At 71.0% G+C, this 57,671-nt stretch carries 48 protein-coding genes and 1 tRNA gene (2 of these 49 only partly in view); 22 read left to right on the top strand and 27 right to left on the bottom strand.

The genetic code is table 11. From position 1 onward, the window contains the following. The 8 genes from ACIG5F_RS23295 to ACIG5F_RS23260 all read right to left on the bottom strand — a co-directional run. Positions 1-1,168, bottom strand: partial view of an MBOAT family O-acyltransferase gene (locus ACIG5F_RS23295; RefSeq protein WP_396520640.1) — the 5' portion only. Its footprint begins 266 nt before the window's first position; only the first 1,168 of its 1,434 coding nucleotides appear in the window; it begins with the start codon at positions 1,166-1,168; the stop codon falls past the left edge of the window. A 68-nt stretch (positions 1,169-1,236) separates the two neighbouring features. Further along, positions 1,237-2,205 carry a 23S rRNA (guanosine(2251)-2'-O)-methyltransferase RlmB gene (rlmB, locus tag ACIG5F_RS23290; protein ID WP_396520638.1) on the bottom strand — a complete coding sequence of 323 codons (969 nt, stop codon included), beginning with the start codon at positions 2,203-2,205 and terminating at the stop codon, positions 1,237-1,239. An 11-nt stretch (positions 2,206-2,216) separates the two neighbouring features. Continuing rightward, positions 2,217-3,602 (bottom strand): cysteine--tRNA ligase, encoded by a 1,386-nt coding sequence (cysS, locus tag ACIG5F_RS23285; RefSeq protein WP_396520636.1) that lies wholly within the window; start codon positions 3,600-3,602, stop codon positions 2,217-2,219. Positions 3,603-3,678: 76 nt separating this feature from the next. After that, positions 3,679-4,362, bottom strand: a complete 684-nt coding sequence (locus ACIG5F_RS23280) for an HAD family hydrolase (protein ID WP_396520634.1) — start codon at positions 4,360-4,362, stop codon at positions 3,679-3,681. A gap of 79 nt (positions 4,363-4,441) precedes the next feature. Further along, positions 4,442-4,837 (bottom strand): PPOX class F420-dependent oxidoreductase, encoded by a 396-nt coding sequence (locus ACIG5F_RS23275; protein WP_396520632.1) that lies wholly within the window; start codon positions 4,835-4,837, stop codon positions 4,442-4,444. 10 nt (positions 4,838-4,847) lie between these two features. Further along, complete coding sequence (gene ispF, locus ACIG5F_RS23270) at positions 4,848-5,330, bottom strand: 2-C-methyl-D-erythritol 2,4-cyclodiphosphate synthase (protein ID WP_396520630.1); 483 nt, start codon at positions 5,328-5,330, stop codon at positions 4,848-4,850. Positions 5,331-5,403: 73 nt separating this feature from the next. Then, positions 5,404-6,102, bottom strand: a complete 699-nt coding sequence (ispD, locus tag ACIG5F_RS23265) for a 2-C-methyl-D-erythritol 4-phosphate cytidylyltransferase (protein ID WP_396520680.1) — start codon at positions 6,100-6,102, stop codon at positions 5,404-5,406. Positions 6,103-6,119: 17 nt separating this feature from the next. Next, a complete protein-coding gene (locus ACIG5F_RS23260; RefSeq protein WP_043719844.1) occupies positions 6,120-6,608 on the bottom strand; it encodes a CarD family transcriptional regulator in 489 nt (162 codons plus the stop codon). 254 nt (positions 6,609-6,862) lie between these two features. Between ACIG5F_RS23260 and ACIG5F_RS23255 the strand changes: the two genes are divergently transcribed. Then, entirely contained in the window at positions 6,863-7,540 is a 678-nt protein-coding gene (locus ACIG5F_RS23255; protein ID WP_396520628.1) for a hypothetical protein, read from the top strand. Between the two features lie 266 nt (positions 7,541-7,806). Continuing rightward, positions 7,807-9,186, top strand: a complete 1,380-nt coding sequence (gene radA, locus ACIG5F_RS23250; RefSeq protein WP_396520627.1) for a DNA repair protein RadA — start codon at positions 7,807-7,809, stop codon at positions 9,184-9,186. Between the two features lie 4 nt (positions 9,187-9,190). On the opposite strand, the gene ACIG5F_RS23245 is transcribed toward radA, so the two are convergent. Continuing rightward, complete coding sequence (locus tag ACIG5F_RS23245) at positions 9,191-10,201, bottom strand: CU044_5270 family protein (protein WP_396520625.1); 1,011 nt, start codon at positions 10,199-10,201, stop codon at positions 9,191-9,193. Next, positions 10,182-10,748 (bottom strand): RNA polymerase sigma factor, encoded by a 567-nt coding sequence (locus tag ACIG5F_RS23240; protein WP_396520623.1) that lies wholly within the window; start codon positions 10,746-10,748, stop codon positions 10,182-10,184. The genes ACIG5F_RS23245 and ACIG5F_RS23240 overlap by 20 nt, the downstream gene beginning before the upstream one ends. 62 nt (positions 10,749-10,810) lie before the next feature. Between ACIG5F_RS23240 and ACIG5F_RS23235 the strand changes: the two genes are divergently transcribed. Then, the gene (locus tag ACIG5F_RS23235; RefSeq protein ID WP_396520621.1) at positions 10,811-11,710 is read left to right on the top strand and encodes an MBL fold metallo-hydrolase; all 900 of its coding nucleotides are present in this window, start codon (positions 10,811-10,813) and stop codon (positions 11,708-11,710) included. 245 nt (positions 11,711-11,955) lie between these two features. On the opposite strand, the gene otsB is transcribed toward ACIG5F_RS23235, so the two are convergent. The 3 genes from otsB to ACIG5F_RS23220 form a co-directional block, all read right to left on the bottom strand. Beyond that, positions 11,956-14,490 (bottom strand): trehalose-phosphatase, encoded by a 2,535-nt coding sequence (gene otsB, locus ACIG5F_RS23230; protein WP_396520619.1) that lies wholly within the window; start codon positions 14,488-14,490, stop codon positions 11,956-11,958. 71 nt (positions 14,491-14,561) lie between these two features. Further along, a complete protein-coding gene (locus ACIG5F_RS23225) occupies positions 14,562-15,989 on the bottom strand; it encodes a trehalose-6-phosphate synthase (protein ID WP_396520617.1) in 1,428 nt (475 codons plus the stop codon). 233 nt (positions 15,990-16,222) lie between these two features. Next, entirely contained in the window at positions 16,223-17,587 is a 1,365-nt protein-coding gene (locus ACIG5F_RS23220; protein WP_396520615.1) for a threonine/serine exporter ThrE family protein, read from the bottom strand. 276 nt (positions 17,588-17,863) lie between these two features. Between ACIG5F_RS23220 and ACIG5F_RS23215 the strand changes: the two genes are divergently transcribed. The 4 genes from ACIG5F_RS23215 to ACIG5F_RS23200 all read left to right on the top strand — a co-directional run bounded on the left by ACIG5F_RS23215 (position 17,864) and on the right by ACIG5F_RS23200 (position 25,643). Continuing rightward, positions 17,864-17,936: transfer RNA gene (locus ACIG5F_RS23215), tRNA-Thr, on the top strand. A gap of 746 nt (positions 17,937-18,682) precedes the next feature. Beyond that, positions 18,683-20,869, top strand: coding sequence for an RCC1 domain-containing protein (locus ACIG5F_RS23210; protein WP_396520614.1), 2,187 nt, complete (start codon positions 18,683-18,685; stop codon positions 20,867-20,869). A 148-nt stretch (positions 20,870-21,017) separates the two neighbouring features. Then, on the top strand, positions 21,018-23,174 hold the full coding sequence (locus ACIG5F_RS23205; RefSeq protein ID WP_396520613.1) for an RCC1 domain-containing protein: 2,157 nt from the start codon (positions 21,018-21,020) through the stop codon (positions 23,172-23,174). A gap of 192 nt (positions 23,175-23,366) precedes the next feature. Next, complete coding sequence (locus ACIG5F_RS23200) at positions 23,367-25,643, top strand: RCC1 domain-containing protein (RefSeq protein ID WP_396520612.1); 2,277 nt, start codon at positions 23,367-23,369, stop codon at positions 25,641-25,643. On the opposite strand, the gene ACIG5F_RS23195 is transcribed toward ACIG5F_RS23200, so the two are convergent. Genes ACIG5F_RS23195 through tdh form a run of 3 tightly spaced genes read right to left on the bottom strand, consistent with a single transcriptional unit; the run spans position 25,622 to position 28,725 of the window. Then, the gene (locus ACIG5F_RS23195; RefSeq protein ID WP_396520610.1) at positions 25,622-26,515 is read right to left on the bottom strand and encodes a LysR family transcriptional regulator; all 894 of its coding nucleotides are present in this window, start codon (positions 26,513-26,515) and stop codon (positions 25,622-25,624) included. The two genes, ACIG5F_RS23200 and ACIG5F_RS23195, sit on opposite strands and share 22 nt — an antisense overlap. Then, positions 26,512-27,693: a glycine C-acetyltransferase gene (locus ACIG5F_RS23190; protein WP_396520608.1), complete on the bottom strand. Its 1,182-nt coding sequence runs from the start codon at positions 27,691-27,693 to the stop codon at positions 26,512-26,514. Before ACIG5F_RS23190 ends, ACIG5F_RS23195 begins: the two co-directional genes overlap by 4 nt. Further along, on the bottom strand, positions 27,694-28,725 hold the full coding sequence (tdh, locus tag ACIG5F_RS23185; RefSeq protein WP_396520606.1) for an L-threonine 3-dehydrogenase: 1,032 nt from the start codon (positions 28,723-28,725) through the stop codon (positions 27,694-27,696). Positions 28,726-28,862: 137 nt separating this feature from the next. Between tdh and ACIG5F_RS23180 the strand changes: the two genes are divergently transcribed. Together ACIG5F_RS23180 and ACIG5F_RS23175 are read left to right on the top strand one after the other, a co-directional pair. Further along, a complete protein-coding gene (locus tag ACIG5F_RS23180; RefSeq protein ID WP_396520604.1) occupies positions 28,863-30,008 on the top strand; it encodes a DUF4190 domain-containing protein in 1,146 nt (381 codons plus the stop codon). 58 nt (positions 30,009-30,066) lie between these two features. Further along, a complete protein-coding gene (locus ACIG5F_RS23175; protein ID WP_396520602.1) occupies positions 30,067-30,933 on the top strand; it encodes a septum formation family protein in 867 nt (288 codons plus the stop codon). A gap of 3 nt (positions 30,934-30,936) precedes the next feature. Here ACIG5F_RS23175 and ACIG5F_RS23170 read toward each other — a convergent pair whose 3' ends face one another. Further along, positions 30,937-31,449, bottom strand: coding sequence for a DUF6069 family protein (locus ACIG5F_RS23170; protein ID WP_396520600.1), 513 nt, complete (start codon positions 31,447-31,449; stop codon positions 30,937-30,939). 187 nt (positions 31,450-31,636) lie between these two features. Here ACIG5F_RS23170 and ACIG5F_RS23165 point away from each other — a divergent pair, with 187 nt between their 5' ends. Both ACIG5F_RS23165 and mgrA read left to right on the top strand, forming a co-directional pair. After that, a complete protein-coding gene (locus tag ACIG5F_RS23165; protein WP_396520599.1) occupies positions 31,637-32,215 on the top strand; it encodes a Uma2 family endonuclease in 579 nt (192 codons plus the stop codon). A 61-nt stretch (positions 32,216-32,276) separates the two neighbouring features. Then, entirely contained in the window at positions 32,277-33,305 is a 1,029-nt protein-coding gene (gene mgrA, locus ACIG5F_RS23160; RefSeq protein WP_396520597.1) for an L-glyceraldehyde 3-phosphate reductase, read from the top strand. On the opposite strand, the gene ACIG5F_RS23155 is transcribed toward mgrA, so the two are convergent. Next, entirely contained in the window at positions 33,288-34,748 is a 1,461-nt protein-coding gene (locus ACIG5F_RS23155) for a sensor histidine kinase (protein ID WP_396520595.1), read from the bottom strand. The genes mgrA and ACIG5F_RS23155 overlap by 18 nt on opposite strands. Beyond that, complete coding sequence (locus ACIG5F_RS23150; protein ID WP_396520593.1) at positions 34,748-35,452, bottom strand: response regulator transcription factor; 705 nt, start codon at positions 35,450-35,452, stop codon at positions 34,748-34,750. Before ACIG5F_RS23150 ends, ACIG5F_RS23155 begins: the two co-directional genes overlap by 1 nt. 112 nt (positions 35,453-35,564) lie before the next feature. Here ACIG5F_RS23150 and ACIG5F_RS23145 point away from each other — a divergent pair, with 112 nt between their 5' ends. Continuing rightward, a complete protein-coding gene (locus ACIG5F_RS23145; protein WP_396520591.1) occupies positions 35,565-36,299 on the top strand; it encodes an FAD:protein FMN transferase in 735 nt (244 codons plus the stop codon). An 18-nt stretch (positions 36,300-36,317) separates the two neighbouring features. On the opposite strand, the gene ACIG5F_RS23140 is transcribed toward ACIG5F_RS23145, so the two are convergent. Further along, positions 36,318-36,905, bottom strand: coding sequence for a TetR/AcrR family transcriptional regulator C-terminal domain-containing protein (locus ACIG5F_RS23140; protein ID WP_396520589.1), 588 nt, complete (start codon positions 36,903-36,905; stop codon positions 36,318-36,320). Between the two features lie 53 nt (positions 36,906-36,958). Between ACIG5F_RS23140 and ACIG5F_RS23135 the strand changes: the two genes are divergently transcribed. From ACIG5F_RS23135 to ACIG5F_RS23125, 3 genes are all read left to right on the top strand, one after another. Beyond that, the gene (locus ACIG5F_RS23135) at positions 36,959-38,380 is read left to right on the top strand and encodes an FAD-dependent monooxygenase (RefSeq protein WP_396520587.1); all 1,422 of its coding nucleotides are present in this window, start codon (positions 36,959-36,961) and stop codon (positions 38,378-38,380) included. A gap of 360 nt (positions 38,381-38,740) precedes the next feature. Further along, complete coding sequence (locus ACIG5F_RS23130; protein ID WP_396520585.1) at positions 38,741-41,314, top strand: ATP-binding protein; 2,574 nt, start codon at positions 38,741-38,743, stop codon at positions 41,312-41,314. A gap of 176 nt (positions 41,315-41,490) precedes the next feature. Further along, complete coding sequence (locus ACIG5F_RS23125; RefSeq protein WP_396520583.1) at positions 41,491-44,319, top strand: BTAD domain-containing putative transcriptional regulator; 2,829 nt, start codon at positions 41,491-41,493, stop codon at positions 44,317-44,319. Between the two features lie 362 nt (positions 44,320-44,681). Here the strand turns inward: ACIG5F_RS23125 and ACIG5F_RS23120 are convergent, their stop codons facing one another. Next, positions 44,682-45,443: an SGNH/GDSL hydrolase family protein gene (locus ACIG5F_RS23120; RefSeq protein WP_396520581.1), complete on the bottom strand. Its 762-nt coding sequence runs from the start codon at positions 45,441-45,443 to the stop codon at positions 44,682-44,684. A 134-nt stretch (positions 45,444-45,577) separates the two neighbouring features. Between ACIG5F_RS23120 and ACIG5F_RS23115 the strand changes: the two genes are divergently transcribed. From ACIG5F_RS23115 to ACIG5F_RS23085, 7 genes are all read left to right on the top strand, one after another. Continuing rightward, the gene (locus ACIG5F_RS23115; RefSeq protein WP_396520579.1) at positions 45,578-46,099 is read left to right on the top strand and encodes a DUF3558 family protein; all 522 of its coding nucleotides are present in this window, start codon (positions 45,578-45,580) and stop codon (positions 46,097-46,099) included. Between the two features lie 60 nt (positions 46,100-46,159). Next, positions 46,160-47,326, top strand: coding sequence for a hypothetical protein (locus tag ACIG5F_RS23110; RefSeq protein WP_396520577.1), 1,167 nt, complete (start codon positions 46,160-46,162; stop codon positions 47,324-47,326). Positions 47,327-47,422: 96 nt separating this feature from the next. Then, positions 47,423-47,887: a hypothetical protein gene (locus ACIG5F_RS23105; protein WP_396520575.1), complete on the top strand. Its 465-nt coding sequence runs from the start codon at positions 47,423-47,425 to the stop codon at positions 47,885-47,887. Beyond that, positions 47,887-48,417: a DUF3558 domain-containing protein gene (locus tag ACIG5F_RS23100; RefSeq protein WP_396520573.1), complete on the top strand. Its 531-nt coding sequence runs from the start codon at positions 47,887-47,889 to the stop codon at positions 48,415-48,417. Before ACIG5F_RS23105 ends, ACIG5F_RS23100 begins: the two co-directional genes overlap by 1 nt. A 28-nt stretch (positions 48,418-48,445) precedes the next feature. After that, complete coding sequence (locus tag ACIG5F_RS23095) at positions 48,446-49,690, top strand: WXG100 family type VII secretion target (RefSeq protein ID WP_396520571.1); 1,245 nt, start codon at positions 48,446-48,448, stop codon at positions 49,688-49,690. Further along, positions 49,690-50,421 carry an ESX secretion-associated protein EspG gene (locus ACIG5F_RS23090; RefSeq protein ID WP_396520569.1) on the top strand — a complete coding sequence of 244 codons (732 nt, stop codon included), beginning with the start codon at positions 49,690-49,692 and terminating at the stop codon, positions 50,419-50,421. The genes ACIG5F_RS23095 and ACIG5F_RS23090 overlap by 1 nt, the downstream gene beginning before the upstream one ends. Before the next feature lie 122 nt (positions 50,422-50,543). Then, on the top strand, positions 50,544-50,972 hold the full coding sequence (locus tag ACIG5F_RS23085; protein ID WP_396520567.1) for a hypothetical protein: 429 nt from the start codon (positions 50,544-50,546) through the stop codon (positions 50,970-50,972). A 217-nt stretch (positions 50,973-51,189) separates the two neighbouring features. On the opposite strand, the gene ACIG5F_RS23080 is transcribed toward ACIG5F_RS23085, so the two are convergent. The 6 genes in view from ACIG5F_RS23080 to ACIG5F_RS23055 are tightly spaced (at most 35 nt apart) and all read right to left on the bottom strand, a layout consistent with a single transcriptional unit that may run on beyond the window. Continuing rightward, a complete protein-coding gene (locus tag ACIG5F_RS23080; RefSeq protein ID WP_396520565.1) occupies positions 51,190-52,200 on the bottom strand; it encodes an N-acetylglucosamine kinase in 1,011 nt (336 codons plus the stop codon). Beyond that, entirely contained in the window at positions 52,185-53,450 is a 1,266-nt protein-coding gene (locus ACIG5F_RS23075) for a 6-phospho-beta-glucosidase (RefSeq protein ID WP_396520563.1), read from the bottom strand. Before ACIG5F_RS23075 ends, ACIG5F_RS23080 begins: the two co-directional genes overlap by 16 nt. Beyond that, the gene (locus ACIG5F_RS23070; protein WP_396520561.1) at positions 53,447-54,331 is read right to left on the bottom strand and encodes a carbohydrate ABC transporter permease; all 885 of its coding nucleotides are present in this window, start codon (positions 54,329-54,331) and stop codon (positions 53,447-53,449) included. Before ACIG5F_RS23070 ends, ACIG5F_RS23075 begins: the two co-directional genes overlap by 4 nt. After that, complete coding sequence (locus tag ACIG5F_RS23065) at positions 54,331-55,317, bottom strand: carbohydrate ABC transporter permease (RefSeq protein WP_396520559.1); 987 nt, start codon at positions 55,315-55,317, stop codon at positions 54,331-54,333. Before ACIG5F_RS23065 ends, ACIG5F_RS23070 begins: the two co-directional genes overlap by 1 nt. Further along, the gene (locus ACIG5F_RS23060; protein ID WP_396520557.1) at positions 55,317-56,663 is read right to left on the bottom strand and encodes an ABC transporter substrate-binding protein; all 1,347 of its coding nucleotides are present in this window, start codon (positions 56,661-56,663) and stop codon (positions 55,317-55,319) included. Before ACIG5F_RS23060 ends, ACIG5F_RS23065 begins: the two co-directional genes overlap by 1 nt. A gap of 35 nt (positions 56,664-56,698) precedes the next feature. Beyond that, on the bottom strand, positions 56,699-57,671 hold the 3' portion of the coding sequence (locus ACIG5F_RS23055) for an ROK family protein (protein WP_396520556.1). 224 nt of this gene lie beyond the right edge of the window; only the last 973 of its 1,197 coding nucleotides appear in the window; the start codon falls outside the window, past its right edge; it ends in the stop codon at positions 56,699-56,701.

Below are 57,671 nucleotides of genomic sequence, written 5' to 3'. Positions count from 1 at the left end.
TCACCATGGCCTGACCGAGGTCGGGGGCGCGGAAGAGGACCCAGCCGAAGATGACGAGCAGGAGGGTGCCGGCGCGGCGGAGGAGGCGGTGCAGGGGGACAGCGGGGGCGGAGCCGGTGTCCAGGCCGCGTTCGATGATGAGCAGGGCGCCGTGGTACAGGCCCCAGATCAGGAACGTCCAGTTGGCGCCGTGCCAGAAACCGGTGAGCACGAAGACGACGCCGAGATTGCGGTAGGTCTTGGCTACGCCATGGCGGTTGCCGCCCAGGGGAATGTAGACGTAGTCCCGGAACCAGCGGGAGAGGGACATGTGCCACCGTCGCCAGAACTCGGTGACGGTGACCGAGGAATAGGGGCGGGCGAAGTTCTCGGGGAGGCGGAAACCGAGCATGCGTCCGAGACCGATGGCCATGTCGGAATAGCCGGAGAAGTCGAAGTACAGCTGGAGGGTGTAGGCGATGGCCCCGACCCAGGCGATGGCGAAGGTCATGTCGTGGGGCGCGGTGTCGAAGCAGGTGGCGACGACGGGGCCGAGCTGGTCGGCGACGATGACCTTCTTGCTCAGGCCCAGAGCGAACCGCGGGAAGCCGGCGGCGAAGTCGTCGAGGCGGTGGTAGCGAATCTGGGGCAGCTGGTCGGCGATCTCGCGGTAGCGGACGATGGGCCCGGCCACGAGCTGGGGGAACATCGCGATGTAGGCGATGAAGGCCACGGCATTGCGGGCGGCCTTGCGCTCGCCGCGGTGGATGTCGACCAGGTACGAGATGTGGTGGAACGTGTAGAACGAGATGCCGATGGGCAGCGCCACCTGGGCGATCTCGACGCCGCCGCCGAAGAGCTTGGCGATGCTGTCGGCCTGCTGGGTGAGGAACCCGGCGTACTTCCACACGACCAGGGCGGCGAGGTTGACGGCGATCACACCGGCCAGCACGACCCGGCGATCGCTGGCCGACAGCCGGCTGCGCTCGGGCTCCAGGATCATGCCGGCGCCGTAGTTGATGGCCATGCTGCACAGCAGCAACAGCGTCGTCGGCCCCGCGCCCGCGGCGTAGAAGACCAGGCTGGCCACGGCGACCACGCCGTTGCGCCAGCCACGTGGCGTGACGAGCACGGCCAGCAGCACGACCGGCACGAAGTACCACAGGAACAGGGGGCTGACGAAGTTCATCCTCGGCCTCGGGTCAGGGACGCAACGGCCGACCCTAACCCAAGACCGAGGGGCCGTTTGGCCGAACGTCAGATCCGGCCGGCCACCCTTCGGCGGCGGGCGACCTCGGCCAGCACGACGCCGGCGGCGACGGAGGCGTTGAGCGACTCCACGCCGGCGGCCATCGGGATGGACACGGTCTGGTCGCACGTCTCCTTGACCAGCCGGGAAAGCCCCCGGCCCTCGGAGCCGACGACAACGACCAGCGGACCGGTGGCCAGCTCCAGCTCGTCGGACGAGATGGTGGCGTCGGCGTCCAGGCCGATGATCATCAGCCCCTCGGACGCCCAGTCCTTGAGCGTCCGGGTGAGGTTGGTGGCGACGGCGATCGGCATCCGGGCGGCGGTGCCGGCGCTGGTCCGCCAGGCCACGGCGGTCATGCCGGCGCTGCGCCGCTGCGGCAGCAGCACGCCCTGGGCGCCGAAAGCCGCGGCGGAGCGTACGACGGCGCCGAGGTTGCGCGGATCGGTGACGCCGTCCAGCGCCACCAGCAGCGGCGGCTCGCCGCTGTCCTGGGCCTGCTTGAGCAGCTCGTCGGGGTGCGAGTACGAGTACGGCGGCACCTGGAGCCCGAGCCCCTGGTGCATGGCCCCGGCGGTGATCCGGTCCAGCTCGCCCCGGGCCACCTCCAGCACGGAGATGCCCCGGTTGCCGGCGAGCTTGATCGACTCGGCCACGCGCTCGTCGGCGTCGATGCCGATGGCCACGTACAGCGCGGTGGCCGGCACGCCGGCCCGCAGGCACTCGACGACCGGGTTGCGGCCGGCGACGGTCTCGGCGTTGGCGCCCGAGCGCTTGGCCCGCTTCTGCTGGTCCTCCTTGCGCGCGGCGGCGGCGTTGGCCTTGCGCTGCGCCGGATGCCCGGTGCGCTCGGAGGCCTTGGGCGTCGGGCCCTTGCCCTCCAGACCCTTGGACCGCTGGCCACCGGAGCCGACGACGGCGCCCTTCTTGGTGCCGGTCTTGCGCATGGCACCACGCCGTTGGGAGTTACCCGCCATCTGTCAGTTCCTCACAAGCTCCACTTAGGACCGCCGGGGGTGTCCTCGACGGTGATGCCGGCCTTGGACAGCCGGTCGCGCAGCAGGTCGGCGGTCGCGAAGTCGCGCTCGGCCCGGGCCCGCTGCCGTTCCTCCAACAGGTGACCGATGAGCACGTCCAGCGCCTGCTGCATCGAATCGTCCGCAGTGGACGATCGGGACCACCGCTCGGACAACGGGTCCAGCCCCAGCACGGCCGTCATGGCGCGCACTGAGCCGGCGGCCCCGCGGGCCGCGCCCTGGTCGCCGTTGTCCAGGGCCACGTTGCCCTCGCGCACGGTGCTGTGCACGGCGGCGAGCGCGGCCGGGGTGGCGAGGTCGTCGTCCATGGCGGCGGTGAACTCGGCGGTCAGCTCGCCCGGCTCGACCGGGCCGGTCTGCTGGACCACGCGCTGCACGAAGTTCTCGATCCGCCCGTACGCCGCAACGGCCTCGTCCAGCGCCGCGTCCGAGTACTCGATGGTCGACCGGTAGTGCGGGCCGACCAGGTAGTACCGCAGCTCCACGGCCCGGGCCTTGGTCAGCATGGCCGGGATGGACATGACGTTGCCGAGCGACTTGGACATCTTCTCGCCGCTCATCGTCACCCAGGCCCAGTGCATCCAGTACCGGGAGAACGGGTCGCCGGCCGCGTGGGACTGGGCCTGCTCGTTCTCGTGGTGCGGGAACACCAGGTCCAGGCCGCCGCCGTGGATGTCGAACTCCGCGCCCAGGTAGTACGTGGACATGGCCGAGCACTCCAGGTGCCAGCCGGGCCGGCCGGGGCCCCACGGGGTCGGCCAGGACGGCTCGCCGGGCTTGGCGGACTTCCACAGCGTGAAGTCGCGCGGGTCCCGCTTGCCGCCGAGCACCGGGCCCTCACCCTGCTTGACGTCGTTCGGGCTCTGCCCGGACAGCGCGCCGTACGCGGGGAAGGAGGCGACCGAGAAGTACACGTCGCCGTCGGCGGCGTACGCGTGCCCGCGGTCGATCAGCCGCTGCATCAGCTCGATCATCTGCGGCACGTGCCCGGTGGCGCGGGGCGAGATCGAGGCCGGCAGGCAGCCGAGCACCTCGTAGGCGTCCATGAACGCGCGCTCGTTCGCCGCGGCCCACTCCCACCAGGGGCGACCGGCATCGGCGGCCTTGGTCAGCACCTTGTCGTCGATGTCGGTCACGTTGCGGACGTGCAGCACGTCGTTGCCGGCGTGTTCGAGCCAGCGCCGCAGCACGTCGAAGTTCACCGCGCCCCGGATATGACCTAGGTGCGGCGCGCCCTGCACGGTGGCCCCACACTCGTAGATCGACACGGTTCCACTGCGCGCAGGCTGGAACGCCCGCAAGGTGCGGGTCGCGGTGTCGTAGAGGTGAAGGCTCACACGCAAATGGTACGCACGAACTCCGGACAGGCCCATTCGCCCAGGTCAGTCCGGACAGCGAGGTAAACGGAAGCGATCAGATCCCGTACGCGGACAGCGCCGACAGCAGAGCGTCGGGACGCTCGGCGGTGGGCAGCGGGTCGACGATCGCCACCGAGCAGCCCAGCGCCGCGGCGCCGCCGTCGGCCTCCTCGCTGTCGCCGACCATCAGCGCCCGGGCCGGCTCAAGGCCGAGCCGCTCGCAGGCGGCGGCGAAGATCTCCGGCTCCGGCTTGACGTGACCCTCCACATAGGACATGACGATCACGTCGACCAGGTCGGCGAGGCCGTGCTTGGCCAGCACCGGCCGGATGTCCCAGCCGATGTTGCTGACCACGGCCGACTTGAGGCCCTTGGCGCGCACGGTCTTCAGGGCGGCGATGACGTCCGGGTACGGCGCCCAGTTGTCGGCGTCGAGCATCCGCCGGTACACGGTTTCCGCGGCCCCGTCGGGCAGGCCGGCGGCCTTCAGGGCGGCGGTGTAGATGGTGTGGTGCACCTCGGTGTCGAGGTCGCGACGGTGCCACGCCTCGTGCAGTTCCTCGGGCAGCCCCTCGGAGATGCCGACCGGCGCGGTGAGCCGGCGCATCAGCTCGACCTGGTCGGTGATCTCCAGCGGCGCGCCGGCGTCGTCCATCAGGCCGTCCAGCACGCCCGAGCCGAACTCGAGGCGGCACAGCGTGCCGGAGAAGTCGAACAGGACGCCCTGGATGTCAGCCACACCACCAACGTAGATGGTCTGGACCGCCGCGCCCAAGGGAAAGTGACGCGGTCGCGGCGGTCCACAGTGGACTCATCACTCAGGCGGCGTTGCCGGTCACCTTCTGCGGCGTGAGCCGGATCACCACGCGCACGGCGCCCTCGGGCTCCGCGTCGTAGTCCTTGCCGACGTACTTGTTGGACAGCGCGTCGATCAGCTCGCGGCCGCCCTGCGGGTCGAGCGTGACCGAGCCGCGCACCTCGATGTAGTTGTACGGCTGCTGCTGGTCGAAGATCGTCACGCTGACCCGGGGGTCGCGGCGCAGGTTGCGCTCCTTGCGCCGGCCGACGACCGTGGAGAACAGCAGGTCGTTGCCGTCGCGGGTGACCCACACGACCGAGGTCTGCGGGCTGCCGTCCGGGTTGATGGTGGCGATGGAGGCGAAGTTGAGGCCGTCGATGAGGGCGAGCGAGGCCTCGTTGAGAGTCACGGACATGTGATCAACCCTAGTTGGTTGAAGGCACAACCAGGGCGGTCGCGACGGCGGCGATGCCCTCGCCGCGGCCGGTCAGGCCCAATCCGTCCGTGGTCGTCCCAGATACCGAGACGGGACCGCCGACAACCTCGGACAGCACCTGCTGGGCCTCGTCCCGGCGCTTGCCGATCTTGGGCTGGTTGCCGATCACCTGCACCGCCGCGTTGCCCACGGTGAAGCCGGCCTCGTCGAGCCGCCTGCGGACCTCGGTGAGCAGGGTGATGCCGCTGGCGCCGGCCCAACGCGGGTCGCCGGTGCCGAACACGGCGCCCAGATCGCCCAGCCCGGCGGCCGACAGCAGCGCGTCGCACAGGGCGTGCGCGGCGACATCGCCGTCGGAGTGGCCCTCGCAACCGTCGACGCCCGGCCAGTGCAGACCGGCCATCCAGCAGTCGCGGCCGGCCTCGATCGGATGGACGTCGGTGCCGACGCCCACGCGCGGGAGGAAAGTCACAGGCCCACCTCGCTGGCACTCGGCGGGTCCGCGACCCAGGTCCCTGTGCTTATTGGCGCCCTCGCACGCTCGGTCACAGCCGCGCTCCAGACAACAGCGCCTCGGCGATCACCAGATCGAACGGGGTGGTGATCTTCAGGGCGTGCGGGTGGCCGGCGACGGTGGCGACGGGCTCGCCCAGCCGCTCGACCAGACCGGCGTCGTCGGTCACCGGGGCATCTTGCTGATCATGTGCCCGGCGGAGCAAGTCGACGTCGAAACCCTGCGGGGTCTGCACCACCCGCAGTGTCGAGCGGTCAGGAGTGGCGACCACAACACCCTGCGCATCGACCTGTTTGACCGTGTCCGCCACCGGAAGCACGGGAATCACCGCCGGCGCGCCGGCCCGCACCGCGTCCACCACGCCCTGGATCACCTCGGGCGGCGTGAAGCAGCGGGCGGCGTCGTGCACGAGCACGACCCGGGTGTCGGGGTGGATGGCCAGCGCCTCGTCGAGGGCGAGGCGGACCGAGTCGGATCGCTCCGCGCCGCCGGGCACGACACGGACGGTGCGACCGAACTCACTGAGCGCGTCGACGACCACGTCCACCATGTCCGGCGGGGCGGCGACGACAACCTGGTCGACACAGCCGGCGGCCAGCAGGCCACGCACGGCGTGCACCAGAAGAGGAGATCCGCAGACGGGGACGAGCGCCTTCGGGATGGGAGCGCCGAGGCGTACTCCCCGGCCGGCCGCGGGCACGAGCGCAACGACGCGCGCGTCCGCGGCCACCGGAGTGTTCAACGAATTCAGGATGCGGTAGCGAGGACCTCGTCCAGCAGGACCTCGGCCTTGTCTTCGTCAGTTCCTTCGGCCAGTGCGAGCTCACTGACCAGTATCTGCCGTGCCTTGGCCAACATGCGCTTCTCGCCGGCGGACAGCCCGCGGTCCTTCTCGCGCCGCCACAGATCACGCACCACTTCGGCCACCTTGTTCACATCGCCGGAGGCGAGTTTCTCGAGGTTGGCCTTGTACCGCCGGGACCAGTTGGTCGGCTCCTCGGTGTGGGGAGCACGCAGAACCTCGAAGACCCGGTTGAGCCCGTCCTGGCCCACGACGTCCCGCACACCCACGATCTCGGCGTTGTCAGCGGGCACGCGGACCGTCAGGTCGCCCTGGGCGACCTTGAGGACGAGGTACTTCTTCTCCTCGCCCTTGATCAGACGGGTCTCGATCGCTTCGATGAGAGCGGCACCGTGGTGCGGGTAGACGACGGTCTCTCCGACCTTGAAAACCATGTGTCCTCTGCCCCTTTCGCTGACCCTAGCTTAACACGTCCGGCAACTCGCGCGCCCCGGGCCGAAGATCCGTTACCGCAGGTCAGCGGCCGCACGGGGGGTTGACAAACCCCGATTGGGCGTGCTGCCCACCCCGGTCGGATCCACAGTGGACAACCCGAACGGGCACCGAGTGCGCGGCCGCTGACGGCCAGTGGTTAGGCTTCGGTCCACGTGTCGGAGTTGATGGTGTGCCAAGGAAGGATCCCGCCACAGTGAGCAGCGGTGAGCAGAACCTGATCACGCGACTGCGCCTGCTTCCCGCCGTGCTGGGGATCGGCGCCGCCATCCTCGTGTCCGGCTGCAGCGCGGGCCAGATCACGCAGACCGACACCCAGGTGCCGGCCGTCAACGGCTCGATGGGCACCGTGAAGCAGATCGCGGTGCGTGACGCCCAGCTGGCGTTCCCCACCGCCAAGCGCTTCTACGGCCGCGGCGACAACGCCGCCGTGCTCGTCACGATCGCCAACTCCGGCCAGGCCTCGGACAAGCTCACCGGCGTGAGCAGCCCGCAGTTCGGCTCCGCGCAGATCGTCGGCGACGGCACCATCCCCGGCTTCCACGCCATCACCGCCACGGCCACCACCGTCGCGCCGCTGCCCACCACCACCACCACGTCCGCCCCGGCGACCTCCACGTCGACCACCGGCACCTCCACCAGCGGCACCTCGACGTCGACCAGCACCGCCACGTCGACCTCGGTGACCGCCACCACCAGCACCAGCGCCGCCGACCTGCCCATCGGCACCATCCGCATCCAGCTGATCGGCCTCAACGTGGACAAGATCCAGCCGGGGCAGACCGTGCAGGTCACCTTCACCTTCGCCAGCGCCGGCGACCTCACGCTCACCCTCCCCATCGCCGCCGACAAGTCCGCGCGCGTCGACAACTGAGCTTCTGCCGCCAAGCCCCCGACAGCACCGCTGCCGGGGGCTTGTCCACAGCCCCTGAGTTATCCACAGGCACCCCGCTATCAAGATCGACTAGCCCTTCCCTCGGGTAGGCTGGCGACGGGGCAGCCCCCCAAGGGAGTGGTGGGGGATGGTTTCGGCTAGGTCGGTGGGCTGACCAACAGATCGGGAGCACGGTCTGTTCGGCCTCGCCCGGGTTGGGTGGGCTCCCGCGCGGAACTGTCAGACCCGGCCGATAGCGTTGCCGCGTGGTGAAGAACGCCAAGCCAGCCAAGGCCAGTTACCGGTGCGCTGAGTGCGGGTTCGAGGTGGCGAAGTGGGTGGGGCGCTGCCCGGAGTGCCAGGCCTGGGGCACGGTGGAGGAGCGGGCGCCGGCGCGGGCGGGGTTGGCGCGGATCGCGGCGGGCGCGCCGAGTGCGCCGGCGCGGCGGATCTCCGAGGTGGACGTCGAGGCGACCAAGGCGCGGTCGACGGGCGTGGACGAGCTGGACCGGGTGCTGGGCGGCGGCATCGTGCCGGGGGCGGTGGTGCTGCTGGCCGGCGAGCCGGGCGTGGGCAAGTCGACGTTGCTGCTGGAGGTGGCCCACCGCTGGGCGGAGCAGGACTCGGGGCCTGTGCTGTACGTCACGGGCGAGGAATCGGCGGGCCAGGTGCGGCTGCGCGCGGAGCGCACGGGCAACCTGCACCCGGAGATCTTCCTGGCGGCCGAGAGCGAGCTGTCGGCGGTGATGAGCCACGTGGAGGACGTCAAGCCGGGCCTGATGATCGTGGACTCGGTGCAGACCGTGCAGTCGACCGAGGACACCGGCGTGGTCGGCGGCGTGACCCAGGTGCGCGCGGTGGCGTCGGCGCTGATCGCGCTGGCCAAGGAGAACGCGCTGCCGGTGGTACTGGTCGGCCACGTCACCAAGGACGGCTCGATCGCCGGCCCACGCGTGCTGGAGCACCTGGTCGACGTGGTGCTCCAGTTCGAAGGGGACCGGCACAGCACGCTGCGACTGGTCCGCGGCGTGAAGAACCGCTACGGCCCGGCCGACGAGGTGGGCTGCTTCGAATTGCGTGACGACGGCATCGTGGGGGTGCCGGATCCGTCGGGATTGTTCTTGAACCGCAAGGATGTCGGCGTGCCGGGCACGGCCGTGACGGTGGTGATGGAGGGCAAGCGGCCGCTGCTGGCGGAGGTGCAGGCGCTGGTGGCCAAGACCGGCCTGCCGGCCCCGCGCCGCGCGGTCAGCGACCTGGATTCGGCCCGGCTGGCCATGATCCTCGCGGTGTTGGAGCGGCGCGGGCGGGTGCGGCTGACCGATCAGGACGTGTTCGCGGCGGCGGTCGGCGGCATGCGCATCACCGAGCCGGCGGCCGACCTCGCCATCGCGCTCGCGGTCGCCTCGGCCACGGTGGACGCGGCGTTGCCGGCGGACGTGATCGCGGTCGGCGAGGTCGGCCTGGCCGGGGAGATCCGGCGGGTCACCGGCGTCGGGCGGCGCCTGACCGAGGCGGCTCGGCTGGGCTTCACCCGGGCGCTGGTGCCGCCGGACTCCGGCCCCCTCCCCCCGGAGGTCCGCGCCCTGGTGGTGCCCGATCTCGGTGCGGCGCTTCAGGTTCTGTACGATGTGGCCAAGAAGTAGGTGATCACTTCGGCGTGACGCCCTTGCCGTCCACAACCGCATAGCTCAGCGCGGAGTAGGCGATCACCGTGCCGGTGCTCTCGCTGTACTGCCGTTCGCCTAGGAAGCTGCCGTCGCTCGGGTCGATCAGCAGCTCGTCGTGGATGCCGCGGTCGATGACGCCGATGGCCAGCCCCCGCTTGCCCTGGAGGTTCGGGACGTTCTCCCGGCCGTAGCTGCCCGGCGCCCCGGCCAGCGCCCGGTACAGCGCGGCCCGGACGTCGGCCGGCACGACACCGGACCTGAGGGCGTAGATCGCCATGTACAGCGGGCTCATGGCGGCCTGGCTGGCCTTCAGCTCCTCGTCCAGCAGCTGCTCGGGATCCCTGGGCAGGGCGGCGAGCCACTCCGGAGTCGGCGTGAGCCAGCCGCCCTTCTGGCCCACGCAGGGCAGGTGGCCGGTGACCTGCGGGTTCACCGAGTCGAAGTCCCCGCAGGCCGCGGTGACGTCCTGGTTGGTCATGTTGAGCTGCTTCTCGGGACCGGTGGCCTTGATGGCGCCGTTCGCGTAGGTCGCCGGCACCATGCCGATGATCGAGGTCCGGCGCAGCCACTCGTCGGTCCAGGTGGCCGGCTGCCAGGTGGTGGTGGCCTGGTCGACCAGCCCGTCGGGGGAGCCGCCGCCCCACAGCTGCTCGCGCACGTACTTGAACTGGCCGGGCGCGACGGTCGGATCGCTGTAGTGGATCTTGGCCAGCAGGGCGCTCAGCTGCTGCGAGGACAAGTCCGTGGCGGTCGGGGGCGCGGCCGGTTGCACGGTGTGCGGTAGCAGCACCAGCACGCTGGTCACCAGGGCCGCTACCGCCGCCGCGGCGGCGAGCGGGAACCAGGGCGAGCGGAATCGGGGACCGCGGGCGGCGGCCGGGTTCAGCACGCGATCGCGGACCGTGGCCAGGCCGTTCGGGGTGGGGCGCACGTCGGCGTGCAGCTCGGCCAGGGCCTGGTCGAGCTCGTCGTCAGTCCAGAGCTGTCGCATCGGATCCTCCTTGGCTGGTTCGCAGTGATTTCCGCACCCGGTGCAGCCGGGAGCGCACGGTGCCGACCGGGATGCCGAGAGCCTCGGCGACCTCGGTGGAGTCAAGGCCGGCCCACGAGGTCAGCAGCAGCACGTCCAGGTCGGGGCCGGCCAGCTTGGCCAGCACCGAGGCCAGGGCGCGGACCCGAGCGTCGGCGTCGACCCGGTCGGCGACCGCGGCCTCGTGGTCGTCGGCCGGACGGTTCCGGGCGGCCAGCCGGGCCGTCGCCTGGTAGCGGCGGCGTTCCTGGCGCAGGTGACGGCGCAGCTTGTTGGTGGCGATGCCGTACAGCCACGGCCGGATCGGCTGGCTCGGGTCGTAGTTGCCATGGCCGGCGATGGCGGCCAGGAACGTCTCGGCGACCAGGTCGTCCGCGGTCTCCGGGCCGATGCGGCGCGCCAGGTAGCGCTGCAACGCCGGGGCGTGTTCGTCGTAGAGCCGGGCGAACAGCTCGGCCGGATCGCCGGGATCCGGCCGCTCGTGTTCGCCCGTGTCGTCTTTCGACATCGTGGTCACACCTGGTGTTGCCCGCAGCGGCCACGCGCGTTCACAGGTGCCAGACTGCCGGTATGTCGTCATCCCCGTTGGTGCATTCCCTCGGTTCGGCCACTCGCGCGTACGAGCAGCCGACCGGTGGCTGGTTCCTCAACAACGCCGGCTGGGTCACCGGCCGCGAGCGCACGCTGGTGGTGGACACCCTCGCCACCGAGGCGCGGTCGGCCCGCCTGCTCGACGCCGTTCGCGAGGACACCGGGCACGCGGGCGAGCAGCTGGTCGCGGCGATCACGCACTGGCACGGCGACCACGCGCACGGGGCGATCCAGATCGCCCGGGCCGGCGGCCGGCTGCTGGCCACCGGGCACGCCGCCGACATGATCGCCGCCGGGCCGCACCTGTTCGAGGCGGTCTTCGACTTCGACGGCTGGGGCGACGTGACGCCGCCGAAGATCGACGAGTTGGTGTCCGAGCCGACCACTGTCGACCTGGGCGGCGCCAGCGCCGAGGTGCTGCCGGTGCCGTGGGTCGCGCACACCGAGGGCGACCTGGTCGTGCACGTGCCGTCCGACGGCGTGCTGTTCACCGGCGACCTGGTGTTCGTCGGCGTGGCGCCGCTGGTGATGGCCGGCACCGCCGAGGGCTGGATCCAGGCCCTGGACTGGCTGACCACCCTGGAGCACCGGCGCCTGGTGCCCGGCCACGGCCCGATTCAGGGCGCGGGCTCCACGGCCATCGCCGACCTGCGGGCGTACCTGAGCTGGCTGCTGGAGGTCACCGCCGCCGACGAGCCGGACTTCGAGGCCCTGGACGCCCAGGCCCGGCAGCGGTGGTCGGCGTGGTCGGAGGGGGAGCGGCATACCGTCAACCTGATGAAGACCCACGCCGACCAGCACGGCCGCAGCGCCGACGTGATCACCCTGGCGATGGCCATGATCAAGCCCTTCGGCGGCCGCATCCCCCTTGACATCTGATCTGTCCACACCCCTCACCCGGTTGTGCACAGCTCTGTGCACAACCCTGTGGACAACTCCCGCCCCAGCGCTGGGAATGCGCCCTTCCTTCACTCCGAGTGGAGGAAGGCCCCCTTCCCAGCGATCACGATGGGTGGCAGGGGGTGGGTGATGGGGACTCACCCGTTAGTGGCCTGAAGTGCAGTGAAGGGGCCCTTCCTGGCGTTGGACGTCAGGAAAGGCCCCTTCCTAGCGATTACTGCGGGTTACTTGTGGTTGGCCAGCAGCTGGGCGCAGCGGATCAGGCCGAGGTGTGAATAGGCCTGGGGATGGTTGCCCAGCGAGCGCTCGGCGATCGGGTCGTACTCCTCGGGCAGCAGGCCGGTGGGACCGGCGCAGTCGACGAGCTGCGCGAACAGCTCCTCGGCCTCGGTGCGCCGCCCGGACAGCAGGTACGCCTCGATCATCCACGCCGCGCAGAGGTGGAAGCCGCCCTCGTCGCCCGGCAGGCCGTCGTCCCGGTGGTAGCGGTAGACGGTGGAGCCGGAGCGCAGCTCGGCCTCGATCGCGGTGACCGTCGACTGGAAGCGCTCGTCGGTCGGGTCGATCAGGCCGGTCAGGCCCACGTGCAGGGAGGCGGCGTCGAGGTCGGTGCCGTCGTAGGCGGTGGTGAAGGAGCCGACCTCCTCGTTCCAGCCGTTCTTCAGCACGTCGGTGGCGATGGCCTCGCGCAGCGCCGGCCAGGACGGGTCGAGCTCGCGCCCGTAGCCCTCGGCCAGCTTGATCGCCCGGTCGATGGTCATCCAGCACATGACCTTCGAGTAGACGTTGTGCCGCGGCGCGTGCCGCTCCTCCCAGATGCCGTGGTCGGGCTCGTGCCAGCGGCGCGAGACGGCCTCGGCCATGGCCTGCACCATGCGCCAGTCGTCGTCGGTGATCTTGCCGCGGGCCTCGGTCAGCTGGGCCACGAGGTCGACCACGGGGCCGAACACGTCCAGCTGCACCTGCTGGTTGGCCAGGTTGCCGACGCGCACCGGCCGGGAGCCGGCGTAGCCGGGCAGCGTGTCGATGACGGCCTCGGGACCGAGCGTGGTGCCGTACAGCGTGTACAGCGGGTGCAGCCGCTCCGGACCGGGCAGCGTGTCCAGCACGCGGTGCACCCAGCCCAGGTAGGCCTCGGCCTCCCGGATGGAGCCCAGCGACACCAGGGCCTGCGCGGTCAGCGCCGCGTCCCGCAGCCAGCAGTAGCGGTAGTCCCAGTTGCGGACGCCGCCGATCTCCTCGGGCAGCGAGGTGGTGGCCGCGGCCATGATCGAGCCGGACTCGGAGTGCACCAGCCCGCGCAGCGTCAGCGCGGACCGGACCACCAGGTCCTTCTCCACCGGCGGGATGGACAGCGTCTCCACCCACTCCGACCAGTAGCGGCCGCTGCGGCCGCGCCGCTCGGGCTCGCTGACCGGGTTGGGCGACAGGTCGTCGGTGCCGCAGCGCAGTTCCAGCACGACCGGGGCGTCGGGGCCGGGCGAGACGATGGCGGTCGCCGTCTCGTGCATGCCGTCCGAGCTGATCTGCCAGGTCACGCCGGGAGAGCGCAGCACGATCGGGTCACCGGTGCCGACCACCCGCAGGCCGTCGTCCTCGGCGACCAGGGCCACCGGCACCTGCCCGAACTCCGGGCGCGGCGCGAACTCGATCTTCGCGGTGGTCGCGCCGGAGACGACCCGCACCAGGTCGGTGCGGTGCGGGGCGCTGTAGTGGTCCAGGTAGTCCGTGACCAGCAGCCGCGACCAGCGCGTCTCCACGGTCATGGTGTTGGGCAGGTAGCGCTGCCCCAGCGGCAGGCCGTTGCGCTCCGGCTTGATCGAGAACACGCCCGCGGACGGCCCGCCGAGCAGGTCGGCGAACACCGCGGCCGAGTCCGGCTCCGGGTGGCACAGCCAGGTGATCTTGGCGTCCGGGGTCACCAGGGCCACCGAGCGCTCGTTGGCCAGCATCGACAGCCGCTCGATGGGCGGCGCCTGCTCGCCGTAGAGCCAGGTCCGGCGCTCTTCGACCAGGAAGGCCAGCACGGTGGCCACGGCCACCGTGTCGGCGATCTTGTAGCCGGCCTGGGTCTCGCCGTCGCCGACGTGGATGCCCAGGTCGGGGCCGGTCAGCCGGGCGAAGGCCTTCTCGTCGGTGACGTCGTCGCCGATGAACACCGCGGCGGTCGCGCCGACCTGGTGGCGCAGCACGTCAAGGGCGTGGCCCTTGTCGGTCTGCACCACGGCCAGTTCGATCACCGCCTTGCCCTCGGTGACCTGCACGCCGTCCCAGGTGGCCGGGCCGGAGCGGACGGCGTCGAGCACCCGCTCGCCGATCTCGGCGGGGGCGCGGCGCACGTGCACCGCGATGCTGGCCGGCTTGGTCTCCAGGTGCACGCCCTCGGCGTCGGCGACCAGTTCGTCCAGGGTCTGCTCGATGCGCCGGTGCAGCGCCTTGGCGTCGGCGTCGAGCGCGTGCACGAAGCCCACGTCGAACTCGGAGCCGTGGCTGCCGACCAGGTGCACCTCACCGGGCAGGCGCGACAGTGTCGCAAGGTCGCGAAGGGCGCGACCGGAGATCACCGCCGCCGTTGTCTCATGGAGCCCGGCCAGCGAACGCAGCGCGCCGACCGACTCGGTGGACGGCCGTGCTTGTTCGGGGTCGGACACGATCGGGGCGAGCGTTCCGTCGTAGTCGCACGCGACGAGCAGTCGAGGCGTTCGTGCCAGCTGCACGAGCGCGCGACGGAGCTCCGCGGGGAGGGCCTCGGCGGTCACGCGCCTCCTCCTCAGGCTTTCGGGGGATTTTCGGGGTATTCAACTGTGGGTCACACTGGTACTGAACCGAATCAGTTCGGCGACGCGGAGCCCAGAGCCTCGAGGAACGACCGCGCCCAGCGGTCGACGTCATGGGTCAGGACCTGACGGCGCAGTGCGCGCATCCTACGGCGGCCCTCGGCCGGATCCACGGTGAGGGCGGCATAAAGCGAGTTCTTCACCCCGTCCAGGTCGTGCGGGTTGACGAGGAACGCGCTGGTGAGCTCCGAGGCCGCGCCGGCGAACTCGCTGAGGACCAGAGCCCCGCCGAGGTCGTATCGGCAGGCCACGTACTCCTTGCAGACCAAATTCATACCATCTCGGACAGGCGTCACGATCATCACGTCCGCGGCACTCATGAACGCGCACAGTTCCCGCCTGTCCACCGATTGGTGAAGATAGTGCACCGCTGGGTGACCGACCCGGGCGAACTCGCCATTGATTCGGCCCACCACCTGTTCGATCTCGCCGCGCATCTGTTTGTAGTGCTCGACGCGTTCCCGGCTGGGCGTGGCCAGCTGCACCATGACCGTGTCCTCGGCCGTGATGCGCTCCTCGGCCAGCAGCTCGTGCAGGGCGTGCAGCCGCACGTCGATGCCCTTGGTGTAGTCGAGCCGGTCGACCCCGAGCATGATCCGCTTGGGGTTGCCCAGGTCCTCCCGGATCTGCTTGGCCCGGGCCTGGGTCTCCCGGCTGCGGGCGATCGCGTCCAGGCCGGCGGCGTCGATGGAGATGGGGAAGGCGCCCACCCGCACGGTGCGGTCACCCACCTGGACGACACCCGGACGGGTACGGACGCCGACCGCGCCGCGGCTGGGCTCCAGGCCGACCAGGCGGCGGGCCAGCCACAGGAAGTTCTGCGCGCCGCCGGGCCGGTGGAAGCCGACCAGGTCGGCCCCGAGCAGCCCGCGGATGATCTCCGTGCGCCACGGCAGCTGCATGAACAGCTCCACCGGCGGGAACGGGATGTGCAGGAAGAAGCCGATGCGCAGGTCGGGGCGCTGCTCGCGGAGCAGCTGCGGCACCAGTTGGAGCTGGTAGTCCTGCACCCACACCGTGGCGCCCTTGGCCGCGATCGAGGCGCAGGCGTCGGCGAAGCGCCGGTTGACCTTGACATAGCTCTCCCACCAGGACCGGTCGAACACCGGCGGGGCCACCACGTCGTGATAGAGCGGCCACAGAGTGGCGTTGGAGAAGCCCTCGTAGTAGTCCCGCACCTCGGCCGAGGACAGGCCCACCGGATACAGCCGCAGCCCCTCCTCCTCGAACGCCTCCACCTCCGCGTCGGCCACGCCGGGCCAGCCGACCCAGGCGCCGCTGCGCGAACGCAGGAACGGTTCGAGTGCGGTGACCAGACCGCCGGGGCTGTGTTTCCACCGCTGGGTGCCGTCCTCCATGCGTTCCAGGTCGACCGGAAGCCGGTTGGCCACGACGATGAAATCCGAGCCGTTGGTGCTCAACGGGGTGACGCCTCCTCGACAGGTGCTCGCGGCGCTGCGCCACCGAGGCTAACCAGCTTCGGCGACAGGCGCGTCCTGCCGACGGGGTTACCCCCGAGTGGCGACCGTCACCCGGGCCCTTTCCTCGACCGGGCAATGGTAGGCGGGGCAGGTCTAGAGAATCCCCTATTCCTGACGGTCGGGGGTGCGGATGTTCCTTTGGAAACACGGGATTGGTCCGGTTGGTCCGGGGGTCAGCGCGACACCCAGAAACGGCGTTCGAGGCGGCCGAGTCGGCTGCGGACTGGTTGGGCCAGGAATTCGCCGAGCACGACGCCGGCGGCCAGGGCCAGGCCGATGCCCATGGCCAGGACCAGGGTGGACAAGCCGCTGACATCGCCCTGCACGGTCAGTTGGTACAGGCCCCGGTAGGTCGTCAGACCGGGCAGCAGCGGAGTCAGGCCGGAGATGGCGACGACCAGGGGCGGCACCCGCAGGCGTCGGGACAGCAGTTGGCCGCAGAAGCCGATGAGCACGGCGGCCAGGGCGGACCCGGTCAGCACGTCGGCGCCGGCGGCCTGAAGCGTGCTGTACGCGCCGACCCCAAGGGCGCTGGACAGGCCGGCGACGAGCAGGGCCCGCGGCTGCCCGTAGCTGGCGAGGGCGAAGAAGACCGCGGCGGCGGCGCCGGTGACGATCTGGATCGGGACGGTGCCGAAGCTCAGCGGCGACACTGGGGCCAGCGTCGAGCCGACGCCCAGCCGCACGCCGATCCGCAGCGCGAAGGCGACGCCGGTGATCAGGCCGACCGACATCAGCAGCGTCTCCATGGTGCGACCCGAGGCTGTGACGGTGTAGCCGTTGATCGCGTCCTGCACGGAGCTGACCACCGACAAGCCCGACAGCAACACCACGATGCCGGCCGCCACCACCAGCGACAGCTGGCTCGGCGGCACCAGCCCGGTGGCCGTCGCCACCAGCGCCCCGCCCGCGCCCAGTGCGCCGCCGACCACCTGCTGGAAGAAGAACGGCAGATTGCGGCGGTTCAGCAGGCGGCCGACCCGGTCCACCACCGCCGTGACCAGGGCCGCCACCAGCGCCATCATCGGGCCGCCGCCCAGCAGCAAGGCCACCGACGCGGCCATCGCCGCCCACGCCGCCGTCGCCAGCCAGCGCGGATACGGGTGCTTGGCCGCGCTGATCTCGTCCAGCTCCACCGACGCCCGCTCGGCCGGCACCGAACCGGCGATCACCCGCCGCACCAGCGACTCCAGGGCGGACAGCCGCGTGTAGTCCAGGCCCCGGGACCGCACCACCTTCATCGACATCACCGGCGAGGCGGCCGTGCCGCGATGGCAGCAGACGTAGATCGAGATGAACGTCACATCCACCTCGCAGCGCGGCAGACCGTACGCCGCGGTCACCCGCATCAGCGTCGAGGCCACGTCCGCGGCGGCCGCGCCGCTGGCCAGCTGGACCTCGCCGATCCGCAGCGCCAGGTCCAACACCAGGTTCACGGTGGCATCGGACGGCAGCTCGGGGCCCACTTCCGCCGGCGCCGTCGCCGCCACCCGCTGCCGCCGCCAGAAATTGCCCCGCACCCGCCGGGTGTGCCGCACTGCCCGTCTCCTCCCCGATCATCCGTACGCAGGATCGGTCCCATTCACCCAACCGTTGCAAGGGCGGCGACGTGGTCTCCGACACGCTCCACCGGGTTACCCCGATCGGTCGACATTGATCACGAACCGTGGCCGCCGCTTCTGCCCTGGTCAGCGGGCATGCGCGCCACCCGGCCGGCTGAGGCGACATCCGGACGGAGGAATCCGGTTCTACCCTGAGCAGACCACAAGTCGCAGGTGGCAACCCGCTGCGCCGCTTACCATGTCCAAAGCCATGCCGGCGTAGCTCAATTGGCAGAGCACTCGCCTTGTAAGCGAGGGGTTGCGGGTTCAAGTCCCGCCGCCGGCTCGATGGGAGAGGTGTGCTCGCGGAAAGCGCGAGCCCACTCTCGCCGGGGTCGTTCTGGGGGACGACCCCCAGACCCCCGATGTGGGGGGCTTCGCCCCCCACGCCCCCCGCTCGGGCTTCGCCCCCCGCTCGGGCTTCGCCCCCCGCTCGGGCTTCGCCCCCCGCTCGGGCTTCGCCCCCCGCTCGGGCTTCGCCCGTCGCTTTCTGGGTGGGTTGCCGGCGGGGTGGAGTGACGGGGTGGTGTGCTGGTTTTTGGGGCTTCGCCCCTTGCCCCCACTGGGCTTCGCCTCGGGGCGCTCGGAGTGCTGGGGCGGGGTGCTCGTTTGGGGCTCCGCCCTTGCCCCCATGGGTGGTGTGTCGGGTTTGGGGCATTGGTTTTGGTCCGTCTTGGTTTTGGAAGCCCTGGGCCTGGTGAGGTTGGGTCGGGTTGGTGGCGGTGGGTGGTTTGTTGGGGGGAGTGCGTGTCAGACTGCGCTGCGGGTCGGGGAGGGTCCATCGCAGGGGGTTCCATGTCTTTGAGTAGAGCTGGGTCGGGTGTGGTCGCTGGTTTACGGCGTGATCGCGCGGCCAGGGCAGGGGTTCTTGTCGCCGTGATGGTGGCGGCGGCTTTTGTTGCGGTGCCGGGAGTGCAGGCGGCGCCGGGGGCGGTGGCGTCGGGCAGTTCGTTCACGCCGGTGACGCCGACCCGGGTGTATGACACGAGAGTCGGTGGCGGGCACCAGATTCCGGCCCGTACTGCTTACGAGGTGACGTTCCCGACCAGCCTGGTGCCGGCCGATGCGACGGCGGTGGTGTTCAACCTGACCGGGACGGGGTCCACGGGGCCGACGTACCTGGCGGTGGGCTCGCTGGCCGGGCCGTCGCCGAACAACACGTCCAACCTGAACCTGGCCGGTGGTGAGACGCGGGCCAACCTGGTGACGAGCCCGATCGGCGGCGCGGGGCAGCACGGCGTGTGGCTGGAGGCGGGGCCGGGCGCGGTCGACGCGATCGTGGACCTGGCCGGGTACTACTCGCCGTCCACCGGCGCCAAGTTCACTTCCGTTGCGCCGCAACGGGTTCTGGACACCAGGGACTCCGCGCCGCTGGGTCCGGGTGGGACGGTGACCCTGGATCTGTCCGGGCAGGTGCCGGCGGGGGCGACCTCGGCGGTGTTCAACCTGACCGGTACTGATGTCACGGGTTCGACGTTTGTGACGGCTTATCCGGCTGGGCAGGGGAAGCCGGATGCGTCGAACTTGAATCTCGAGGCGGGGCAGACGAGTCCGAATCTGGTGACGGTGCAGTTGAGTGCCGATCGGAAGGTGACGTTGGCCAATGCGCACAGTTCGGTGGATCTGATCGCTGATCTGGCCGGGTACTACTCGCCGGACTCGCGGTTGTCGTTCTTCCCGTTGCAGCAGCTGCGGGCGGTGGACACCCGTGACACCAACGGAAATCCGCGCCAGCCGCTCGGCCCCGGCGGCACGCACTCGCTGAACTTCAGCGGCTTCGTGCCGGACGGCGCGAGCGCCGCGGTCTACAACCTCACGGCCACCAACGTGACCGGCTCGACCTATCTGACGGCGTGGCCGGACTTCTCCGACCGGCCATCGGCCAGCAACCTGAACCTGGAGCCGGGCCAGACCTCGGCCAATATGGCGATCACCACGCTCGGCACGGACGCCAAGGCCCAGCTGTTCAACCACGTGGGCCAGGTCGACGCGATCGCCGACCTGACGGGCTACTTCGCGGTGGCGAAGCAGCCATGCGCCAGCGCCTGCGTCTACACCTGGGGCCAGAACCAGTACGGCCAGAAGGCCGACGGCACAACGGACAACGCCCTGCACACGCCGACCGCGGCCTACGGGCTGTCCGGCGTCACGGCGGTCACCACCGGCCCCTTCGGCTCGGGCCACGGCTACGCGCTGCTGTCCGACGGCACGGTCTGGGACTGGGGCAGCAACAGCGCGGGTGAGCTGGCCAACGGCCGCCCGGGCGGCTACGGCGACGGCCCGGTTTCGACCACCCAGTACATCTATCCGCCGAGCTACTACTCGACCACTCCCGGCAAGGTGTTCGGCCTGAGCGGCATCACCCAGATCACCGGCGGGTACGCGCTGCGCAACGACGGCACGGTCTGGGCGTGGGGCAGCAACTACATGTGGAGCCTGGGCAACGGCGTGCAGGACGAGAACTACCTGGCGAGCACGGCGGTTCAGGTCACCGGCCTGACCAACGTGGTGGCCATCGCCGGCTCGACCGGCGACGGCTACGCGCTCAAGAGCGACGGCACGGTGTGGGCCTGGGGCCAGAACGTCTTCGGCGAGCTGGGCACCGGGGTCGCGCCGGACCCGAACAAGTGCTCGGAAGGCGAGGGCATCTCGCCCAAGGGCCCGAACTGCGCCTCGGCGACGCCGGTCCAGGTGGCCAACCTGAACAACGTCGTCAAGATCGGCGACCGGCTGGCGATCAAGTCCGACGGCACGGTCTGGCAGTGGGGCGGCGAGAACTCGAACTACCAGGGCGACCCGAACGTCCACCAGGTGCCCGGCGTCACCGGCGCGGTCGCGGTCGCCGGGCGGGCGGCCGCTTTCACCGACGGCACCGCGTACGCGCTGATGCCGGACGGCACGGTTCGCGCCTGGGGCATGAACTCCGACGGTGAACTGGGCAACGGCACGAAGTGCCAGGGCGGCCTCGACAACCCCTGCACGCCGGTGACCGATCCGGTGACGGTGTCCGGGCTGACCGGGGTCACCACCCTGGCCTCCGGCAACAGCATCGGGTACGCACTGAAGTCCGACGGCACGGTCTGGGCCTGGGGCAGCGGCTACAACGGCGCCCTCGGCGACGGCCAGCGGTTCACCAGCAGCCTGGTCCCGGTGCGGATCGCCGCGCTCAGCGGCGTGACAGCGCTGGGCGACGGCGGCATCGCGGTGGCCAATCCCTGACCGTCCAGGGAATTCCCGGGTAGACACCCGGCGTGGGCGAGTGCCTGCGCCGGGTGTTTTTGCGTTGTCGCAGGTAACGCCGCCGGCCGGTGCGGAGATGTCGCGGGTGGACGGTCGTGGATGCCCGTCACCAGGGGTGGAGGTACGTGTGTCAGTAGCCAGAATCCTTGCACTGGCGGCTGTTGTCGCCGCGGGTGCGCTCTCCGTGGTCGTGCCGGCACAGGCGGCGACACCGCTGCCCGACGCCGGGACGGTGTTCACGCCGGTGTCACCGACCCGGATCTTCGACAGTCGGGACAGCAGCAAGATCCCGGCCCACGGCACGGTCGCCGTGTCGGTGCCGACCAGCCTGGTGCCGGCCGACGCCACGGCCGTGGTGTTCAACCTGACCGGGACCGATCCGGCCGGGCCGACCTGGCTGGCCGAGGGCCCGGGCACCCACGGCACGCCGACCACGTCCAGCCTGAACCTGGCCGCCGGCGAGACCCGGGCCAACCTGGTGACGGTGGCGCTCGGCCACGGCGACAACCCGGGGATCTGGGTCGGGGCCGGCCCGAACGCGGTGGACGCCATCGTGGACATCGCCGGCTACTACTCGCCGACCGGCGGCTCGAAGTTCACTCCCGTTGGGCCGCAACGGGTTCTGGACACCCGCAACAGCGCGCCGCTCGGGCCGGGCGGCACCGTGACACTGGACCTGTCGTCCCAGGCGCCGGCCAGCGCGACGGCGGTGGTGTTCAACCTGACCGGCACCGACGTCACCGGCGACACGTTCGTCACGGCCTATCCCTCGGGCACCCCGAGGCCGAACGCCTCGAACCTGAACCTGGTGGCGGGCAAGGACATTCCCAACCTGGTGACCGTGCGGCTGGGCGCGGACCGGAAGGTGTCGCTGACCAACGCCCACTCCTCGGCCGACCTCGTGGTGGACTTCGCCGGCTACTATTCGGCCGATTCCACGCAGGCGTTCTTCCCGCTGCTGCCGGGCCGGGTGCTCGACACCCGCAACGCCGACGGCACCCCGCGCAACGCCCTCCAGGCGGGGGAGACGCGCCCGCTGAACCTGATGTACTGGGCCCCGCCGGGCGCGACGGCGGCCGTGGTCAACATGACCGCCACCAACGTCACCGGCAACACCGTGCTGACCGTGTGGGCGCACGGGGCCCCGCAGCCGGGCGTGAGCAACCTGAACCTGTTGCCGGGCCAGACATCCGCCAACGCCGTGATCACACCGCTCAACGGTGACCGGGCGCTGGACATCCGCAACCGGGAAGGCCGCCTGGACGCGATCGTCGACCTCGCCGGCTACTTCGCGCCGGCATTGCCGGCCTGCGCCACCAAGTGCGTGATCGGCAGCGGCGCCAACGAGTTCGGCCAGGCCGGGGTCGGGACCACCGATTCCACCACCCGCGCGGATTCCCGGGTGTACGGCCTGTCCGGCGTCACGGCGATCGCTAACACCGACCAGGACGCGTACGCGATCGACGGCTCGGGCACGCTGTGGTCCTGGGGCCGCAACGACCGCGGCCAGCTCGGCATCGGATTCGGCGGCAATGCCGAAGGCCCGTTGGGCCAGGGCGACTTCGAGCCCCTGCCGGTGGCCGCGCTGACCGGGATCAAGTCGATCACCCCGGGCATGGCGCTGACCACCGACGGCAGCGTCTACACCTGGGGCACCAACGAATCGCTCCAGCTGGGCAACGGGAACACCGACACCACCGCGTGGGACTCGGGCCCGAAGGTCGTGCTGAGCAACGTCATCGCGATCGCCGAGAACCGCAACGGCAACGCCGTCACCCGGTACGCGCTGAAGTCCAACGGCACGGTGTGGAGCTGGGGCGACGGTTCCCGCGGCGCATTGGGCAACAACACCAACGACGTGGCCAGCGCGGTCCCGGTCCAGGTCTTCGGCCTGTCCGGGTGCACCGGGCTGGGCGTGCGGGTGGTGCTGTGCCCGGGCAGCGTCTGGCGTTGGGGCGCAATCGGTTCCGGGCAGCAGCTGACCCCGGCCGGGCTGCCGCTGCCCGACGGCCAGATCGCCTCCGTGCAGCGCGACAACGGCGTCAACTCCGGCGCTCGGGCGCTGATGGCCGACGGCACGGTGTGGCAGTGGCCCGATGGCGCGAGCTTCACCGGCACCTTCCAGGGCGCGGCCATCGCCGGCCTGAGCTCGATCACCCAGCTGGCCACCGGGCACGCGCTCGACCACAGCGGCGGCGAGTGGACTTTGACCGGCACGCCGACCCAGATCCGTGTCGGCGTCAGCGCGATCGGCGACGGCAGCTACTACGTGTCGACCGAATAGCCCAGCACACCGAGGGCGGCGGGGGCCAAATGGCCTCCGCCGCCCTTGTGCGTGTCCTGAACGGCTTTCGGGTTGCTTGGAATCGTCGGTCATGCCCCTTTGGGTGCGGGCCGCCGGTGAGGCTGGTGTGGGCGATTTGGCCCGTGCCAGGGTCACGGGGGCCGCAGACAAGCCCACTACAGGGGGAAACACATGTCGCTCGCCAGGATTGGCGTGCTGGTGGCCGCGGTCGCCGCGGCGTCCTCGATACTGACTCCGACGGCGCAGGCCGCGCCGCAAGGAAAATCGGGTCTGGCGTTCACCTCCGTGAGCCCGACCCGGTTACATGACACGAGAGTGACGGGCGATCGGATCGCCGCCCGCGGCAGCGTCAAACTCGCCGTGCCGCAGCTGCCCGACGACGCGGCGGCAGTGCTGGTGAACGTCACCGCGACCAACCCGGACGGGCCGACCTTCCTCACCGCGGGGACATCGTCGTTCGCGGGCACCACTTCCACGGTGAACGTGCGCGCCGGGGAGACCCGGGCCAACCTCGCGGTCGTGCCGATCGACCGGGACAGCCACAGCTTTTACGTGGCGGCCGGGCCGAACGCCGCCGACGCGGTGATCGACCTCGCCGGCTACTACTCGGCCGGCGGGGCGGCGAAGTACACACCCGTGGCGCCGCAACGGGTTCTCGACACCAGGAGCAGCGCTCCCGTCGGTCCTAACGGGACGGTGACGCTCGACCTGTCGGGGCAGGTCCCGGCCGGTGCGACCTCGGTGACGTTCAACCTGACCGCCACCAACGTCACCGCCTCAACCTTCGTCACGGCTTTCCCGGCCGGGCAGCAGCGGCCGGCGACGTCCAACCTCAACCCGGAGCCGGGACAGGACACGCCGAACCTGGTCACCGTCGGGCTGGGCGCGGACCGCAAGGTGACGCTGGCCAACGCGGCCGGCTCGGTGGACCTGATCGCCGACCTGGCCGGCTACTACTCGCCGCAGTCCACGCAAGCCTTCTACCCGTTGAAGCCGTTGCGGGTGGTGGACACTCGCGACTACCAGGAACAGCCGCGTGATCCGATCACCGCGGGCGCGGACCGTCGGGTCGACCTGAGCGGCTGGCTGCCGGCTGGTGCGACGGCGGCGGTGTTCAACCTGACCGCCACCAACGCTTCCGCCGCCACCTTCCTCACCGCCCACCCGGCCGACCAGCCGCGTTCGTCGGCCAGCACGAGCAACGTGGTCGCCGGCCAGACCGCGGCGGCCATGGCCACGGTCGCGGTGAGCCCGGACCGTGCCGTGAGCGTCTTCAACGCCCACGGCCAGGTGGACGTGCTCGTCGACGTGGCCGGCTACTTCGCGCCGTCGCAGGCGGCGTGCCAGCGGGGCTGTGTGTACGGCTTCGGGGTCAACACGGTTGGGCAGGCCGGCAACGGCACCGTCGGGGACGCCCTGACGCCGACCACGGCCGTGTACGGCCTGGACTCCGTCATCGCCGCCAGCAACTACTACGGCACCCAGTACGCCCTCAAGTCTGATGGCACGGTGTGGGCCTGGGGCGGGGCCGGGAACGGCGCACTCGGCAACGGCCCCGTGGCGGGCGGCGACCTGCCGGACCTGGCGGGCCCGGCCTACCCGTACGCGACCTTCCCGGTGCGGATCTCGGGGCTGACCAACATCACCGCCGTGTCGACGCAGATGGCGTTGCGGTCCGACGGCACCGTGTGGGTGTGGGGCCAGAACGGCTACAAGCACCTGGGTGTCGACTTCCCGCACGGTCAGTACGACACTCCGGTGCAGGTCACCGAGTTGAGCAACGTGGTGGCGGTCGCCGGCAACACCACCACCAGCTACGCGCTCAAGTCCGACGGCACGGTGTGGAGCTGGGGCTGGAACTCGGGCGGCGCCTTGGGCAACGGCACCGTTCCCGGGCCCCTGGACTGCCCGGTCAAGAGCAGTGACGCCGACAAGGGGCCCAACTGCGCCTCCGGGATTCCGGTGCAGGTCAAGGACTTGACCAACGTCACCGCCATCGCCCCCGCGGTCGCGGTGAAGTCCGACGGCACCCTGTGGCGTTGGGGCGCGCGCGGCTCCCAGGACCAGGACATCGTTCCGGTGGCGGTGCCCGGCGTGCATGATGCGCGGGCGGTCGTGGCCAACGGTTCCGACTACGTGCTGCGCGCCGACGGCACGGTGTGGGCCTGGGGCACCGGCTACCTGGGCGACGGTCGCGGCAGCCATGCGTTCTATGTGGACACTCCGGTCAAGGCGCAGGGCCTGGCCGGGGTTCGGGCGATCGCGACCACCGGGCTGGCCTCCTACGCCGTGACGGCCGACGGCGCCGAATACGCGTGGGGCGGCGGCCAGGACGGTCTGCTCGGCGACGGGAAGTTCTACACCCAGAGCCAGGTTCCAACGCCGGTCCCGGGAGTCAGTGGCGTGACCGCCTTGAGCAGCAACGGTTACGCGGTCACCGGATCCTGACCGCGGACCAGGGCGGCGAGGACCAGCCGGATCAGCGGATGGTCCTCGCTGCCCTTGCGCACGGCCGCGAACACCCGGCGCAGCGACTGGTCTCCCTTGACCGGCAACGCGATCGCGCCGGGTGTCTGCGTGAAGGCGTTGCGCGGCACCAGGGCCACCCCCGAGCCGGCCGCCACCAGGGCCACGATGGCTCGGAAGTCGTCGGAGGTGTGCCGGATCAGCGCGTCCGGGCAGGCCAGTAAAAGCACGTCACGGCAAGGGTTTCCGGGCAGCGGGGCGATCCAGTCCTCGCCGCCGAGCGCGCTGACGTCCACTTCGGACTCCTTGGCCAACCGGTGGCCGGCCGGCAGCACCACGTCGAACGGCTCGACGTACAGCGGAAAACGCTTGAGCCGGCGGTCGTCGGTCTGCGACGCCGGCCGGTACTCCTCGGTGATGGCCACGTCGATCTCGCCGTCGAGCAGCAGCGGCACGCTGGCGTGCCCCTCGGCGTCCTGCACCAGCACCCTCACGTCCGGGGCGCCGGCCCGCAGCGAGGCCACCGCCGGGGCGACCACCTGCGTGATCGCCGAGGCGAAGCTGGCCAGCCGGACCGGGCCGCGCAGGCCGGCGTCGAACGCCGCCAGCGTGGCCTCGGCCCGCTCCAGCTCGGCCGCGACGGCGTTGGCGTGCACGACCAGCAGCTCGCCGGCCGGCGTCAGCCACACCCGCCGGCCCTTGCGCCGCAGCAGCTGCTGCCCGGTCTCCGCCTCCAGCGCCGCCAACTGCTGCGACACGGCGGACGCCGTCAGATGCAGCGCCCGCCCCGCCGCGGTCACCGTGCCGTGGTCGGCCAGCGCCCGCAGCACCCGCAGCCGTCGAGGATCTATCATCCGTCCATCTTGGACCGTGCCACGACAAAAGCGTCGACGGCGCGGTTGACGTCCTCCAGCGAGTGCGCGGCCGACATCTGGGTGCGGATGCGGGCCTTGCCGTGCGGAACCACCGGGTAGGAGAACCCGATCACGTAGATGCCCTGCTCCAGCAGCAGATCGGCCATCCGGCCGGCCTTGGCCGCGTCGCCGATCATCACCGGGATGATCGGGTGCTCGCCCGGCAGCAGGTCGAAGCCCTCCTCGGTCATCCGGCGGCGGAACAGCTCGGTGTTGGCGCGCAGCCGGTCCAGCAGGTCGCCCGAGGAGCTGAGCAGGTCCAGCGCGGCCAGCGCGGCGCCGGTGATCGACGGGGCCAGCGAGTTGGAGAACAGGTACGGCCGGGAGCGCTGGCGCAGCATCTCCACGATCTCGGCCCGCCCCGACACGTAGCCGCCGCTGGCGCCGCCCAGCGCCTTGCCCAGCGTGCCGGTCACCACGTCCACCTTGTCGGTGACGCCGAACAGCTCCGGCGTGCCGCGGCCGGTCGGGCCGGTGAATCCCACCGCGTGCGAGTCGTCCACCATGACCAGCGCGTCGTGGCGCTCGGCCAGCGCGCAGATCTCGTCCAGCGGGGCCAGGTAGCCGTCCATGGAGAACACGCCGTCGGTGGCGATCAGCCGGTACCGGGCGTCGGCGTTCTCCTGGAGGATGCGCTCCAGGTCGGCCATGTCCCGGTTGCGGTAGCGGGCCCGCTTGGCCTTGCACAGCCGGATGCCGTCGATGATCGAGGCGTGGTTGAGCTCGTCGGAGATGACCACGTCCTGCTCGCCCAGCAGCGTCTCGAACAGGCCGCCGTTGGCGTCGAAGCAGGAGCTGTAGAGGATCGTGTCCTCGGTGCCGAGGAACTGCGAGAGGCGGCCCTCCAGCCGCTTGTGCAGCTCCTGCGTGCCGCAGATGAAGCGCACCGAGGCCATGCCGAAGCCCCAGCGGTCCAACGCCTCGTGCGCGGCGTTGACCAGCACCGGGTGGTCGGCCAGGCCCAGGTAGTTGTTGGCGCAGAAGTTCAGCACGCTCTCGCCGGTGACGCTGACCTGCGCCGCCTGCGGCCCGCCCAGCACCCGCTCCGCCTTGTACAGGCCGGCCTCGCGGATCTCGGCCAGCCCGGCCCGCAGGTCGTCCCGCATCGCGCCGTACATCTACTTCTCCGTCCAGTCGAGGAGCACCTTGCCGCAGCGGCCGGCTCGTGTCGTGTCGAAGGCCGTCCTGTGTTCGGTGTAGTGGAAGCGGTGCGTGATCACCGGGGCGATGTCCAGGCCGGCCTGCAGCAGCACCGACATCGAGTACCAGGTCTCGAACATCTCCCGGCCGTAGATGCCCTTGAGGTGCAGCATCTTGAGCACCACCGAGCCGAAGTCCACCGGGAACTCCTTGGCCGGCAGCCCCAGCATGGCGATCCGGCCGCCGTGCGACATAGTGGCGATCATGTCCCGCAGCGCGCTGGGTTGGCCGGACATCTCCATGCCCACGTCGAAGCCCTCGGACATGTTCAGCCGGCTGTAGGCGTCGGCCAGGGTCGACTCGGCCACGTTCAGGGCCAGGTCCACGCCGACCTTGCGGGCCAGCTCCAGGCGGTGCTCGCTGACGTCGGTGATGACCACGTGGCGGGCGCCCGCGTGCCGGGCGATGGCCGCGGCCATGATGCCGATCGGGCCGGCCCCGGTGATCAGCACGTCCTCGCCGATGACCGGGAAGGACAGCGCCGTGTGCACGGCGTTGCCCAGCGGGTCGAAGATCGCCGCCACGTCCAGGTCCACCTCGGTGCGGTGCACCCAGGCGTTCTGCTCGGGCAGCACCGCGTACTGGGCGAACGCCCCGTTGCTGTGCACGCCCAGGCCGCGGGTGTTGGCGCACAGGTGGCGGCGGCCGGCCTTGCAGTTGCGGCACGTGCCGCAGACCAGGTGGCCCTCGCCGCTGACCAGGTCGCCGACCTTGACGCCGGTGACGTCCCGGCCGGTCTCCACCACCTCGCCCACGAACTCGTGGCCGAGAACCAGCGGCGGCGTCACAGTGCGGGCCGCCCAGTCGTCCCAGGAGTCGATGTGCAGGTCGGTGCCGCAGATGCCGGTGCGCAGCACCTTCACCGCCACGTCACCCGTCCCGACCTGCGGGTCGGGCACGTCGGTGAGCTCGAGACCCGGCGCCGCGTCGACCTTGACCAGTGCCTTCATGGGCGAAGTCTCGCCCCCCGCCGCTGTGCAGTCCATCACGACTTTCTGAACTCGCTTGTTAGCGTTTTTTCACAGCGCGGCGGGCGGTAGCCTTGCTTGTCCGTTAAGGGGAGAGACGGCGGTATTTCGTGATGTCCATGGAGCCCGAGCAGCCCGCGTACCAGAACTACCCGCCGATGCCGCCGGCCCAGCCCAGCCTGCCGCCAGGCCTGCCCGGCCAGGCCGGCTCGTGGGGCCAGCCGTGGCCCGGCCAGGGCCCGTGGCCCGGCCAGCCCGGTCCGATGGGCGGTCAGCCGTGGCCGAGTCCCAGGCCGGGAACCAGCGGCTTCGCCATCACCTCGTTCGTGCTGGGCGTGTTCGGCTTTTTCCTGCTCAGCGCGATCCTCAGCCTCGTCTTCGGCATTCTCGGGCTCAGCGGCATCCGCCAGACCCGGCAGAGCGGCAAGGGCCTGGCCATCGCCGGCATCGTGCTGGCCGGCTTGTGGCTCGTGCTCTGGGCGGTGTTCTTCATCGCCGCCGTGGTCGTCGGCGTGCGCGATGCCGCCAACAACTCGGCCTCCTCGACCTCCACCGGCTTCCGGCTCAAGCCCGGGCAGTGCTTCGACCGGCCCGTGGCCAGCTCGACCGCCGCCGTCACCGTGCGGGACTGCGCCACCCCGCACGACGCCGAGGCCTTCGCCGCCGAACCCGTGTCCGGGTCGGCCTATCCCGGCGTCTACGCCCTGGAGAACCTCGGCGACCGCAAGTGCGCCGCCGACTCGGCCCGGTGGCTCACGCCCGGCATGAACTACCCCGACTTCGCCGTGCACTACCTGTACCCCGAGCAGTCCTCGTGGCTCAGCGGCGACCGCACGGTGGTCTGCTTCTACCGGCGCGTCGACACCGCCCCCATGACCGGCCACGTCAAGGACGTCGGGCTGCCCCTGTCCGACGACCAGAAGCGCTACCTGGACGCCGTCGCCCCGTACAACAAGATCATCGACGACGAGTCCGACGCGGCGATGTCCGGCTCATGGACCGCCGAGAAGGCCGTCGTCGCCCGCTCGATTCCCGTGGTGCAGAAGGAGATCGACGACCTCAAGGCCGGGCCGTGGCCCACCAACGCCCAGTCCGGCATCGACAGCCTCATCGCCGAGAAGCAGCAGGAGCTCGCCGCCCGCCAGCAGGCCGCCGCCGCGACCGACGAGGACACCATGGACGACGCCCTCGACACCGCCGACGTGCACAACGGCGACACCGAGGACGAGTCCCTGCGGACCGCCCTGCACCTGCCGCCGCGCTGATCCGCCGCTCCGCTACCCTCTGCCCGTCGTCCAGGGGAGGAAACGGCGGTGTACCAACATGTCCAGTGAATCCGAACAGCCCACGCCCGAGGTCCAACCGGCCCAGCCGAAGGCTCGGCACTACATCAAACCCGTGGTGATCGGCGTCGTTTTTGTCGCCGCGATGGCCACTCTGTTCGTGGTTCGCCTCGATCGGGAGAACCACAAGGCCGTCCCGAACGTCGGCTACACCTTGCAGCCTGGGCAGTGCTTCGACCGGCAGGACACCGATGCCGCGGTGCCGGTCACGGCCAAGGACTGCGCCGACGCGCACTCCGCCGAGGTGTTCGCCGTCGAGCCGCTGTCCGGCTCGAGCTACCCCGGGCAGTCCACCATCAATGCGCTGGGCCACCGCAAATGCCCGGCCGAAGTGGCCAAGGCCCTCGCCCCGGGGATGAACTACTCGGGTGTGAAGATGACGTTCCTCTATCCGGTCGAAGACTCGTGGGCGCAGGGCGACCGGGCCGTGAAGTGCTACTTCCAGCGGGCCGACGGCCTGCCCATGAGCGGGCACGTCAAGGACACCGGGCTGCCCTACACCCCCGAGCAGAAGCACTACCTCGACACCGTCTCGGCCTACGACGCCATCGTCGCCGAACAGGACCCCGCCGCCGGCTGGGCCGCCGAGAAGGCCGTCGTCGCCCGCTCGATTCCCGTGGTGCAGAAGGAGATCGACGACCTCAAGGCCGGGCCGTGGCCGAACGAGTTCGCAGGCACGATCGACCAGCTGATCGCCGCCAAGCAGGCCGAACTGGCCGACCGTCAGCGCGCCGCCGCCGACACCGACCAGGCCCACTTCAGCCATTACCTGGACGACGCCACCCACGACAGCGGCTCCGCCCAGGACCGGACCGTCCGCGCCACGCTGGGCATCGGCCCGCGCTGACCGCTACTGCTGCTGGTCCCGCCACTCCACCGTCTCGTCGTACGGGCCGATGTGCCGCTGCGGGTACTGCTGCTGCGGCGGCTCCAGGTGCACCGTGCCCGGGGCGAAGCTGGTCAGGATGCTGGTCACCGCGAGGCCGATCGCCAGGTTGATCAGGCCCGTCGTCAGCCGGCTGGCCAGGTCCACCGGCAGGCTCAGCGGCAGCACCACCGCGATCAGGGTCAGCAGCACCATGATCCACGTGAAGAACGTCGTCGCCCTCGGCGTCGTCAGCAGCAGCAGGTGCAGCAGCCCCGTCGCCGCCAGCGCGACCGCCGCCGACACCAGGGCGTACGTCACCGTGTTGGCGTTGCCCCACGCCCCCTCCGCCTTCGGGGCCAGCACCTCCACCTGCACGATGCCCCGGGCGATGAGGATCCCCACCACCGCGATCAGCCCCGCCACCAGCGCCGTCGCCGCCGCCCCGGCCCACAGCCGGCCCGCGTCGATCCGGATCTGGGTCTCGTTCTCGGTCATCAGGAGTCCTTCCACGCACGGCCCACGCCCCGATTGTCCCGCTCCGTGCCCCGATCCGCCCACCATCGAACGGGGCACGTCGCGCCGGTGTTCGACTTGACGGCACCATTGGATGAAAATGCAGGTAGGACGCCAGGTGGGTGCCCGTGGGAGGGTGGTCGTGAGTCGAGCCGAGGAGGAGATTCCGGTGAGCGCAGCGCTCGCGCACCCGATCGGCCAGCACACGATCGAAGACTGGCTGGCGACGGACCAACCCGAGGACGGGTCCCGCCTTGAGTTGATCTGGGGTTACTTCCACGTGAGTCCCGCACCCTCAGTGCAGCACCAGTTCGCGGGCGACGAGCTCCGGCTTCTGTTCAAGGAATCCCTCCGCCGAGCCGGCCGCGACGACCTGACCGCGGTGACCGCGGTCGCCGCCGAGGTCAGTTCACTGCTGCGCACGGGACTCATTCCTGATGTGGTGCTGATCGAAGGCCGTCCGTTCGGGCAGAGCGTCAAGGCGAAAAATCTGGCACTTGTGGCCGAGGTCTGGTCGCCGGGCAACACACTGGGCGAACGCGAGAGCAAGCTCGTCGCCTACGCGAACGCCGGCATTCCCTACTTCTGGGCGCTCCAGCAGGACAGGGCAGGGCACGTGTCGGTCACCGCGTACCGCTTGGAAAACGGTCGTTACGTCGAGGAGATGACTGCTCGGCCGGGAGAGACCGTGACCATCAAGGCGGCTCCTGAGCCCGTCACCTTCGATCCCGCGGTGCTCAGCCCGTGACCTGGGACCGACCTAGACTCGCGTCCGTTCGGGTGGGACGGGAGAGTTGGGAGGCGGGACGGTGCCGTACGAGGCCGCGGGTGGGCGCTACGAGGACATGACGTACCGGCGGTGTGGGCGCAGCGGGCTGCGGCTGCCGGGGATCTCGCTGGGGTTGTGGCACAACTTCGGGGACGACACGCCGTACGAGACGGGGCGGGCGATCGTGCGGCGCGCCTTCGACCTGGGGATCACGCACTTCGACCTGGCCAACAACTACGGCCCGCCGTACGGCAGCGCGGAGCGGAACTTCGGGCGGATGATGGCCGACGACCTGCGGCCGTACCGGGACGAGCTGGTGATCTCGACCAAGGCGGGCTACGACATGTGGCCGGGCCCGTACGGGGAATGGGGCAGCCGCAAGTACCTGCTGGCCTCGCTGGACCAGTCGCTGGAGCGTCTGGGCCTGGACTACGTGGACATCTTCTACTCCCACCGGTTCGACCCGGACACGCCGCTGGAGGAGACGATGGGCGCGCTGGTGAGCGCCCATCAGCAGGGCAAGGCGCTGTACGTGGGGGTGTCGAGCTACTCGGCGACCAAGACGCGGGAGGCGGCGGAGATCCTGCGCACGGCGGGGGTGCCGCTGCTGATCCACCAGCCCTCGTACTCGATGCTGAACCGCTGGATCGAGGCGGACCTGCTGGACGCGCTGGACGAGGTGGGGGCGGGCTGCATCGCCTTCTCGCCGCTGGGCCAGGGCATGCTGACGGACAAGTACCTCAACGGGGTGCCGGCGGGATCCCGGGCGACGCAGGACAAGTCGCTGTCGACGAGCCTGCTGTCGGAGGAGAATCTGGCCCGGATCCGGGCCCTGAACGACATCGCCGGCCAGCGCGGCCAGTCGCTCGCGCAGCTGGCGCTGACCTGGGCCCTGCGCGACCCGAGGGTGACCTCGGCGCTGATCGGGGCCAGCTCGGTCCGGCAGCTGGAGGACAACGTGGCGGCGCTGTCGGCCCCGCCGCTGACCGACGACGAGCTGGCGGCGATCGACAAGCACGCGGTGGAGTCGGGCATCGACCTCTGGGCCCGCTCACACCTGGCCGGCTGACAGGGGCAGTCGCACCGTGAACACGGTGGCGCCGGGCTGGCTCTGCAAGGTGACGGCGCCGCCGTGCGCGGTGACGAGCGACAGCACGACCGACAGCCCGAGCCCGGTGCCGCCGCTGTGCCGGGTCCGGGAGTCGTCGACCCGGTAGAACCGGTCGAACACGCGGGCCTGGTTCTCGGGGCTGATGCCGGGCCCGCCGTCGGCGACGTCGATGACGGCCCAGCCGGCCTCGGCCCGCACCCGCAGCCACACGGGAGTGCCGGGATCGGTGTGCACGGCGGCGTTGGTGAGCAGGTTGTCCAGCACCTGCCGCAGCCGCATCGGATCGCCGACCATGGGCAGTGAGGACGGCTCGACCTCCAGCGTGAACGGATGGTCGGGCTGCCCGGCCTGGAAGCCGTCGGCGGCGGCCACGGCGAGCTCGACCAGGTCGACGGGCTCGGGCCGCAGCGGCGTCTCGGCGGCGTCGAGCCGGGCCAGCAGCAGCAGGTCGTCCAGCAGCAGGCTCATCCGCCCGGCCTCCTCCCGCATCCGCGCGAGGTGCCGCTCCCGCTCGGCCGGCTCGTTGGCCGCGGCGTACGCGAACAGGTCGGCATAGCCGCGGATCGAGGTGAGCGGGGTGCGCAGCTCGTGCGAGGCGTCGGCGACGAACTGCCGCAGCCGCTGCTCGGCGGCCGACCGCGCGGCCAGCGACTGGTCGATGTGATCGACCATCACGTTGAACGCCGAGCGCAGCTCCTCGACCTCGACGCCGCCGCCCTCGCCGGTGGCGCGCACGGAGAGGTCGACGGAATTGGTGGTCAGGTCGGTGGAGGCGATGGTGTGCGCGGCGGACGCCACCGTGCCCAACGGCCGCAGCCCGCGCCGCAGCACCTGTTGCCCGGCGACGACCAGCACGATCAGGGCCAGGCCGAAGGTGATCAGGTTGACCATGATCATCCGGCGGATGGTGGCCTCGGTGTCGCCCTCGGACAGCCCGACCACGGCCACCTTGCCCGGCGCGGTGTTCATGTACGGCGCCGCGGTGAACCGGTAGAGGACGCCGTTGACCATGATCTGGTCGTCCGGGTGCGGGCCGACCAGGGCCCGCCGGGCCAGCGCCACCAGCTCCGGGGGATAGGACGACCCCGCCGGCAGCACGTTCGTCGCCTCGATGGTGCCGCCCGACCCGAACCGGAACTGCACGCCGATCGGCGGGTCCTTGTCGCCCTGGCTGGAGTGCCCGAACTTGCCGGGCGGGATGCTGTTGATCTGGTTGTTGGCCTTGTACTGGGACAGCACCGTGCCCAGCTGCTCGCCCAGCCGCTGGTCCAGGTAGTCGTGCAGCAGCGACACGGTGATCGTGCCGACCAGGCCGAACACCACCAGCGCGAGCACCCCCAGCACCAGGGCCAGCTGGGTGCCCAGCCGCAGCCGCCGCCACGCGGTCGTCAGCCGGTTCATCAGGTTGCCTTGCGCACCACGTAACCCACGCCGCGAATGGTGTGGATCAGCGGCTCGTACCCGGTGTCCAGCTTGCGGCGCAGGTGGGAGATGACCAGCTCCACCACGTTGGACCGGCCGCCGAAGTCGTAGTCCCACACGTGGTCGAGGATCTGGGCCTTGGTCAGCACGGCCGGCGAGCGCCGCATCAGGTACCGCAGCAGCTCGAACTCGGTCGGCGTCAGCGACACGTTCTCCTCGCCGCGGCGCACCTCGCGGGTGTCCTCGTCCAGCTCCAGGTCCTCGACCGCGAGCACGGAGCGCTTCCAGCCGGGGCCGGTGGTGCGGCGCAGCACCGCCCGCAGCCGGGCCATCAGCTCCTCCACCGCGAACGGCTTGACCAGGTAGTCGTCGCCGCCGCGGGTCAGACCGGCCACGCGGTCGGCGGTGGCGTCCTTGGCGGTCAGGAACACCACCGGCACCATCGCGCCGGTGGCCCGCAGCCGGTCCAGCACGGTGAAGCCGTCCAGGTCGGGCAGCATCAGGTCGAGCACCACGATGTCCGGGTTGAACGCGGCCGCCTCGGTGAGCGCTGTCGACCCGTTGTTGGCCACGCGGGCGTGCCAGCCCTCGTACTTGGCCACCGTCGCCACCAGGTCGGCGATGTGGGGCTCGTCGTCGACGACCAGCAGTCGGACCGGGGCCTCAGCCTTGTCAGCGCGCACGACCCCATGGTGCTGTAGGGGACCGACAGCTGGCGACTCGACGCCCGGGTCGACAGCTAGCCGACAGAACACCCACAGGCTTGACACAGCCTGCGTGCGCATTGTGGAGCGCATGCGGCACGTCGAACAGGTGATGGGCATGCCGGTCTCGGTGGACGTCCGGGACCCGGTCGACCTCGCGCCGCTGTACGCCGACCTGCGGCAGGTCGACGCCCGGTTCAGCCCGTTCCGCCCGGACAGCGAGGTCAGCCGGTACGGCCGCGGCGAGGTCGCCGACGTGTCCCCCGACCTGGCCGAGGTGCTCGGCATCTGCCGGCACTACGAGCAGATCAGCTTCGGGGCCTTCACCGCCACGCCGCCCGGCCGGTCCTTCGACCCGTGCGGGGTGGTCAAGGGCTGGGCCGTGCAGCGGGCCGCTGAGCGGCTGCGGGCCGGCGGGGCCCGGCGGTTCTGCGTCAACGCCGGCGGCGACGTGGTGGCCGTCGGCGAGCCCGAGCCCGGGCGACCCTGGCTGGTCGGCATCCGCCACCCCGAGCTGTCCGACCGCATGTGCGCCGTGCTGGGCGTTCGCGACCTGGCCGTGGCCACCTCGGCGACCTACGAACGGGGCGAGCACATCGTCGACGGCCGCACCGGCCTGCCGGCCCGGGGCCTGCTCAGCGTCACCGTCGTGGCCGCCGACCTGACCACCGCCGACTGCGTGGCCACCACCGCCTTCGCCATGGGCCGGGCCGGTGTGGCCTGGGCCGACGCCCAGCCCGGCTGCCTGGTCTTCGCCGTCGACGCCGACCACGTCGTCCGCCGCTCCGCCGGCCTCGACCCCTACCTCGTAGCCGACGTCCTCTGACCCCCGAGGCCGGGGGTGTCAGGCGGTCAGGCGGGCCAGTCGGAGGCCGCTGAGCAGGAGTTGCAGGCCGTACTCGAAGGTCTCGGCGGTGTGGTGCCCGGCGCCGGCCGCGGTGAGCAGGGGGAACAGGACGGGGTCGGGCGGGTCGGTTGGCGGGCGGGAGGCCTGCTCGTCGGTGACGAAGCCGGCGACGTAGCTGGTCAGGGAGACCAGGGCGCGCATGGCGTCCTGGGTGGTGAAGCCGGCGGAGGTGAGCATGCGCAGGGCCAGTTCCCCGAGCCGGGCGATGGCGGGGTCGGCGGAGCAGGACTCGGCCAGCACCCGAGCGCCGTCACGGTGGGAGAGCATGGTCTGCCGATAGGCTCGGGCGATGTCCCCGAGCTGGTCCATCCACGCGCCGTCGGGGGCCAGGCCGCCGATGCCGTCACGGATCATGGCGGCGGCCATCTCGTCGATGAGGGCCTGCCGGTTGCGCACGTGCCAGTAGAGGGCCGGCGCCTGAACGTGCAGCCGTTCGGCCACGCCGCGCAGGGTCAGGCCGTCCAGGCCGACCTCGTCGAGCAGCTCGAGGGCGGCGTCGACGACGGAGTCCCGGCTGAGTTTCACGATTGACAGCTTAATAGCGTTCTGTCGATGCTTAATGTCGTTAAGGGGGGCGCATGACCGACGTGATCATCGTGGGCGCGGGGCCGACCGGGCTGATGCTGGCCGGGGAACTGGGGCTGCGCGGCGTCGATGTCGAGGTGTACGAGAAGCTGCCGAAACCGACGGGGCAGTCCCGGGCGCTGGGCCTGCACGTTCGCACGGTGGAGCTGCTGGACCAGCGCGGCCTGCTGCCGAGGTTCGAGGGCACCGGCCACCGCCGCCGGCTGGCCGGCCACTTCGCCGGCCTGTTCCCGTTGAACTTCGACGGCCTGGACACGAGTCATCCCTACGCGTTGACCACGCCCCAGGCGGTCACGGAGCGGATCCTGGCCGAGTGGGTGCAGGAGCTGGGCGTGCCGGTGCACCGCGGCCGGGAACTGACCAATCTCACCCAGAACGGGGAAGTTCTGGCGGAGTTCGCCGACGGGAGCATCGCCCGGGCCAGCTACCTGGTCGGCTGCGACGGCGGTCGCAGCGCGGTGCGGAAGCTGGCGGGCATCGACTTCCCCGGCGAGCCCTCGTCGGGCGACGCCTTGCTGGCCGACGCGGAGGTGACCGAGCGGCCGCCGGTCGGTTTCAGCGTCACCGAGGCCGGGACGTTCGGCAGCTATCCGGTGGATGGCGACGTGCACCGGATCATCGTCAGCGCCCCGGACGTGTCAGTGGATCGTGACGTTTCCCCGACGCTGCAAGAGGTCTCGCGCCGGGTCAAGGAGGTGACGGGCCGGGACTTCGGCCTGCACTCGCCGCGCTGGCTGTCCCGCTTCGGCACGCCCAGCCGACAGGCGGTGTCCTATCGGGACGGTCGGGTGCTGCTGGCCGGCGACGCGGCGCACATCCACTCGCCGGCCGGCGGCCAGGGCCTGAACCTGGGCATCCAGGACGCGTTCAACCTCGGCTGGAAGCTGGCGGCCGAGGTCCAGGGGTGGGCCCCGGCCGGTCTGCTTGACAGTTACCACCGGGAGCGGCACCCGGTCGGCGCGGCGGTGCTGGCCAACACCCGAGCCCAGGCGGTGCTGATGGATTCCGACCCGAAGATCGAGCCGCTGCGGGCGGTGCTGCGTGATTTGGGAGCGTACGACCAGGTCAACGACCATCTCGCCGAGCTGGTGTCCGGGGTCGGCGTGCGCTACGACGTCGGCGGGGGAAACCCTTTGCTGGGGCGGCGAATGCGGGATGTGGAGCTGGCCGGCGCCACCCTCTACCGGCTGTTCACGACCGGTCGGGGCGTGCTGCTGGATCTCGGCGACGGGGCGCTGGCCGATGCGGCGCGCCCCTGGGGCGGCCGGGTGGAGGCGGTCGTCACCAGAACCGATCAAGTGGCGGAGCGAGGTTTGCTGCTGCGGCCCGACGGGCATGTCGTCTGGGTCGGAGAGGAGGCCGCCGGTGTCACAGGTGCGCTGCGAACCTGGTTCGGCAGCCCTGATCACCGGTGATGCTCCGATAGGGTGGGGTGGCTGTGACCGGTCACACGCGTTCTGTTACGGTTGCCGCGCAAACCGGGGAGCGGCCGGGTTTGCCAATTCCGTTGGCGCAAGGCCACTTCCGCTTCGCCAGACCTTGATCGCCGGCAGGTCGGGACTCCCGCTCGGGGTGAGTTCCGAGCTGTTGGCGGCCAAACTGGCGCAGCGCGGCCCCGCCGTCCGCAATCGGGAGCGGACGTCGGGGCCGCTTCGCGTTTTCCCTCGTTGTCGGCCACGAATCGGGCAAAGATGTCCGGGTTTTTCGACCGGTAGCCCGGTCGGCCCGCGACCCGCCACCGGCGTTGGCGGTAACTTGCCCGTCAGAACCACCTGATGGGGCGGGGGAAGCACGTGACCAGCGCGCATCCGGCGGTCCGCGGCGGCGGTGTCCTGATCCGCCTGCTCGGCCGGCCCGAGATCCTCGGGGTCGACGGCCCACTGGCCGTCGACTCGGCCGAGGCGTGCACGCTGCTGACCAGAATCGCCTTACACCCCAACGAGATCGTGCTCACCGAGCACACCGAGGCGGCCGACGAGCTGCGGGTGCTGCTGGACAAGGCCGATCCGGGCGGGGACACCGAGCTGATCACCGAGCGCTTCGGCTACCGGCTGCGCATCGACGCCGAGCGCATCGACGTGCACGACCCGATGGCCATCTCCGCCGCCGAACTGGCCCTGCTGCCCGACACCCTGCGCCGCGATCTGGTCGGCCGGCAGATGTCCGAGCTGCACCGGCAGGGCCGGCGGGCCGAGGCCCTCGCCGTGTACGAGCGCATCCAGGCCGGCCGCCGCGACCAGCCGCTGGACCCGGTGTTGCGCGCCCTCTACGACCGCATCCTCTACGACGACCCGTCGCTGCTGCCGCCGGAGCCGTCCAGTGTGGAGATCGCCGGCGTGGTCGCGCCGGCCCAGCTGCCGCCGGCCCCCACCGGCTTCACCGGCCGCCACGAGGAACTGTCCAGTCTGGACCGGCTGTTGCAGGCCGACACCTCCACGCTGGGCGTGGTCGTGGGTGCCGCCGGCACCGGCAAGACGGCCCTGGCGGTGACCTGGGCCGGCCAGGTGACCAGGGAGTTCCCCGACGGCCAGCTGTTCGTCTGCCTGCGCGGATACGACCAGAACCGGCCGCCGGCCGAGCCCGCGGACGTGTTGCGGCGGTTCCTGATCGCGCTGGGCGTCGCGCCCCAGGCGGTGCCGGTGGACCTGGCCGAGCGGGCCGCCCTGTACCGGTCGCTGTTGGCCGGCCGACGGGTGTTGGTGCTGCTGGACGACGCCCGCGACTCCGAGCAGGTGCGGCCGCTGCTGCCCGGCGGGCGTGGCCCGCTGACCGTGGTCACGAGTCGTCGCCGGCTGGACGGACTCGTCGCCAGGGACGGCGCCGCGTACGTGCCGGTGGGCACGCTGCCCGGCCCGCAGGCGGTGCGGCTGCTGGACGAGGTCTCGGACATCCCCTGGTCGCAGCGCGATCCGGTGAACGCTTCACGAATTGCAAACCTTTGTGGTCATCTTCCGCTGGCCCTGCGCATCGTCGGGGCCCGGCTGGCGATGGCCCCGACCGGGGCACTGGCCCGGCTGGCCGACGAGCTGGCCGACGAGCGGCACCGGCTCCAGGCCCTGGACATCGAGGACGCCGACGACGACATGCAGGTCAGCGTGCGGCGGGCGTTCGACGTCTCGTACCGCACGCTGCCGCCGGAGTACGCCTCGGTGTTCCGGCTGCTCGGCTTCTTCCCCGGCATCAACTTCGGGCCCCACCTGCTGGCCGCCATGTCCGGCAGCCCGGTCAGCGCCGCCCGCGCCGCGCTGCGGGCGCTGAGCGCGGCCCACCTGGTCACCGAGACCAGCCAGGACTGGTTCACCATGCACGACCTGGTGCGCCTGCACGCCCGTGAGGTCGCGTTCGCCGAGCTGCCCCAGGCCGAGGCGTTCACCATCGGGGCCCGGGTGCTGGAGTACTACTGCGTGGTCTCGGACCGGGCGCGCCGCCTGATCCGCCCGCCGGCCGACTCGCTCGCCCCCTCGCTCTGCTCGATCGTGGCCACGCCGCGTCTGGAGACCCGCGCCCACGCGCTGGCCTGGTTCGAACGCGAGCGCGGCAACCTGATCTCCGTGCTGCGCAACGCCCACCAGGCCTCCTTCCACACGCGGGTGTGGCAGCTGGCCCGGCTACAGCTGGACTTCCTGTCCACGCACTGCCCGTGGGAGGACTGGCGGACCGGCCACGAGCTGGGGCTGGCCGCGGCCAAGGCGGCCGGCGACCGCAACGGGCAGGCCCTCATGCACCACGGCCTGGGCCTGCTCTACGGGCGGCTGGGCGAGCACGAGCGCGCGCTGGCCGAGCACGAGGCGTGCCGCCGGCTGGCCGAGGGCGACGGGGACCTGCCGGTCGTGGCCCTGGGTTCGGCCCACGCGGCGTCGGCGCTGTTCCACGTGGGCCGGCACGACGAGGCGGTGGCGCTGTCCCGCCAGGCGCTCGCGCTGTACCGGCTGCTCGGCGACCGCTACCGGCAGGCGCAGCCGCTGAGCACGCTGGGCGAGCTGGCCCGGCTCAGCGGCGACTACCAGGCCTCGCTCGCCTACAACCAGCAGGCGCTGCACATCTATCAGCAGTACGACGACCAGGAACGGCAGGCCTGGGTGCGGGTGCACCTGGGCGAGACCAACCGCGCCGCTGGCTTGCTGGACCACGCCGAGGCGTGCTTCACCGAGGCGGTCCGGCTGTCCCGGGTCAGCGGCACGGCGCTGCGCGAGGGCTACGCGGTGCGCGGCCTCGGCGACGTCTACCTGGACCGCGGCGACAAGCTGGCCGCCCGGGCGGTGTGGGAAGAGGCATTGCGTTCGTTCGGCCACATCGGCACGCCGTGGGTCGCCAGCGTGCGGGCGCGGCTGGCGAAGCTGTTCGGTTAGACGGAACTCTCGGGGCCGGTCACGCGTCTGAACAGGCGTGACACGATAGGTCCAACCATCGGGCAGATCGCTACGCTGAGTAGCGAATTGTTAGACCGTTCCGGGGAGACTCCTCACGAATGGTTAACGCTTTCCCGTAAGTTGGACGCATCGCTCGCCTCAGGGAGCTGCCCCGCATGATGCTGCCGTCCACGACCGTCGAGCGAGCAGGTGCCACGCTCGAGTTCGGCGTGCTCGGTCCGGTACAGCTGCTGGTCGACGGGCGCCCGGCCACGCTCGGCGGTTCCGGCGTGCGCAGCCTGCTCGCGCTGCTGGTGCTCGACGCCAACCAGGTGGTCTCGTTCGACCAGATCGTCGACGCGCTCTGGGGCGACGACCCGCCCGAGACCGCGCGCACCATCGTGCACGGCTACGTGTCCAAGCTCCGCCGCATCCTGGCCAAGGCCGGCGGGGCCGCCTCCATCCGCACCCAGCCGCCCGGCTACGTGCTCCAGGTGCAGCCCGAGCTGGTCGACCTGCACCGGGCCAAGCAGATGATCGGCGAGGCCATCGGCCAGCCGGCCGCCGAGCGGGCCGCCCTGCTCGGCCGGGCCCTGGGCCTGTGGCGGGGCCCGCTGCTCGGCGGCGCGCAGCTGCAGACCGGCCTGCCCGACATCGACGAGCTGCGGCTGGCCGCCGTCGAGGAGCGCATCGCCGCCGACCTGGAGCTGGGCCGGCACGCCGAGGTGATCGGCGAGCTGCGCCGGCTGGTGGACGAGCACCCGTTTCGGGAACGCCTGCTCAGCCTGCTGATGCTGGCCCAGTACCGGTCCGCGCGGCGCATCGACGCCCTGGTCTCGTACCGGCGCTTCCACCGCTACGCCACCGAGGAGCTGGGCATCGACCCCGGCCCCGAGCTGCGACAGCTGCACGAGCAGGTGCTGCGCGACGACCCGGCGCTGCGGCTGCCAGTGCCGGCGCCGGCCAAGAACCGGCAGGTCTACGGACCGGTCATCCCGGCCCAGCTGCCCGCCGCCACCAGCGCGTTCGCCGGCCGTGACGTGGAGCTGGCCTGGCTGGACGGCCTCCAGCACAGCGGCGGCGTCGAGGGCGCGATCACCGTCGCCGGCGTGGTCGGCCCGGCCGGCGTCGGCAAGACCGCGCTGGCCCTGACCTGGGCCCACCGCAACGCCGCCGGCTTCCCCGACGGCCAGCTGTTCGCCGCCCTGCGGGGCTTCGACGCCGGCCACGAACCGACCTCGCCGGCCGAGGTGCTGACCCAGTTCCTGCTGGCCCTGGGCGTGCCGGCGGAGGCGATCCCGCTGGACCTCAACGAGCGCGCCGGGCTCTACCGGTCGCTGCTGGCCGAGCGGCGGGTGCTGGTGCTGCTGGACGACGCCCGCGACTCGGAGCAGGTCCGGCCGCTGCTGCCGGCCGGCTCCGGATCGCTGGTGGTGGTCACCAGCCGTCGCCGACTGGACGGCCTCGTCGCCCGCGGCGGCGCGCGCCTGCTGGCGCTGACCACGTTGTCCAGCGAGGCGTCGGTGCGGCTGCTGGACTTCTCCACCGGGCACCAGCGGCGCAGCGCCGAGATCGACTCGCTGCGTCGGCTGGCCGTGCTCTGCGGACACCTGCCGCTGGCCCTGCGCATCGCCGCCGCCCGGCTGGCCGCCAGTCCGCAGTGGACGGTCGAGGACCTGGTCAGCGAGCTGGCCGACGAGCAGTACCGGCTGCGCGCCCTCGACCTGGAGGACGCCGACACCAGCGTGCGCGGCGCGTTCGACGTGTCGTACCGGACATTGCACCCCGACCTGGCCGAGACCTTCCGCGCGATCGGCGTGCACGAGGGCACCTCGGTCACACCGCACGTGATCGCGGCGTTGACCGGGGCCGACCTGGTGACCGCGCGCCGCCGGCTGCGCGAGCTGGCCAGCGCGCACCTGCTCACCGAGACCCGGGCCGACCGCTACACGCTGCACGACCTGATCCGGCTGCACGCACGCGAGATCGCCGCCACCGAGCTGACCGCGCGGCAGCGGACGCGAGCCGCCGAGAAGCTGCTGGACTACTACCTCCTCGTCGCTGATCGGGCGCACCGGCTGGTCCGCCCGCCCCGGGACGCCCACGAGCCGACCGTCTCCAGCGAGATCGCCGACACCCCGATGCTGGCCTCGGCCGAGCAGGCGCTGCGCTGGTTCGACGCGGAGTGGCCGAACCTGGTCGCCGCCGTGCGGCTGGGCGCGGCGGTCGGACTGCACCGTCACACCTGGCAGCTGGCGCTGTGCCTGCGTACCTATGTGTACCTGCGGGGTCTGACATCCGACTGGGCCATGCTGTTCGAGCTGGGCCTGCGCGGCGCGCGGGCCGGCCACGACCGGGACGGCGAGTCGCGCATGCTGCGGGGCCTGGGCAACGCCGCCGAGCTCGTCGGCGAGTTCGACCTGGCCCTGGAGCGCTATCAGCAGGCCCACCGCATCGCCGTCGAACTGGACGACCCCGCGCTGGTGGCCATCGCCGGCGACAACCTCGGCGGCATCCTGGCCGAGCTGCGCCGGTTCGACGAGGCCGAGACGCACCTGCGCACCTCGCTGGCCCTGTACCGGCGCATCGGCGACTGCCAGGGCGAGGCCGTGGCGCTGAACAACCTCGGCGTGCTGGCCCAGGACCGCGGCGAGGACGAGCAGGCGTTCGACTACTACCGCCGGGCGCTGGAACTGCACGAGTCCGGCGGCAACCACGAGGACGGCGCCCGTTCGCTGGCCAACCTGTGCTGGGTGAGCCGCCAGCTGGGCCGCTACGAGGAGGCCGAGGGCTACGCCCGCGACGGCCTGCGACTGGCCCAGACCTACGGCATGGCCTATGTCGAGGCGATGCTCCACCACCAGCTCGGCGAACTGCACCTGGAGCAGGGCCGCGGCCAGGCCGCCCGGCTCGAACTCAACCTCGCGCTCACCGTCTACCGCCGGATGCGCTCCCCCTACGCCGACGCCGTCGAGGGTCTGCTGGCCGGTTTAGCCGACGTTTAGTGCCCACGCACCGCGATGTGAAAGCGTTAATGGCAGACACCGCTCGATGCCGCCGGCATCGAGCGGCTGTGCGCGGGTGACGATTGAGGACCCAGAGGGGGGTCGGTCACCCGGAGCGGCTCAGCCGATGTTCGGGGAGAGCGTCGGCCGAGCCGAGTTGCGCGGTTCCTACCTGCGCCTGGGGGTCAGGTAGGAACCGCGTAACGGCCTCTGGCGAGGTGTGCTCGCGGAGAGCGCGAGCCAGGTCGTCCGCGGTTCGTTCTGGGGGACGACCCCCAGACCCCCGAGGCCGGGCTTCGCCCGGCGGCCCGGGTTCTGTTCCCAACTCGCTGTGCTGACGCCCCCCAGGCCCCGGGTTCTGTCTAGAGCTCGCTGAGCTCCGGCCGCTTCGCCGTCAGGCCGTCGCCCGAGGTCACGCCGCGCAGCCGCCGCCCGATCCACGGCACGAAGAACTCCTTGGCCCAGCGCAGGTCCTCGCGCCGGCGGGCCATCCGCGCCAGCGGCTCGACCGGCGGCCAGGGCTCGTCCCACGGGCCGGCCGCCACGCCGATCCGGTCGGCGACCAGCAGCGCGAGCCGGCGGTGGCCCTCGGGCGAGGGGTGCAGCCGGTCGGGAGCCCAGGCCCGGGAGTCGCGCAGCATCTCCAGCGGCCACAGGTCGACCACGGTCGCGCCGTGGCGGTCGGCGATGGCCCGCAGATGCCCGTTGTAGGTGGCGATCTTGCCGCGCAGCCGGCCCAGCACCGGGGTGCCCTTGGTGTCCATGCCGGTGAAGATCACCACGTGGCTGCCGGCCTCGACCAGCTGCGTGACGGCGTCCTCGAACAGCCGGGCGACCCCGTCCGGGTCGCTGCCGGGCCGGATGATGTCGTTGGTGCCGGCGCACAACGTGACCAGGTCCGCCTGCATGGCGGCGGCCAGCGGCACCTGGTCGGTCAGGATCTCCCGCATCTTGCGGCTGCGCACGGCCAGGTTGGCGTAGCGGAACTCCGGCGCGCCGACGGCCAGCAGCTCGGCCAGCCGGTCGGCCCACCCCCGGTAGACCTGGCCGTCCGGACCCAGATCCTCCAGCCCCTCGGTGAAGCTGTCGCCCACGGCCACGTACGTGGTGAAGCGGTGCTGCACTGCCTTCCTCCTCCACATCCCCCACAAAAAGGTTGGACAGGCCAACCAACCAGTCAGGATGCACCGCTGAGCTCGACCTACGCCAGCGTCGGTTACGCCGCCGTAGGCGGACCGGGTTGGCTAGGGTCTGCGCCATGTCCCCACGCGCGGCCCTGCTGGTCGGCGGCCTGTTCCTGCTGGCAGCCTGCTCATCCGGCGCCACCACGCCCGCCTCGTCCGGCACTCCAGGAGTGGCCGGGATCTCATCGAACCGGCCGGCCTCGCTCGACGGCGTCGACCCGTGCACGCTGATCGACCAGTCCGGCCGCGGCGCGTTGGGCATCACCACCGATGCACACAATGGGGTGAATGTGGCGGCGTCCAGCTCGTGCGGCTGGCTGCTGGGCGACGACTACTACCTGAGCATCAGCCTCTTCACCCAGGTCGGCCTCGGTGACCTGGCCCTTCCCGCCGGCGCGACGGTCACCTCGGTGCACGGGCGGGCCGGCAAAAAGATCATCAAGACCGACGGCCCCGGCTGCTCGCTGTACCTGGCCGCGACCGCCCACTCCAGCGTCCAGATCGACGTGGACCAGGGCAAAGACGCCGAGACGGCCTGCTACGACGCCCTCAAGGTGGCCTTCGTGGTGGACGGGCGGCTGCCGGCCACGCCGTGATCGTCTAGGGGCTACCGTCTGCGCCGTCCCTGTCGCTCTCGGTGTCCCCTGGAGTCCCTGATGCAGCGCTACGGGTGGCTGGTGGCCGCCGCGGCCACCGCAGTGGTCATGGTGCTCGTCGCAGTGGTCGCCGGCGGCAGCGACGCCGCGCCGCAGTCGCAGCCCGGCGACCTGCCGCCGGTCGGGCATCCGGTCGTGGTGCAGGAGCCCGGCGGCGGGGAGCCGCTCAGCTACGGCGACACCGCCGCCTACGACGCGTGCGGCCTGCTGTCCACCCGCACCCTCGGCGACCTGGGCGTGCGCATCGACCCCGGCTCCTCGTTCATCGACTCCCACCTCGACGGCGACGTGCCGGCTGAGGCCGCCGTGCCGCAGGGCGGCCTGGACTCCATCAGCAACTGCCGGTACACGCTGATGGGCGGCGACGAGATCGGCGTCACCGTGCAGCAGACCCCGTTCACCACGGCCGACAAGGTGGACCAGACCCGGTCGTGGCCGACCCAGAACAACGCCGTCGTGCTGCACGACCGGGGGCTGGAGGTGTCGTCCTATCGGGACGGTTCCGGCTGGACCACCGTGATCGCCCGCAGCCGGCTGGCCGTGGCCATCACCTTCGAGCTGCGCAAGCCGCTGTACGGGGACCGCGACCAGCGCCAGTTCGTGCAGGACGTGACCCGGGCCGTGGTCGACGCCGTGGTCGCCGGGCCGTCCGGGCCCGCCGTCTACCGGCACACCGCGCCGTTCGCCGGCGTGAAGAGCCCATGCGCGCTGCTCGGCTCGGACACCTTCCAGCTGGCCTATCCGGGCGGGCCCTCCGCGCTGGTGCTGGAGTACAACGACGCCGGCTTCGCCAGCGTGCCGCAGGCCGACGGTGAGGTCGGGCTGCGCACCGCCGCCAGCTGCGTGCGGTCCAACGTCGTGCCCGACGGCGCGCTCGGTCCGCAGTACCGGGACATCCGCCTGGACATGACGGTGTGGGACAAACCACAGTGGACGGTCCAGGAGAACCGGACGTCCTGCGGGGGCTCGGCCGTGACTCTTGGCGTGACTCTTGGTGACGGATCCTCCTGCCTGACCGATACAGGGCCGTCGACCTGGAACCTGACGTTCCGCACGGGCCGATCCCTGATCACCCTTTCCACCGGCGGAGCCGCCGCCGGCGACCGCGAGTCGGTCAAACGCCTGCTCACCCCGGTGGCCAAGGCGGTGCTCGCCCACGTCGGATGATTTTTTCCCGGCGGGGGAACCTTGGTGAACCTTTCTGCGTCCGAGTGGCCGATTCGCTAGCATCAGGATCCGTCAGCACTCAGGGTGGGGAGAGGCATGTCGACGCCAGGCGCACAGCAGCCGATGGACCCAGCGGCCCAGCGGACTTTCGATTACGCGCAGCAGCTGAACAGCCAGAGCGGCGCGGGCGGCCTGTTCGGCGGCCTCTTCTCGATGGTGGAAGGCCTCAGCGGCGCGGTCCAGACCGGCCAGTTCGCCGTCGACGAGAACACCGCCAAGGTCATCAACGACAAGCTGACCGAGATCAAGCAGATCGCCACCCAGGCCCGGTCCAGGCTCGCGACGCCGAACCAGATGCCGATCGGCGGCGGATACGCACAGCAGATCGCCCAGCGCAACATGGCGATCCAGTCCACCGGCCCCGATTCGGCCAATGGCCAGCTGCAGGCGTTTGCCAACAATCTGGACACGCTCATCGCGGCGATCAATTCCAGCGTCAAGGGCTACCAGAGCTCTGACAGCGATGCCCACGGCGGCGTGAATCGGGCGGGGAACTACTAGTGCGTCGACCTGATCTACTCGCCGTAGTCACGGCCGGCGTCGCGCTGGTGGTGGCGGGCTGCGGCGCGCCGGCATCCGGCACGGCTTCGCCCGCGACCGGCGGTGGCACATCGACGAGCCCGACCACTTCCGCCGCGCCGCAGCTCGACGTGTGCGCAGTGCTGCCGCAGGACGTGTTGGCGTCGATGGGGCTGACCAACGCGCCCAAGAAGCTCGGCCCGAACGACTGCGAATGGTCCGCCCTCAACGCGGATGTGGTGGCCACCAGCCTTGAGCAGTACGCGTTGGGCCAGCGACCGACCTCCGGCGCCTTCAACCCGACCAGCTCGCCGCTGACCCTCGGTGGCCACAAGGCCTTGCAGCTCAAGGACGACTCCGCCGCCATCTGTGGCGTCGACATCGCACTGGCCTCCGACATCACGTTCACCGTCCTGGTGACGGCGCAGGATTCCAAGACCTACCCGGCTGCCTGCGACCACGCCAAGGCCCTAGCCGCCGGTGCCGAGCCGAAGCTGCCACTCGTCTCATGAGATCTTCCGAAACAGGGGGTATGGAGCGATGACGGGACACCCCGCGGTTCCCCATCCGAACGCCAACTACCCGGGCATGTCGCACGACCAGATCAAGACCCTGGTCACGCAGAACGTGGACCCGGGCGCCGCGTACAAGGCCGGCGACGAGTGGCATGGCCTGGCCGGGCAGTTGCGTGACGCCGCCATCACGCTGGACGCGGCGATCAACGGGTCGCAGTCGCACTGGGAGGGTGCGGCGGCCGACCTGGCGCGAGCCCATCTGGCCAAGGTTCGGGACTGGAGCGCCGACACCGCGCAGTACTTCAACGCGACCGGCACCGCCATGCACGACCAGGTGGACGCGGCGGCCAAGGCCAAGGCGGACATGCCGGACCCCATCGAGTACAACCCCGGCAAGATGCTGGCGCAGGCGGCGGTCAACCCGATCGCGCTGATCGCGCTGCCGGCCGAGATGTACCTGACCCACGAGGCGTCCAACGACGCCAAGAACAAGGCCGTGCAGGTCATCCAGGCCCGGGACAGCTCGATGCAGTCGGCCTCGTCCTCGATCCCGGCCTTCACCCCGCCGCCGGACCTCAGCGGCGGCAGCACGGCCAGCACCCAGCTGGCCAGCGCGGGCCCGGTGGGCGCGGGCGGCGGCGTCTCGGCGTACCAGGGCACCTCGGGCGGCGGCGCCAGCTACGGCGGCTCCCACTACACCCCCTCGACCAGCGGTGGCGGCTACACGCCGGCGGGCGTGACGCCGGGCGGCAGCGGCTACACCCCGAACCAGGTCGGCGGCCCGGGCAGCAGCACGACCCGGTTGGCCGGCTACGACCCGGGCATGGGCGGCCCCGGCTACAACGGCCCCAACTACACCAACACCCCCGGTGGGGGCGGCCCGAACAGCCCGTACGGTCCGGGCGGCGGCCCGGCGATCGGTCTGGCCGGCGGGGCCGGCGGCGGCGCGGGTGGTGGCGGCAGCTACCGCGGCGGCGCGGCCGGTGCGGGTAGCTCCTCCTCGTCGGCGTCGACCAAGCCCGGCATGGGTTCCTCGGCCGGTGCGGGTGCGGCCGGCGAGGGCGGCTCGGGTGCGCGCGGCGGCATGGGCGCGTCGGGCAGCGCCGGCAACTCCGGCATGGGCGCCGGCGGGGCCGGCCAGGGCGGCAAGAAGGAAGAGGACAAGGAGCGCAAGCGGCCGACGTTCCTGGTCGAGACCGACGACGTGTTCGGCGACGGCCAGATGGTCGCGCCCACCGTGATCGGTGAGAATCCGAGCGGCGGGTACTGATGCCGCCGATCGCGATCCTCCCGCTGGCCGCGTTCGACATCGTGTGGGAGGACCTGCGAATCGGGTCCGTGCCCTATCCGTTCGACGTGCCCAGCCACGGGGCGACCCTGGACGAGCGCGCCGGCATCCGCACGGCCGTGTACGAGGACCTGGAGCGGGGCGGGCTGGCGCGCGGTCGCCAGCTCGACCCGGCCCTCGAGGACGCGCTGCGGCTGCTCGCGCGGCCGCACGTCCAGCTGGACACCATCTCCACGCTGGACGCCCAGCGCGGACCCATGGTCTACGCGGCGTCGGTGGCCGTCGGGCAGCGGGCGCTGCTGGCCGTCCAGCAGGGCGGCACCATGCGGCTTGAGTACATCCGGGACACCGCCCTGGCGGCGTCGCTGGTCGCGCTCCTGCCGCCGCACCGACCCGGTCCCGGGCAGCAGGTGTCCGTGCCGGCCAAGGAGCTCGCGCAGCCCAACCGGCACAGCGCCGAGTACCAGCCGCTGACCACCATGCTCGGTGAGCCCGTGCTGCGCCTGGGCCAGTTCTCCGGGGCCATGTTCGACGAGCGGGGCGCCGCCCGGCGGATGCCCGGGCTGAGCTGGTTCGACACCGAGGCCGGGCGGTACCTGGGCGTGTCCGGCCGGGGCCGGGACGGCGAGGACTGGGCCACCGTGTCGCCGGCCGACGCCAGCGGCCTGATCCACCGCCTCGGCGACATGATCAGGATGGCCGGCCGGCGTTGAGGGTTACCCCTCGAACGGCTGGCATTGTTGACACTAACGGGTGAGTAACTGCTCCATCCGGTAGCGCACATGGTGTGCTGCCCGATGGTCCGACCGAACGTGGTCGATGGAGGAGTTTCCCCGTGCGTTTGTCCTTGCGATCAGCGGTGTCCGCCAGCGCGGCCATCGCCGCCGTGGTCGGAATCGTGGTCGGTGTGCAGCTCGCGTCCGCCGCCGACGGCCAGGCCCCGGTCCGGACCATCGACCGGGGCGGCCAGCCCCTGACCACCAGCGGCCAGCTCGGCGGCGACGGCCTGCCCATGGACGGCGACGGCTTCCCCGTCACCGTCATCGCCTCAACGGTGACGGTCAACGGCACCCCGACCGTGAAGACCGTGACCGTGAGCAAGTCGCCCGCCCCCAGCACCCAGGCCGATGTCGTCGGCGCGACGGTCACCACCACGACGCCGACCACGACCACCACCACGGCGCCGACCACCACGACCACGCCGACGCCCACGCTCACCACCACCACAACGGCTGACACGCCCAACACCCCCGCACCCCGCTAGCCCGCCCCTTACCGTCCTCGATCGCCGCTTGGAAGGGGGCTTTCCTCCACTCCGAGTGGAGGAAAGCCCCCTTCCAAGCGGTTCGGGTGTGGGGAAGGGGCCCTTTTCGAGAGTGGAAGTCAGGAAGGGCCCCTGCGCTGCGTGGCGGGAGTCGTGCAACGTTGGAACCGTGGGCAGGGGCCGCCGCCGCCGAAGTCAAGCCCCTGCCCACGGGGTCTTAGCCCGCCACCAGCCGCTCTTCGGGGGCGTAGTGGGCGCGGAGGCGTTCCTCGACCTCGGAGCTGGCGCCGATGGCGTCCAGGCCGAGCAGGGCGGCGCCGGCGACCGGGGGGAGGTCGACGAGGTGGACGTCGGCCAGGGGGGCGACGGCGTGGCAGCGGCGGGTGATCTCGTCGAGCATGGCGTCGCCGGTGTTGGTGAGCACGCCGCCGCCGAGCACGATGTCGACCTGCTCGCCGACGAGGTCGAGCCGGCGCAGCGACACGGTGGCCAGCACGACGATCTCCTCGATGAGGCGCTCCACCACCGAGGCGGCCACGGCGTCACCGTCGGCGGCGACGCGGAAGAGCAGCGGGCAGAGCTCGTGCACGACGTCGCCGCTGATCTCCTCGAAGTGCAGCCCGGCCACGACCTCGCCGATGCTGGTCACGCCGAAGTGGGCCAGGATGGCCGGCAGCAGCGCGGTCTGCGGACCGCGGCCGTCATCGGCCCGCACGGCGTGCCACAGGGCGTCGCCGCCGATCTGCGAGCCGCCGCCCCAGTCGCCGGAGATCCGGCCCAGGGCGGGAAACCGGTGCACCCGCCCGTCCCGGGCCACGCCGACGCAGTTGATGCCGGCCCCGCAGACCACGGCCACCCCGACGCCGTCGGAGGTCCCGGAGCGCAGCAGCGCGAAGGTGTCGTTGCCGACGGCAGTGGTGTCCGACCACCCGAGCTGGCCGAACTCCCGCTGGAGGATCTCCTCCTCCCGCGGCAGGTCGGCGCCGGCCAGGTAGGCCGCCGTGTGCCGGGCGAACGGCTTGCTCGTCGCCAGCCCGGCCTTGCTCGCCGCCTCGTTCACCATGCGGTTGAACGATTCGAGGCTGGGGCGCAGACCGATGTTCTGCGGCGACGCCCCGGGCCCGCGCACGTGCGAGAGCACCGAGCCGGCGTCGTCGATGAGGATCACGTCGGTCTTGCTGTTCCCGCCGTCGATGGCGAGCACGGCGGCCTTCACGCCTTGGCCCATGGCAGTAGGTCCTTGTTCTCCGCGACCAGCTCGTCGGCGAGCTTCTCGGCGATCGAGTACTGGCCGATCAACGGGTGGGCGAGCAGTGCGTCGGCGACCCGGTCGCGGCCGCCGTGGATCGCCGCCTCCAGCGCCAGGTACTCGTACCCGGTCACGTGCGAGATCAGCCCGGCGAACCCGGGCTCGACCGGCTTGACCGGCAGCGGCGCCGCCCCATGTCCGTCCACAATGGACGGAACCTCGATGACCGCGTCGTCCGGCAGGAACGGCAGGGCGCCGTTGTTGCGCACGTTGACCACGTGCTCCTCGCCGGGCGCGCCGCTGGTCAGCGAGTGCACCAGCTGCACGGCGGCCTCCGAGTAGTAGGCGCCGCCCCGCTGGGACAGCGCCTCCGGCTTGGTGACCACCTTCGGGTCCTGGTAGACCTTCAGCAGCTCGTTCTCGACCTCGATCACGACGTCGGCCCGCGGCCGCTCGTGCTTCTGCTTGGCCACCACCTCGTCGTGCTCGTAGAAGTACTTGAGGTAGTACGAGGGAACGACGCCGAGCCGGCGGATCAGCGCGGCCGGAATGCCGATGTGGCCGGCCAGTTCCTCCGAGTGCTCCTCGATCAGCTTCGGCAGCACGTTCTCGCCGTCGACGATGAGACCACGTTCCCACGTGAGGTGGTTCAGGCCGACGTGCTCCAGTTTGACCTGATCCGGCCGCAGGCCGAGCAGCTGCGAGGTCCAGCGCTGGAACGTGATGGCCACGTTGCACAGCCCGACCGCCTTGTGCCCGGCCTCCAGCAGGGCCCGGGTGACGATGCCGACCGGGTTGGTGAAGTTGACGATCCAGGTGTCGTCACCGGCGACCTTGCGCACCCGTTCGGCGATGTCCAGCACCACCGGCACCGTGCGCAACGCCTTGGCCAGGCCGCCGGCCCCGGTGGTCTCCTGGCCCACGCAGTCGCAGACCAGCGGGAACGTCTCGTCGGACCGGCGGGCGGTCTGGCCGCCGACCCTCAGTTGCAGCAGTACGGCGGACGCACCCTCGACTCCCTCCTCGAGAACGCTGGTGGTGCGAACCTTGGCCGGGTGCCCGGCGTGGTCGAGCAGGCGCTGGCTGAACGGGCCGACCACGGCCAGCCGCTCGGCGTCCGGGTCGACCAGCACGATCTCGTCGACGTCCAGACTGGTGCGGCGGCCGGCGATGCCGTCGATCAGCTCCGGGGTGTAGGTGGAACCGCCCCCGACAACAGTGAGTTTCACCCTTTGACTCCCGTGAAAGTGATCCCCTTGACGAACGACTTCTGTGCGAACAGGAACAGCACGATCACCGGCACCAGGACGAGCACGGTCGCGGCCATCGTCAGGTTCCACTGCACCTGGTGCATGCCCCGGAACGACGCCAGCGCCACCGAGAGCGTCCAGCTGTCCTGCTTCTCGCCCACGTACAGCAGCGGTCCGAAGTAGTCGTTCCAGGTGTAGAGGAAGGTGAACAGCCCGGCGGCGGCCAGGCCGGGCTTGGTCATCGGCACCAGAACCCGGTACAGCATCTGGAACTCGTTGCAGCCGTCCATCCGGGCCGCGTCGAAGTAGTCCTGCGGCACCGTCACGAAGAACTGGCGCAGCAGGAAGATGCTGAAGGCGTCGCCGAGGAAGTACGGCACCACCAGCGGCCACAGCGTGCCGGTCAGGTGCAGGTTGGCCCACATGCTGTAGATCGGCACGGCCACCACCTGCGGCGGCAGCATCATCGCGGCGATCACCAGCATGAAGATGAAGTTGCTGCCACGAAAGCGAAGCCGGGCCAGCGCGTAGGCGGCCGGGATGCTGGACAGCAGCATGCCGGCGGTGGCCAGCACCGAGTACAGCAGGCTGTTGCCGAAGTACTCCAGCATCGGCGCCTTCTCGAACACCGTGAGGAAGTTCTCCGGGTGCCACGAGCGGGGCCACAGGTCCGAGGTCAGCGCCTGCTGGTCGGACATGAACGCGGTCAGCACCACGAAGACGATCGGCAGCGCGAAGCCGATGCCCAGGGCCAGGGCCACGGCGTGCACGGCGACCCAGCCGAGGATGTCCCTCGGGTGTCGCTTCTTGCGCGGCGGCGCCGAACGGGTCGGCGCCGCGGTCGCGGTCAGGGTCGCCATCAGGATGCCTCCGCCTTGCCGGCGCGCAGCTGCCGGATCAGGATCGCGGTGAACGCGAACGAGACGAGGAACAGCAGCACGGCCATCGCCGAGGCGTAACCCATGTGGTACGAGCGGAATCCCTCGTTGTACATCCACACCGGGAAGGTCAGCGTGCTGTTGTCCGGGTAGCCGATGAGCTTGGAGTTGCCGACGGCGTCGGCGGATCCGGAGGCCACCGAGCCGGCCACCACGGCCTGGGTGAAGTACTGCAACGCGAAGATGATCGAGTTGACCACGCCGAACAGCAGCACCGGGGCGATGGAGGGCAGCGTGATCTTGCGGAACCGCATCCACGGGCCGGCGCCGTCGATCTGCGCCGCCTCGTAGAGATCACCGGGCACGTCCAGCATCGCGGCCAGGATGATGATCATCAGCTCGCCCGAGCCCCACAGCGTGAGCAGGGTCAGCGACGGCTTGGCCAGGTTGGGGTCGTTGAACCACAGCGGGCCGTTGACGCCCAGCCAGCCCAGGATCGTGTTCACCGGGCCGGTGCCCGGGTTGAACAGGAACACGAAGGTCAGCGTGGCGGCCACCGGCGGGGCCAGCGACGGCAGGTAGCACAGCGCCCGCAGGAAGCCGGAACCGTTGCGCACCTTGGTGAGGATCTGGGCCACGCCCATGGCGAAGGCCAGCCGGCCGATGGTCAGCACGATCACCAGCCACAGCGTGTTGTACGCGGCGGCCTTCACCAGCGGGTCGCTGGCGAACATGAAGACGTAGTTGCGAAGTCCGACGAAGTCGGCGGTGTTCAGCCCGTCGTAGTTGGTGAACGAGAAGTACACCGTCGCCAGCAGCGGGTACACGAAGAACAGCACCATGCCGGCGGCCCACGGCGCCAGGAAGAGCAGCACCCACTTCAGATGGCGGCCGCGCCGCCGCGTCCGCCCCTTGGCGGGGGCGGACGGGGCAGCCGCGTCGGCCGAGCCGAGCAGAGTCGCTGTCATCAGTTGCCGCCGAGCGCCTTGGCGTCGTCGATCGTCTTGTCGGCCTGGGCGAACGCGGCGTGCAGGTCCTTGACCGTGCCGCTCTGCCAGGACGAGCCCAGGTCCTCGACAGTCTTCAGGTACGCGCCGCCGTTGGGGCTGGCCGGGTTGTTGGCCAGGTTCGGGTTGTCGAACACCTTGAGGAAGGTGTTGAACTGCGCCGGCAGCTTCAGGTCGGGGCTGTGCAGCGCGGCCTTGGTGCTGGGCACGTTGCCCAGGCCGTTGGCCAGCTGCACCAGGGCGTTGGTGTCGGTGGAGAGGTACTTGATCAGCTCCCACGACGCGCCGGCGTTCTTGACACCCTTGGGAATGCCGATGATCGTGCCCGTGGTGTAGCCGCCGCCGTACAGGTCGGACTTGTCGTCGGCCACCGGGGACGGCGCGGTGTCGTAGTTGACGTTGGGCGCGTCGGACTTCAGGAAGGCCGTGCGGTACTCGCCGTCGAACATCATCGCGACCTGGCCCTTGTTGAAGGCGTGGTCGGGCGAGTACTCCTGGCCAAGGCCCGCGGTGAACTTCTGCAGCTTGTCCCAGCCGTAGAAGTCGACCAGCTGCTTCTGGAAGGTGAACATCTCGGTCCAGGCCGGGTCACCGGCCAGGCCGGACTTTCCGTTGCTGTCCAACCACTTCGCGCCGAACTGCGGGGCCCACACCTGCGGGTGGTTGGCGTAGAAGCCGAACTGGGGGATGAAGCCGGCGACCTTGATCGACCCGTCCGGGTTGAACTCGGTCAGCTTCTTGGTGTCCTCCAGCAGCTCGCTGGTGGTCTTGGGCGGCGCGGTGATGCCGTGCGCGGCGAACAGGTCCTTGTTGTAGTACAGGCCGTAGACGTCGGCCAGCATCGGCATCGCGCAGCGGGTGCCGTTGTACTCGGTGTAGTCCTGCACCGCCTTGGGGATCTGGGTCAGATCCACCTTGTCCCGGTCGAGGTAGGGCTTGAGGTCCTGCCAGGCCCCCGACGAGCAGAACTGCCCGATGTTGTCGGTGGAGAAGGAGATCGCCACGTCCGGCGGGTTGCCGCCGCGGATGGACTGGGTGATCTTGTCGTCGTCCTGGCTGCCCTGGCTGTTGATCGTGATGTTGGGGTGGGCGCTGTGGAAGCCGTCCAGCACCTTGTTCAGAATGCCCAGCTCACGGTCGGCGAAGTTGCTGTAGACGGTGAGCGTGACCTTCTGGTCCGCGCCCGGCGCGGCCTGCGCGCCGCTGGAACCGCCGCCGCCGGCGGTGCATGCCGAGAGCAGCAGGACTAATGCTCCGACCGAACAGGTGGCTGCTCGGGACAGGGCGGCGCGTCTGGGGGTACGCATGGGCCCTCCAAGGACAGGGGGTTTCATCGGCGGATTCATCGAGCGGAATGCAGCGGCGGCAGCATGTCGTTGGCCGGTAGGCCGAAGACCTCATCCCTGACCACGGCCAGGGCGGAGTGCATGGCCCCGAGGCGAACGGCGTGGCCGGCGACCAGCGCGAGTTCGACCGGGGTTCTCGGGATGACCAGGCGGCGCAGCTCGGCCGCGACCAGTTCGCACAGCACGGATCCGCCGGCCTGGGCGACCTCGCCGGACAGCAGCACCAGTTCGGGGTCGACCACGCTGACCACGTTGGCCACGCCGACGGCGATGCGCCGGGCCAGGTCGGTGAGGAACTCGCGGCCGGCGGTGCCCTGGGACAGCGCCTTGGTGACCGCGCCCAGCGCGTGCCGGGCGGCGATGCCGTGCGAGCGGGCCAGCTTGGTCACCGAGGAGTTGGACAGCAGGTCGCCGTAGCGGGTGCCGGCGCGGTCGATTCCGGTGTCCTGCCGGGACAGATCGGGCACCCGCATCCAGTCGATCTCGCCGGCGCCGCCGGTGGCCCCGCGCAGCAGCACCCGGTTGACCACGACCGCGGAACCGACCGCGTCGACCGGCCAGACCAGCACGAAGTCGCGCACGTCCACGGCCCGGCCGGTGATCATCTCCTCCAGGGCAACCAGGTTGACGTCGTTCTCCACGGTGACCGAGGTGCCCAGCAGCTCGCGCAGCCGGCCGACCACGTCGAAGCCCTCCCAGCCGGGCAGGTGCGGCGCGAAGCCGAGCTGGCCGGTGGCCGGGTCGACCGCGCCGGGGCTGCCGACCACCACGTGGTGCAGGTCGCTGACCTGGAGGTTGGCGTCGCTGGCGGCCTTGGCCATGGCCTCGGCGAACACGGTCAGCACGTCGCTGCCCTTGGGCATCAGGGCGTGGTGCTCGGTCAGCGTGGCGCCGGAGATGTCGGCGACGGCCACGTCCACCGAGTCGGGCGTGAGGTCGACGGCGGCCACGTGGGCGAGCCCGCCGTTG

It is taken from the genome of Kutzneria sp. NPDC052558 (genome assembly GCF_044547355.1).
Classification (GTDB): Bacteria; Actinomycetota; Actinomycetes; order Mycobacteriales; family Pseudonocardiaceae; genus Kutzneria.
Note: the sequence above shows the minus strand (reverse complement) of the source record. Positions and strands in the feature narration are given on the sequence as shown.

Coding starts and splice junctions, on each gene's coding strand:
- ACIG5F_RS23125 (WP_396520583.1), top strand. CDS start 41,491: ATGATGCTGCCGTCCACGACCGTCGAGCGAGCAGGTGCCACGCTCGAG.
- rlmB (WP_396520638.1), bottom strand. CDS start 2,205: ATGGCGGGTAACTCCCAACGGCGTGGTGCCATGCGCAAGACCGGCACC.
- ACIG5F_RS23155 (WP_396520595.1), bottom strand. CDS start 34,748: ATGAACCGGCTGACGACCGCGTGGCGGCGGCTGCGGCTGGGCACCCAG.
- ACIG5F_RS23090 (WP_396520569.1), top strand. CDS start 49,690: ATGCCGCCGATCGCGATCCTCCCGCTGGCCGCGTTCGACATCGTGTGG.
- ACIG5F_RS23060 (WP_396520557.1), bottom strand. CDS start 56,663: ATGCGTACCCCCAGACGCGCCGCCCTGTCCCGAGCAGCCACCTGTTCG.
- ACIG5F_RS23235 (WP_396520621.1), top strand. CDS start 10,811: ATGTCGTCATCCCCGTTGGTGCATTCCCTCGGTTCGGCCACTCGCGCG.
- tdh (WP_396520606.1), bottom strand. CDS start 28,725: ATGAAGGCACTGGTCAAGGTCGACGCGGCGCCGGGTCTCGAGCTCACC.
- ACIG5F_RS23135 (WP_396520587.1), top strand. CDS start 36,959: ATGACCGACGTGATCATCGTGGGCGCGGGGCCGACCGGGCTGATGCTG.
- ACIG5F_RS23170 (WP_396520600.1), bottom strand. CDS start 31,449: ATGACCGAGAACGAGACCCAGATCCGGATCGACGCGGGCCGGCTGTGG.
- ACIG5F_RS23145 (WP_396520591.1), top strand. CDS start 35,565: ATGCGGCACGTCGAACAGGTGATGGGCATGCCGGTCTCGGTGGACGTC.
- ACIG5F_RS23195 (WP_396520610.1), bottom strand. CDS start 26,515: ATGATAGATCCTCGACGGCTGCGGGTGCTGCGGGCGCTGGCCGACCAC.
- ACIG5F_RS23240 (WP_396520623.1), bottom strand. CDS start 10,748: ATGTCGAAAGACGACACGGGCGAACACGAGCGGCCGGATCCCGGCGAT.
- ACIG5F_RS23130 (WP_396520585.1), top strand. CDS start 38,741: ATGGGGCGGGGGAAGCACGTGACCAGCGCGCATCCGGCGGTCCGCGGC.
- ACIG5F_RS23110 (WP_396520577.1), top strand. CDS start 46,160: ATGCAGCGCTACGGGTGGCTGGTGGCCGCCGCGGCCACCGCAGTGGTC.
- ACIG5F_RS23190 (WP_396520608.1), bottom strand. CDS start 27,693: ATGTACGGCGCGATGCGGGACGACCTGCGGGCCGGGCTGGCCGAGATC.
- ACIG5F_RS23065 (WP_396520559.1), bottom strand. CDS start 55,317: ATGACAGCGACTCTGCTCGGCTCGGCCGACGCGGCTGCCCCGTCCGCC.
- ACIG5F_RS23200 (WP_396520612.1), top strand. CDS start 23,367: ATGTCGCTCGCCAGGATTGGCGTGCTGGTGGCCGCGGTCGCCGCGGCG.
- ACIG5F_RS23180 (WP_396520604.1), top strand. CDS start 28,863: ATGGAGCCCGAGCAGCCCGCGTACCAGAACTACCCGCCGATGCCGCCG.
- ACIG5F_RS23275 (WP_396520632.1), bottom strand. CDS start 4,837: ATGTCCGTGACTCTCAACGAGGCCTCGCTCGCCCTCATCGACGGCCTC.
- ACIG5F_RS23175 (WP_396520602.1), top strand. CDS start 30,067: ATGTCCAGTGAATCCGAACAGCCCACGCCCGAGGTCCAACCGGCCCAG.
- ACIG5F_RS23245 (WP_396520625.1), bottom strand. CDS start 10,201: ATGCGACAGCTCTGGACTGACGACGAGCTCGACCAGGCCCTGGCCGAG.
- ACIG5F_RS23260 (WP_043719844.1), bottom strand. CDS start 6,608: ATGGTTTTCAAGGTCGGAGAGACCGTCGTCTACCCGCACCACGGTGCC.
- ACIG5F_RS23070 (WP_396520561.1), bottom strand. CDS start 54,331: ATGGCGACCCTGACCGCGACCGCGGCGCCGACCCGTTCGGCGCCGCCG.
- ACIG5F_RS23115 (WP_396520579.1), top strand. CDS start 45,578: ATGTCCCCACGCGCGGCCCTGCTGGTCGGCGGCCTGTTCCTGCTGGCA.
- ACIG5F_RS23095 (WP_396520571.1), top strand. CDS start 48,446: ATGACGGGACACCCCGCGGTTCCCCATCCGAACGCCAACTACCCGGGC.
- ACIG5F_RS23105 (WP_396520575.1), top strand. CDS start 47,423: ATGTCGACGCCAGGCGCACAGCAGCCGATGGACCCAGCGGCCCAGCGG.
- ACIG5F_RS23080 (WP_396520565.1), bottom strand. CDS start 52,200: ATGGGCCAAGGCGTGAAGGCCGCCGTGCTCGCCATCGACGGCGGGAAC.